Origin of the sequence: Cucumibacter marinus DSM 18995, assembly GCF_000429865.1 — a bacterium.
Classification (GTDB): Bacteria; Pseudomonadota; Alphaproteobacteria; order Rhizobiales; family Devosiaceae; genus Cucumibacter; species Cucumibacter marinus.
This window is the reverse complement of the sequence record NZ_AUCR01000001.1, coordinates 566,445-612,378: the sequence shown is the minus strand read 5'-3', so window position 1 is coordinate 612,378 and position 45,934 is coordinate 566,445. Positions and strand designations below refer to the sequence as shown.

Sequence of the window (45,934 nt, the reverse complement as noted above, 5' to 3'; positions counted from 1 at the left end):
CCATAGGAATGCAGGAGCTCAAGAAACCCACGCTTGCGCTCGTTCCAGATCGGGACGGCTGCCGGTCTGGAACCGGGGGCAAGAAGATCAAGGGCGACTTGATAGGGCGAGAACCGCCGCGGCGCAGATCGGAGCACGAGCGCCAGGCTTGTGACCGGCGCGACGGCACCCTTTTCGGAGTGAGACGGCTCTGACCGAGCCGGGCGACGAGCGGAAAGCTGAACCACGTTATCCATTTGCAGCTTCTCCAAAGTTGTCGGTTGCGTTCTGCTTTTCATGAGCATCACTGATGGATCGCCACTCCTGTCCGATCAGCCTGATATAGTCGGATCGGACGCTTTCCGGGTCGAATCTCAGGCCGCAAAGTTCGGTGACCTCTCGAATCATGCCGAGGGCAATTCTGAGATGATCGGGCCATAAATCTGGTGCGTCGTGGCCAGCCTCGTAAAGCAAAGCGGCTGCTGTGTGAGCTGCCCGGCGCGCGGCTTGCGGATCTCCGTCGTAAAAGCCGTCAAGGAGGTCGTTGTTGAACTGATCTGGATCGGCCAGGCGCTCACCGTGCAGTTCTTGCATTCTTTCGATTGAGTAGCCGACTTTAATGAACTGATCCGGGCCACTATCGGCGTTAGCTGAACGCTCCTCATGATCGAGGGATGCGAGATCCTCCAGCGTGACAGGCTGCCCGAACTCGTCGGAGCCGAGTGTGGGGTAGTCGTCGCGAGAGGGCTCGGTGTCGGGCTCGAGCGTGGCGAGAGCGCCATCAGGCGCGCTCTCGCCATCGCTCTCAGAGGTAGCAGAATAAGGCACAGAGACAGTGGTAATAGTAGGCGCGGTGCGCGCGTTCACGCGCGCGCCCGCGCCGTTTACCCTTTCTTCTACTGTGGTGGCCCCTATGGGGGCCAAATCGATGGCCCCTATGGGGGCCACAATTGCCTCATTAGTTTTGGCCCCTATGGGGGCCAAATCATTGTCGCTGTCCTCGCCGTTGAGAAGTGCGTCAATGCTGACCATGCGGAGTTGATAGGTCGTCGCGTTGCGACCGATGGACTTCTTGTTTGACACCTTCTTGGTCTCAGAGATTTCGACCAACCCGGCGCGTTTGAGTTGCTCGATGGCCTCACGCACCTTGCTGCGAGAAGCACCGAGGAGGTCCGCGGTATCCTGCGTTGATCGAAACAGCAGGCCCGTCTTGTCTGCGAAGCAGGCGAAGTCGGTGGCCACGGCGGCAGCAAGATAGGTCATGCTGTTCACATGCTTGCTTCTGCGGGTCACGCCGATGGCGCTGATCACATTCTGTTGCCAGTGGGTGGGCTTGAAAGGTGGGCTGGTCATCAGGCTCGTGCCCCCGCGTCATCAAAGAGGCCACGAACGGCCGCCTCAAGTTCATTGACAAGCTCGTCGCGCACCGCCCGCGCGGTCGCGACCGGATCGGTGCTCCCATGGACGTGAATGTCGCCGATGCTGATCCCCTGGCCGCCCAATTGGCTAACCGGCGTAATGCGACCGACGGAGCCCGGGGTGAAAACCTCGGGCTCATTCTCGCCGACGAGGAACGAGCGCCCGGGGAACACAGGGCCGCCGTGGGCGCGATGGCTCTTGCCTTGGTCGCCGCCCCCCATGAAGGAGTTCCAGGCGTCCCCGGCGGCATTCCATGCCCCGCCTACGGCGCCCGTGGTCGCGTTCCATGCGTCCCCGCCGATCTGTGCTAGCGCGTTGACGAGATCGGTTGCCCATTTCCAGGCGTTTTCAAGCCATCGCGCCATAGACTGGATAGCGTTGGTGAGGGAGATCACCTGTGCAGCGACGCCCGTACCGAGCGTGGTGCCCCATGAGCGCCAGCTTTCGCCGCTCTCGTCGACTGGCCCAAGCAAGCCGGTGATTGCGTTCCACAAGCCGTTGATGCCGTCGAGGACCGGCTGAATAATCGGCATCAGCCCCTTGAAGGTCTCCCCGAAGGCTATGCCCAATTGATCGAGGACCGGCCACACAGGCTCCATCGCGGTCGTGAAGGCCGTCGAGAACGACTGGAAAAACGTGACCAGCCCGCTCCAATTGTTGACGATCCATGTTGCCGCCATGCCGACCGCCGCGCCGATGAAGCCAAGGCGCGAGATCACCGGGAGCAAATTGCGCACAGCGGAGAGCGGCGAGCGCCCAAGGACCAACAGGGCATCGCCCAGGCGGGCGAATATCCCCGGCTGACGACCTGTGGCCTTTGTGACCATCGCCGAGCGCATGGCCAGAGTTTCGAAATAGCCGGCGACGGGCATGGCCGCTAGGCCGACACCCTTGAAGCCGACGCGGAGAAGCGAGAGAGCGCCGCCCTTGCCGATCAGGCCGGCGAAGGTCAGGGCAGCCGCGGCGACCTTAAGCGACACCATGGCCGCGGCAGTGCCGACGATTGCCCTCGTCAGCGTCGGATGCTTGCTGATGAGCTCGGTGATAGGGCCGGTCATGGACGTGATCGCCTCGGCCATGGCCGTCACCGCGGGCACCAAGGTTTCGCCAATTGCGATCTGGATACCCTCGACCGCCGATGCGAGCTTGATGAGGGAGCCGTTGAGTCCTTCCAACTGCTTGGCCGCAATCTCGGCGGCGGTGCCGCCGCTGTTCTCAAGCTCAGTGGTCAGATCGCGAAGGGCGTCCGACCCCTGGGTGACAAGCGCGGTCATGGCCGGGCCGGCGCGCTGACCGAATAGCTCCATCATCAAGCCGGCATCGTCAGAGTGGGGCTCGAGTTGCTGGATAATCTGGTCTAACGGCAGGAGGCTTCCCTCGGCGTCCGTAAAATTCAGCCCGATCTGATCCATCGCCGCCTGTACCTTGGCGGTTGGGTTCAGCATCCGCGTGATCGCGCCGCGGAGGGATGTGCCGGCCATGCTGGCTTGAATACCGGCGTTCCCCATTAGCGAGAGGGCCGCCGCAGCGGTCTCGAAATCGACGCCGGCGGCGCTGGCCATCGGGCCGGCATATTTCATCGCCTCGCCGAGCTGATTGAGATCGGTATTGGCGCTGGTGAAGGCCTTCACGAGAACATCGGTGACCCCGCCGAGCTCGGAAACGTCCTTGTTATAGCCGGTCAGAATATTCGAGACGATATCGGCGGACTGCCCGAGATCGAGCTGTGCAGCCGATGCAAGGTTGAGCGTCGCCGGGAGGGCCTCCATGATGTCATTGGCCTTGAACCCCGCCATCGAGAGGTATTCCATGGCTCCGGCGACCTGCGAAGCCCGAAAGGCGGTAGTGCGACCGAGCTCTTGCGCCTGATCCGACAGCTTGGCGAGTTCCTCGTCGCTGGCCCCCGAGACCGCGCTCACGCGGTTCAGAGCGGTCTCGAAATCAGCCGTGGTGCGGATTGTGTTGCCGATGGTGCGATCAAGAATGTAGTAGCCGCCGACAGCATCGATCAGACGCCCGCGGCTTGCATTGAGCGCGCGATTGTTCTGATCGATTGCGTTGCCAATCCGCGCCTGGCTCATCGCCATGCGCTCGGCGAAATTCGGCCCGCGCTGGCCGCCCGCCGCATTCATGCGGTTGACGGCACTGGTGACCTTCTGCGCCGGCCCCGTCACACGGTCGATAAGCTGGACAACCAGCGATGACATCAGGGTGCTGCTCATTGATTGAACCTGTCGATGTTGATTGAGAGTGCCCGGATGATCGCTGAGGCGTCGACTTGGTGAAGCATCTCAACCTCGGCCTTGGTCAGTTCAGTGAGCTCGACCAGCAGGATCCACCCGATCTCGTCATGGGAGAGGTTGCGACCGAGGCGGCGGATGGTCCAAGCCTGCCGGTTTTGGACCTTTGCCAGCTTGACGGTGGTCAGCTTTTTGAAGCCGACCCGTCGAACCATGCGGCCACGCGACTGAAATGGATGCTTGAGATCAAAGCTCATTGACCACCCCCGCAGTTTCGCCGCATTGGGAGCACCGAAGCCGCCGACCAAGTTTGGCCGGCGGCAGGGCGACCGAGGCAGAATGGCCGCAGGATTGGCATTCAATGCGCCGCGTCACTGCCGCGATGGCGGCGGAAAGGCCTGCGCGCTGGCTAGCCTTAGACGGGCGGGGCCGGGGCGTGTAAAAGCGCCCCGGGATTTCGGCCTCATTCACGTCCATTGAGCCGTGCGAAGCCATCCGCGCCCGACCCCGGGCGCGGTGATAATTCATGCGGGTACTCATCAGGACACCTCCACCTGCAAGATCGCGCAGGCAGATGCTTCCTCCCGCCGAACAACGACCCGGTCCTCCGCCTCAGCGCGGCGGATGAGCCGCTCCTCGACATATTCGAGGCGGAGGCGCTCGACGCCGATCTGCGTCAACGAGCTGAGGCGCTGCTCGTCGGTCAAAACGTCGGGACCGTCCGCCGGGACCAATTCGACAAGCCGCGCCTTGATCTCGTCTTTCATGAGCCAGGCGAAAAACGCGGTCCCGCCGTCGCCGATGAAAGAGTCGCCGTTGAGCTGCATTGAAAGCAGATTGCTCAAGTCGGTTGGATCACGATCGCGGATGCGAGGGTCAATTCCGGGTGCTCCCTGCTCCGCAATCGCATCGACAGATGCCGAGATTTCACGGATCAGGGCGGTGCGGTTCCGTGGCGCGCGGCGCACATGCTCAGCGTCCAGATCGAGCCTCTCGATTTCGGCGCGGACCGATTCAATCGTGTCGCCCTTTTTGAGCTTAGGCTCGACCACCTTGAGGTTGGACAGGTTCTGCTCACGCAGCCAACTGATCAACCTATCGGTGAGCCGCTGGGATGCGCTCCATTTGTCGTTGGCAGCGGCCTGCGACGCGCGATAGCGCTTGAGCTCCTCTTGCTTGAGTTCAAGCTTCTTGCGCTGCTCGTCGACCCGAGATTCATCAGCGCGAGGAGTTGAGCGCAGGAGGTGATTGATCTCACGCTTGATGTTCTCAATCGAACTCACGCGCTCCATAACCTGATCATGAAGCGCTCCCACCCCAGCATTCATGGCGGTGTCGGCGTCGATGCGGTCTTCAATGAATTTGCGCACCGATTTCGGCGCCTGAGCAAGCACCTGCTCGGTCGTAGAATTCAGATTGTGAAGCATTATTTGGCCTCCTCTTCGAGGGTGGCCACGACGCGGTCGATCTCAGACTCTGTGATCAGAGTACGACCCAGCAATTTGGAGAACTTGATCAGTCCCTCATTGCGCAGGCGATAAAGATGAGATCGCGAGATGCCGAGCTCGGCGGCTGCTTCAGCAGGTGAATATGCGCGCCGCTTCCGTGCGGCGCCGCGCCTCGTAACGAGGTAGTCTTCTTCGTGTTCAGAAAGCATTTCTGCCCCCCAATTGACCAATTGACCCTGCGCCCGAGGGCGCGGCGACGTCGCATGTCCATCAATCAATCAAAAATGCCACCGAGGTGGCTGGGCAGACATTTCAAGGCCACCAATGGTGGCTGGGCAGTGACGTTTCTATTTGTCTCCGCCCGAGGCAGGAGTCCAAGCTGCGACAATGCTGGACCACAATGACGTTGCCCGACGCGGGGCCGATGGTCAAGAGGTTAACCGTCGAGCCCATAATCGCCCATCTCACTGGATCAGCCGGCAAAGCTGAGAGCGCCGCCAGGATCAAGGCCCGAGGTTAAGTGGGAACCAAGTGGGGACGGGGCCAAATTCCCGGAAAATATCTATATATTTCAATGGGGAATGGCGGAGAGGAAGGGATTCGAACCCTCGAGACGGTTCCCCGCCTACGCCCTTAGCAGGGGCGCGCCTTCGACCACTCGGCCACCTCTCCGAGAGCGCGTTTAGCCCGAGCGTCCGCGCGATGCAAGGGACTTTGCCGGTTTTCTCCAATTCACCGCCTGAGGCGCCCGGATTGGCCCGCTCGTTGACCGTTTTGGCAAACTTGATCCTGGTCAAGGCATTAGCACCGCAGCTGCGCTCTGCTATGGTTCGCAAACGGGATCACTGAGATGAGCGAAGCGGCCTTTCGCACCGAAGAGCTGACCAAGACCTACGGGTCGGGGGCAACGGCCGTGCACGCCCTTCGCGGCACGACCCTGTCGCTCCCTCGTGGAGAGATGACCGTGCTGCTCGGCCATTCGGGATCCGGCAAATCCACGCTTCTCAACATTCTCGGCGGGCTCGACAAGGCGAGCTCGGGCAAGGCCTTCTTTCGCGATCTCGAACTGACTGCCATGAGCGAGACCAGGCTGACGCGCTACCGGCGTGAGCATGTCGGCTTCGTGTTTCAGTTTTACAATCTCGTGCCGAGCCTGACGGCACGGGAAAACGTGGCGCTGGTCACCGAAATCGCCGGCAACCCGATGAAAGCCGAGGAGGCGCTCGACCGGGTCGGGCTGGGGCCGCGCATGGATCACTTCCCGGCCCAGCTTTCGGGCGGTGAGCAGCAGCGCGTGGCGATTGCCCGCGCCATTGCCAAGCGGCCCAATGTGCTGTTGTGCGACGAACCGACCGGCGCGCTCGACAGCAAGACCGGGGTGACCGTGCTCGAAGCGCTGACCGACATCAACGACGAGTTTGGCACGACGACGGTGGTGATCACCCACAATGCCGAAATCCAGCGCATCGCCCATCGGGTGCTGTTCATGGCCGACGGCAAGATTGTCGACGAGAAAAGCAATGAGCAGCGACTAAAACCCTCCGAGGTGTCGTGGTGAACGAGGTGTCCTGGTGAAGATGCTCGACCGCAAATTGCTGCGCGACTATCGCCGGCTCTGGGCCCAGGCCGCCGCGATCGGGCTTGTGGCGGCGGCCGGCGTGATGACGCTGCTGCTCGGCGTCGGCACCTATCGCGCGCTTTCGGAAACCCGCGCCGCCTATTACGAGCGCTATGGCTTTGCCGACTTGTTCGCCGGGGCAACCCGCGTGCCCAATGGCGTGTTTGACCGGATCGAGGCGATCCCCGGCGTGGCGCGGGCCGATGCACGCATCCAGCAGACAGCGGTTCTCGAGATCGAAGGGATGACGGAGCCGGCAGCCGGTCAGATCCTGACCATTCCCGATGAAGGGGAGTCCGCGCTCAACCGCCTGTTCCTGCAAAAGGGCCGGCTGCCCGACCCCACCCATGCGGGCGAGGTCGTCGTCTCGGAGGCCTTTGCGCTCGCCCATGAATTCGAGCCTGGCGATACGCTGTCGACCGTCATGGGCGGGGTCAAGCGGACCCTCACCATCACCGGTCTCGTGCTCTCGCCCGAGTTCATCTATTCGGTCGGCCCCGGCGATATCCTGCCGGACGACAAGCGCTTCGGCGTCGTGTGGATGCGCTATTCCGATGCGGCAGCGGCTTTCAATCTCACCGGTGCGTTCAACGCGGTCTCGATCAAGCTCGGCAGGAACGCGAACCAGGCGGCCGTGGTCGATGCGATCGACGATATCCTCGAGCCTTATGGCGGGCAGGGGGCCTATGGGCGGGACGAGCAAATCTCCCACGCCTTCCTTGAATCCGAACTCACCGGCCTCGAGGCGATGAGCTATGTGCTGCCGCCGATCTTTCTCGGGGTGGCCGCGTTCCTCGTCAACATGACCCTTTCGCGCCTGATCGCGCTCGAACGCGAGCAGATCGGCCTGTTGAAGGCGCTTGGGTACCGCTCGGCGACCATCGCCTGGCACTATGTGAAGTTCTGCCTGCTGATCGCGGTGGGCGGCACGCTGCTGGGCTGGGCGTTCGGGGCCTGGGCCGCGCGCGGACTTGCTGTGGTCTATGCGGAGTTCTTCAAATTCCCGTTCCTGCTGTTCCAGGACCGGCCCGATGTGTTCGCCATCTCCGGCGCCGCGGCGATTGTTTCGGCGGTGGTGGGAAGCCTGCATGCCGTGCGCCAGACGGTTGCCCTGTCGCCCGCCGTTGCCATGGCCCCGCCGGCACCGGCGGTGTACAAGCGCTTTTTCCTCGACCGCCTCGGGCTCACCCGGCATGTGCCACAGGGCCTGACCATGGCACTGAGGTCGCTGTCGCGTCGGCCCGTGCGTGGCGCGCTGACGGTGTTCGGCATCGCGCTGTCGGGCGGATTGCTTGTCGGTGGTCAATTCTCCGGGGATTCCATGGAGTTCATGATCGATGCGACTTATTTCCGCGCCGATCGGCAACAGGCGAGCCTGGTCTTCGCCAAACCTGTCACCCCCACCGGCCTTGAAAGCGTTCGCCGCCTGCCCGGTGTGATGACGGTCGAACCGTACCGCACAGTGCCGGTCAAGCTCAAAAACGGGCGCAAGCAGAAGCGCGCGGCGATAACCGGCAAACTCGCCAATGCCGATCTCAGCCGGGTCATCGACCTTGATCTCGACCCGGTCGGCCTGCCGGAGAGCGGGCTGGTGCTTTCGGAATTGATGGCCAAGCTGCTCGATGTGGGCCGAGGCGACCGGGTGGAAATTGAGCTGCTCGATGGCAGCGACAAGACCATCTTCCTGCCGGTTTCCGCGATCGTGCAGCAATATATGGGGGTTGGCGCCTATATGGAGATCGGCGCTCTCAACCAGGCCCTTGGCGAGGGCCCTCTGGCGAATGGCGCCTATCTGCGTTTCGACACCCAAAAGACCGATGAGCTCTATTCCGCGGTCAAGGCGCTGCCGGTGATTGCGGGTATCACACTGCAACGGGAATCCCTGAGACTTTTCAGGGAAACCATTGGCGAAAACCTCGGCATCAGCCGCGCCGTCTATGTGCTTTTGTCGGTCGTGATCGTTTTCGGCGTCGTCTACAACTCCATGCGCATCCAGCTATCCGAGCGCGCGCGTGAGCTGGCAAGCCTCCGGGTTCTCGGTTTCACAAAGGCGGAAGTCTCGGTCATCCTGTTGAGCGAACTGATCCTTCTCACCCTGATCGCGATTCCTGTGGGGTGGTTGCTCGGCTACGGCATGGCCGCCGCGGTCTCCGAAGGGCTGACAAGCGAATTGTTCCGCATCCCGCTCTATGTCAGCCCCGCCACATATGCCGAAGCGGCGCTCGTCGTTATGGCGGCCACCGCCGTCTCCGCCTTTGTCGTTCAGCGGCGTGTGTCCGGCCTCGACATGATCGCAGTCCTCAAAACCCGGGAGTAACCCGATGAAATGGCGTCAGATCATCATCGCCGTCCTCGTTGTCGCCGCCATCGGCGCGGGACTGGTCTGGGCGTTCCGCCCACAGCCCATCGGGGTCGATCTCGGCCATGTCGAGCGCGGCACGCTGACGGTGACCGTCAACGAGGAGGGGCTGGTGCGTATCCGCGACCTCTACCAGGTCTCGACACCGGTAACGGGCGACCTGCAACGCATTCCCCTCAAGGTTGGCGATCCGGTCTATGAGAACGAGGTGATCGCCACCATCATCCCCCAGCAATCGGGATTCCTCGACGAGCGCAGCCGCGTGGAAGCGCAGGCATCCATCGGGGCCGCCGAGGCCGCTGTGGGATCCGCCCGGGCCGAACTGGCAGGCGCAAAATCCGACCTCGAATTCTGGCAGGGTGAAATGGACCGCATGAACGCGCTGCTCGAGCGCGAGCTGGTGACGGCCCGCGATGTCGCGCAGACCCGCGCCCAGCTCGAACAGCGCCGGGTGATGGTCGACAATGCCACGGCAGCGCTGTCGATGCGCGAACGCCAGCTTGAACAGGCCGAGGCGCGGCTATTGGGGCCAAACGGGGTGTCCCCGGAACTCAGCCGTTATGAGATCCGCTCGCCCGCCAATGGTGAAATCCTCGAGATTGCCAGCGACAGCTCACGGTCGATCGCCGCGGGCAGCCCTGTGATGTCCATCGGCAATCCCCGTGACCTCGAGGTCGTGGTCGATCTGCTTTCGACCGATGCGGTGCAGGTCACTCCGGGCGCGCCGGCGACCATCGATGGTTGGGGGCGCGATGCGGTGCTTGAAGGCAAGGTGACGCGGATCGAACCGATTGGCTTCACCAAGGTTTCCGCACTCGGCATCGAGGAGCAACGGGTGCGGGTGCATCTCGATATCACGACACCCAAGGAAGAATGGCAGAGCCTCGGCCACCTCTATCGGGTGTTCGTGCGGATCGAGACACAGCGGATCGAGGATGCCTATCTGGTGCCGACGGCAGCGCTGTTCCGCGACAATGACGAATGGGCGATGTTCACGGTCGAGGGCGACACGGCGCATTTGAGGCCGGTGAAACTGGGTCCGCGCAATGCAAACACCGCCGCGCTCGATGAAACCATCGAAGAGGGCACCCCGGTGATTCTGCACCCCAATGACCGCATCGGGGAAGGCAGCCTCGTCGCAGACCGCGCAGCAGCGGAATAGCGGTCAGGCGATGCCGGCGACGGCGCCTGTGCGTCGGAAATCCGCGTGAGCGGACAAGGTGCCGGTTTCGGCGTCCCGCCAACACATCTGGAACGAACCCATGTTCCAGTCCCATTCGGGGCTCGGCGTGAGGGCGATGCCCAGCGCGGTTAGCCCCGCAACGGCGTCGGGTGTCAGCCGGCTTTCAACCTCGAGCCGGTAGTCCTCGGTGAGCGGCAGGGCGCGCGGCGCATCGGAAGCTTCGGGCGGGGTCATGCCGAAATCGAGAATGTTGATCAGCATCTGGGCCACGGTTGCATAGACATTGCCCGGCGTTCCCAGCGACAGGCGGGGCGCGCCATCGCGCATGATGAAGGTATTGCCGACAATCGAGCGCATGCGCGAGCCGGGCACGCGCCAGCCGACGAAATGCGAATTCATCGCTTCGATCGAATGCGAGCCCATCATCACGACACCGCCCACGGCCATGCCGGGAATGCCGCCCGATTGCAGCGAGTTCATCAGCTGGACCCAGTTTCCCTGCCCATCGACGATCGAGATTTCGCAGCTCCCGGCAGGTTGCCGCATGCGCTTGGGAACGCCGGCGCCGGTTTGCGCGACCGGCCCCTGGGTGAGGCGCATATGCTCACTGAGATCGGATTTGGGGCGGCTCTGTTTGAGGAGCCGGGCCATCTGCCGGTGATAATCGGGATCGGTGGCCAGTGCAGCCGGGGATTCGAAGATCTCAGGATCGTGCACAAAGCCGCATAGCTGCTCGGCCATGCGCATGACATGGCCGAGATAGTAAAGATGATCGGCGCCGGAGGGCTCCATCCCGGTTACGCCCAGTTCCCGCATGACGCCAAGCGTGAAGGCGCAGAACACGCCCTGCCGCTCGGGAGGGGAAAGGGTGACGATTTCGTCCGCGCCATGGGCAAACCGCATCGGCTCGTCCCAGCGTGGCGGTACGGCACTCATGTGATCGAGGCGCACCCCCCAGCCGAGATCATTGCCCGCGGCAACGAAGTCGCGCGCCCATTGGCCGGTGGTGAACAGCGACGGCCCTTCCGCCGCCAGTGCCGACAGGGTCTCGGCGAGCGCGGGATTGGCCATGCGTTCTCCGACGGGCACCAGATGACCGTTCGGCATGATCACCGCACGGGAGGAGGGGAAATAGGTCGAGAACGGCATCTCGAAGACATTGACGCCATATTCGAAGCTCGAGACCGGATGGCCGTTTTCGGCCCAGTCGATTGCTGGCGACACGAGCTCTGCCCATTCGCGCGTGCCGAAGCGCTCATGCAGGGCCCCCATGCCCGGCATGAAACCGGGGATAGCAGCCTGCGGCCCGGGCTGGCCCGGCGGGGCGAATCCGCCAACGCCATTGAGGGGCCGGAAGGGGGGCAGATCCGGCGCCAGTGTGCCGGTGGCATTGAGGTAATGCACCTTGCCGGTCGCCGCCTCGTAATAGAGGCAGGTCATCATCCCGGCATGGCTGGTCAGATGCGGCTCGACCGTTGCCTGCGTGATCGCGGCCGCGACCGCCGCATCGGCAGCGTTCCCGCCGGCCTTGAGCACGTCATGTGCAACCCCTGTAACGATCGGATTGCCGGTCGAAACCGCGGCACGCTGGCCGGTGACCATGGGTTTGATGCCCTGATCGGCGATGAAGGAGCCGCTCATTGTCACCTCGTTTTGCCTATTCTCTGGGTTCCATGGCGTCGCGCAGACCGTCGCCGAGGAAGTTGACTGACAGCACGGTCAAAAGGATGCAAAGCCCGGGTGCGATGGCGAGCCAGGGGGCGGTCGAAAGCCATGGGCTGGCCGCGTTGAGCAGATTGCCCCAGCTCGGGGTCGGCGGAAGGATGCCGAAGCCGAGGAAGGAGAGGGCACTCTCGGTCATGATCGCGCTGCCCACGGCAAGGGTTGCGGCCACCGTGATCGGCCCAATCGCATTGGGCAGGATGTGCCGCACGATCAGCCGGGGACCGCTGGCGCCGAGCGCCCGGGCGGCTTCGACGAATTCGCGTTCGCGCAAGGCCAGAAACTGCGAGCGCACCAGACGTGCCGTGCCCATCCATATGAGGCCACCGATAATGCCGACAAGAAGCGGCGGGCTGGGGCGGAACAGGCTCGACAGAAGCAGAACCAGCGGCAAAGGCGGGATCGACAGCATGATATCGGTGAACCGCATCAGGATCGTATCGACCCAGCCGCGATAAAAGCCGGCCAGTGCCCCGATCAGGGTGCCGAGAAAGGTTGCGACCAGCGCGCCGGCCAGCCCGACCGCCAGCGAGACGCGGCCGCCATAGATCAGCCGGGTCGTAGCGTCGCGCCCGAGCTGGTCCGTGCCCAGCCAGTGTTCGGCGTTCATCGGGCCGGGTAGGCCGATGAGATCGTAATCCTGCTGGTCGAACCCGTAAGGCAGCACGAAGGGGCCGAAGACGACGACAATGGCCATGAGGACGAGGAAGCACAGGCCGAACACGGCCGGCTTATGCCGCATGAAGCGTTTGCGGACGCGGCGCCAATAGCTTTGCGGCGGGGCGGTGGTGGCAAGGGTCTCGCCCGCTTCGCGAGTCAGGTCAGCCATAACGAATCCTCGGATCGAGCGCCGCATAGGTCACATCGGCGATGACATTGGCCAGGACGATGCCGAAGGAGCCGAGCATCATCAGGCCCATGAGAATGGGGTAATCGCGCCCGTCCATCGCCTCCATGAACAGCCGGCCAATCCCGGGCCAGGCAAAGACGGTCTCGGTGATCACGGCACCGGAAATGATGGTGGCGAAATCGACCGCGATGACAGTCACGGCAGGGATCATGGCGTTGCGCAGGGCGTGCAGCACAACCACTCCGATCTCGGTGCGCCCCTTGGCATAGGCGGTGCGGATATAGTCCTGGTTGAGAACATCGACCATGCCCGAGCGGATATAGCGGCTCCAGCTCGCAATGATGGCGAAGGACAGGACAGTCGCCGGCATGACGAGATGCCTGAGACGGTCGACTAACGAGCCATCGCCGACGGATTGGTACCCGGCAGAGGGCAACCAGCCGAGCTGCACGGAAAACAGAAGCTGGAACAGCAGCGCCATCCAGAAAACCGGTGTCGAAATGCCGGCAAAGGAAAACAGGGTCAGCCCGGTATCGAGCTTGGAGCCGCGCCGCGTGGCCGAAATGACCCCGAGCGGCATGGCAACGATAAAGGCGAAACCGAGGGCCAGCCCGCTCAATTGCAGCGTCGGGCCGAGGCGGTTGAGAATTTCGCTGAGGACCGGTTTGCCGGTGCGGATGGAATAGCCCCAATCCCCGGCCAGCATGGATTTGAGCCACAGGAAATACTGGACTGGCACCGGCTGATCGAGGCCATAGGCGGTCCGCATCTGCTCGATGGCTTCAGGAGAGACCGAAGGGTTCTCGAGATACATGTCGAGGGGCCCGCCAGGCGCCAGGTGGATAATGGCAAACAGGATCACGGAGATCCCGAGCAGAAGCGGAATGGCGCCGCCGAGGCGGCGCAGGAGATAGGACAGGCTCATCGCGCTTCCTTTCCGGCAAATGGGCCGACGGTGGCTGAGAACGCCGGTGCGCGCATTTCAGAAGTGGGGGACGGACGGGGTCGCGGCATGAGGATATCAAAGACCAGAAAGGGCTGGAACCGGGGACGGGAGAGAGATCCGCCACCCGGCCCAGCCATAGTGTTCGCGCCCGCAGCCCAGCGTGAGGAGAATTGCGGGCGCGGTGGGGTTAGCTCTTGAGGTACCATTCCCCGGTGTGGACGAAATTCGTCATGTTGGTCGGGTTCGGTACGAAGTTGTTGAGCTCCGTAGTCTTGGCAATCGCCGCCGTCAGCAGGAGGAGCGGCAGGGAGGGCAAGTCGTCGACGATGATGTGCTGCATCTTCGAGAACAACTCGTAGCGCTTGGTCTTGTCGAGCGTGTTCTGGAGTTCGGTGAAGACCGCATCGAGCTCTGGGTTGGAATAACCCTGGCCGTTGATGGCGCCGTCAGTGCCCCAGAAAATCGAGTAGTCGGGGTCAGCCGAGGTGATCCAGCGACCGTAATAGAGGTCGTAATCGCCGTTGTAGCGGGCTTCGCGCAGGGCCACGCCGGTCTTGTTGTCCGGAACCGCCTCGATGCCGATCGCCTGAAGCTGGGCCATCATGACCTGCTGCAGGTTTTCATCATCCGCACGGCCGGCCTGAACCATGAAATTGTAGCTCAGCCGTTCGCCATCCTTTTCGCGGATGCCGTCGCCGCCGCGCGCATAGCCGGCATCGTCGAGCATCTTGTTGGCCGCTTCCACGTCGAACGCGTATTCGGGCACCGTGTCGTCATAGAATTCAAACACGGGCACGACCGGCGATTTGATCGGCGAGGGGAAGCCGCCAAGGGTGCGGATCAGCGGATCGCGGTTCATCGCGTGGGCGATGGCCCGGCGGACCGTGACGTCCTGCAGCGACGCCTTGGAGGCGAAGTTGAAGGTCAGGTGATGCCAGGCCAGGAGCGGTGCGTTGATCAGCTCGAGCCCGTTCATGTCGCGGACCTGTGAGGCCTGGGCCAGCGGGGTCTGGACAACGAGGTTGAGCTCGCCCGACCGCAGCTGGGTCATCAGCGTGTTCGAATCCGTGATCATCTTGAACACGATCCGCTCGATATAGGGGAGCTGGTCGCCATTCTCGGCACGACCCCAATAGAGCTCGTTGCGCTCGACCACGACATATTGTCCGGCCTGGTAATCGGTGACCTTGAACGGGCCGGTCCCAAGCGGGGTCTCGTTGAAATCCGAGGTGTTGAGGTCAACGCCTTCGAGATGATGCTTGGGCAGGATGCCGAAGGTGAACAGGGTCGAGGCGAAATCCGGGGCAAGGCCATTGTAATGGCAGATCACCGTGTAGTCGTCCGGCGTCTCGATGCTCTCGATATCCTCGGTGCCGGACTTGGACTCGGCGATGAAATCCGGGTTCTTGACCGCTTCCCAGGTGAACTTCACGTCCGCCGAGGTGAAAGGTTCGCCATCGTGCCATTTGACGTCGTCGCGAAGATGATAGGTGATCGTCATCTTCGAGCCGTCTTCGTTCAGCGTGATGCCGCCATTCTCCAGCGTCGGCACTTCCTTGGCCAGAACCGGCACATAGGATGCGTTTTCATCCGGTGCCAGAAGCCCTTCGAGCACGGTGGCCTGCGCATCACCCAGGAAACCCGTGGAATAGGGGTTCATGGTGTCGATTTCATAGGTCAGGCCGACATTGAGCGTGCCGCCCACCGACTGTGCGGAGGCCGGGAGCACCCGCATCGTCGTCAAAGCGGCGGCACTGACGGCCAGCCCCTTGAGAGCGTCGCGGCGTGTAATCTTAGTGGTCATGATGTCCTCGTCTTGGCTTGGTTATCTTGACTGGTTGGTCGTGGTTGCCGGAGGGTCAGACCCCTCCTCCTGGATTGTCCGGTTTGGCCCGGATTTCTTGGTTCAGTAGCCCGCATCCCGGTTGACGAGATGGGGCAGGGGGTCGCCGCGCTCATGGCGGCGGATCGCCTCGGTCATCTGGGTGACAGCGCTGTCCGCATGGGTCGGCGCGGCGACGTGGGGCGACACCAGAATCTTGGGGTGACGCCAAAAAGGGTGATCGGCGGGCAACGGCTCGGTGCGAAACACATCGAGCGCCGCGCCGGAGAGTTTGCCGCTGTCGAGCGCCGCGATCAGATCGTCGTCGACTATCTGGGCACCGCGGGCCGGATTGACCACGAAGGCCCCGTCGGCCAGCCGGCCCAGAAGCGCTGCGTTGATCAGGTTTTCCGTTTCGGCAGTCAGCGGCAGCAGCGTGACGAGCACATCCGCGCCTTCGACGGCGTCGGCAAGGCCGTCCTGTCCTGAAAACGCCGTGGCGCCGTCGATCTCGCGGCCGGTGCGACTCCACACCCGCGTATGGAAGCCGAAGCGCACGAGATGTTCGACCACCGGACGGCCCAGCGCACCTGCGCCCAAAACGGTGACGGTGCGGTCGCGCGCCAGCTTCTCCTTGAGGGGAGTCCATTCGGTGATCGCCTGCGCCGCTTGATAGGCGCCGAGATTGCGATGCCAGGCGAGGATCTCCGCCAACACCCATTCCGACATGCCAAGCGCAAGTTCCTGATCGACAAGCCGGACAATCGGAACATCCGCCGCGATTTCCGGATTGGCAATCAGATGCTCGACTCCGGCATTCAGGCTTAGAATGGCCTTTATCCCCGGCGTGGCGGCGAAGACGCCGCTCCCCGGTTTGCCGGCAACCACATAGGGTACCGGTTCGGCGTCCTGGCCGGGCGCCTGGGTCAGAATTTCGTAATCAGGAAGCGTGGCGCGAAACCGTTCGGCCAGGGCCTCCGGGTTCCCGCTAGACGCGATCAACAGCCTTTTCATGAAGCCAGCATGCCGCCCGCCGGGGGGCGGAGACAACGCCCGAAAAAATCCGGCTTGTACGCAATTGAACTCATGCAAAATCTTGCGGCGTCAAAACGCAGAATGCCCGGCACAAGGCCGGGCATTCCCGAAAATCAAGTCATTTCAGATTGTTGCAGTGGGTTTATCCAGTTGCTGCGGATTGTACGTTGTATTCCGCCAAGTTGAGCTCGTTGGCGCGGATACAGGCTACATGCTGGTCATCACCAAAGGCCGTCAGCGGTGGCTGGGTCTGGGCGCACGCTTCCACCGCAAACGGGCAGCGGGTCCGGAACACACAGCCCGAGGGCGGGTTGATCGGGCTCGGGGGATCACCCTTGAGCGCGACCCGTTCGCGGCGTGCGTCCGGGTGGGTGACAGGCGCCGCGTCGAGCAGCGCGCGGGTGTAGGGATGCCGGGGCGACGCGTAAAGATCAGCCGCCTTGGCGGTCTCCATGACCTTGCCGAGATAAAGCACGACCACCCGGTCACAAAGATACTCGATCACCGACAGATCGTGACCGATAAACAGGAGGGAGAGGCCCATTTCGCGCCTGAGATCCTGCAGCAGATTGATGATCTGAGCTTGGATCGAAACGTCGAGCGCCGAGACAGGCTCATCGGCGACGATGAATTTGGGATTCACCGCAAGCGCCCGTGCGATACCGATGCGCTGACGTTGCCCGCCGGAAAACTCATGCGGGAAGCGCGGCGCGGCAGTGGCCGGCAGGCCGACCCTGTCGAGCAGGGCGGTGATCCTGTCCTCGCGGTCGGCGCTTGAACCGATGCCGTGCAGGAAGAGCGCCTCTCCGATGATCTCGCGCACGCTCATGCGCGGATTGAGGCTGGCGAACGGGTCCTGAAAGATGATTTGCATGTCCGAGCGCAGCGCTTTCATGCGTTGCGCCTCGAGCCCCACCAGTTCGGTGCCGTTGAACTTGATCGAGCCCGATGTCGGTTCGATTAGCCGAAGGACGGACCGTCCGAGGGTGGTCTTGCCGGAACCGGATTCACCGACCAGCCCGACAACTTCACCCGGCGCGATGTCGAAGCTGACGCCATCGACGGCCTTCACCAGCTGCCCGGGATTGAGCAGTCCCCGGCCCACGGAAAAATGGACTTTGAGGTCGCGGACGGAGAGGAGAGGGTCAACCATTGAGGGCCTCCCAGCGAATGCAGCGCGTCAGATGCGCCTCGGTCACGGTCGCCATGTCCGGCACCGCGGCACGGCACTCATCGACTGCGAAGCCGCAGCGCGGGTTGAAATCGCATCCCCTGGGCGGGAAGCGCGGATCGACAACGCTGCCGGGAATGGCTCTGAGTGGCGTGGCCTCGCCCCGCGCGCGGGCGGCGTGATCGACCTTGGGCAAGCTGTCCATCAGTCCGCGCGTATAGGGGTGGCTCGGATGGTCGAAGAGCTCGGCCGTCGTTGCGGTCTCGACGATCCGCCCGCCATACATCACCGCCACGCGGTCGGCGACCTCGGCCACGACGCCAAGATTATGGGTAATGAACAACACGCCCATGCCGATTTCGCGCTGCAGGCGTCGCATGAGTTCCAGGATTTGCAATTGCACCGTGACGTCGAGCGCCGTCGTCGGTTCGTCGGCGATCAGCAGGGCGGGATTGCAGGCCAGCGCCATTGCGATCATGACCCGCTGGCGCATGCCACCCGACATCTGGTGTGGGTAGACATCGGCGCGCTTGGCGGGATCGGGGATTTCCACGAGATCCAACATCTCGATGGCGCGCGCCTTCGCTGCCGACGCAGACAGATGCTGGTGCAGGCGGGCTGCCTCGGCGATCTGCGCGCCGACCTTCTGGGTCGGATTGAGCGAGGTCATCGGCTCCTGAAAGATCATCGAGATCTCATTGCCCCGGATGCGGCGCATCTCGTTCTCGTTGAGCTTGGCCAGATCGCGGGTCGTTCCGTCCCGGCCCCTGAACAGGATTTCGCCTGCAGCGATCCGCCCGGCTTTCTTCGGCAAAAGCCGCATCACCGAAAGGGACGTCACCGACTTGCCCGACCCCGATTCCCCGACAAGCGCGACGGTTTCGCCGGACCTGACAGTCAGGTCGACGCCCTTGACCGCGCGCAGCGGGCCATCCTCGGTGGTGAACTCGGTGACGAGTCCCGAAACGGTGAGCAGATCGGTCATGTCGTCAGCAATCCCTCGCGCTGCATTTCTTCGGCGATGGCGGTGACGGGCACCGCGCCATAGCTCAAAAGCGTGTCGTGAAAATCAAGCGCACTGCCATCGAAGCGTTTGCGCAATCCCTTGATCGTTTCGGTGCCGAGCCAGTACATCAGCCGCGAACCTGGCAGCATGGCGTTCCGGGTGATTTCTCCGGCCACCCGCTCAGGCGCGAAACCCGCTTCTTCAACGTAGAAGCGCGCGGCGTCGGCCATGCTCCATTCCCCGAGATGCAGCTTGATATCGACCAGCACGCTGGCAGCGTTGCGGCGCTCGAACGTCTTTTGCAGCAACACTTCGCCGGAGGTGTAAAAGCCGTGAGCCTCGAGCATCAGGTCCTGCGCATAGCAGGCCCAGCCCTCGATCAGCGTGCCGGCACCGGTGAAGGCGATACCGAGCGCGCAATCGGTGCCCGCAACCTGGCCCATCAGGGAGTCGGCCTGGCGGGCCCGGGCGTTCTGCGTGTGATGGCCGATCGATCCGTGATGCACCGCATGCACCGATTTCACCATGGCCGTCGAATTGGCCTTCAGGAACGCATCGAGATTACCGCCTTCCGCCGGGGGCGTGACCCAATAGACGCTGGCATCGCCCGGATTGAGGGCAGGGGGTGAGCGGTAGAACAGGAAATAGAGGTGCTTGGAGAGTTCGCGGAAGGCCGGCGACATCCAGCGGTAGTCGAGATCGTATTCCTGGGCCGGAGTGACAAACTCTGCCCCGAGCGCCACGGCCTGCACGTCGAGCATCAAATAGCTTTCGAGCACCGCCTCCGGCGTGTCGGGATGAAGGGCGCTCAAGGCCTCAAGCTCTGCGGCAACCGAACTCTCGGAATCGATCGTTTCGGCCATGGCCTTGGCTTCGTCCCCGAGGCGCCTGAACGCATCTTCCGCCATTTCCACCGCTTCGCGCGGAGAGACTGCGAGCCCGTGTTGCTTTGCCATGATCAGCGACAGGGTCTCTTCGCCGCAAGCCGGGTCGGCATCGTCGAGTTCTTCGATTGCGTCGGCGAACTTGGCGAATGCGCCGGCCGCGGCCCGGCAATCGTCGTCCCACGCGTCGCGATGATATTCATGGCTGCGAATGTCGCCGGCGAGGAAACCCGCCATCGCGCGCGCCTCGTTCTGGGCTCGCACCGTGAGCGCGCGCGAGACTTTTGTCCCCTTGAGCGCATCGGCGGCATCATCGAGCCAGGCAGGCAGGGCGGAAAGCCGGGCGCGGAAACCATCCTCATTGAGGGGCAGGGATTGCGGCAGCAGGAGCGAAACAAGCGAAAACGCGGCTTCACCGCTCATCGACGCCGGGTTGGACGGCTGGCGCGGCTTGTCCATACGGTGCTGCCGCAAGGCGATTTCGCCCTCGACCATCTGTCGGTCAAGCCGGTCGCCGGCGGTCTTGGGCGGTGGCGCATTCTTGAGCTTCGCGGCGAGGGCGGCAAGCGCCTCGCGCTCTTCGGACCGCGCCTCGTCCCCGACGGGCGGCAGCCTACCATCATGGCCTTCTGCGCCCATGAAGGTCGCGTCCACCGGATGGAAGCGCCAGTGATGCTCAAGAAATTCGCGTGTCAGCCTTGTCTGCGGCGTGTCGGTCATAGATCCCCGGTTTCGATATTCACCCAACGGCGCTCATTATGGGCCAGGATGATCGCATCGACGATCTGCTGGCTCATGGCGCCGTCGTAGAAGGTGCACTCCTCGGGGCGGCCTTCAAGGATTTCATCGACAAAATGCCGGACAAGATTGCGGTAGTAGAGTTCCGGCCACGGCGTGTTGAGCGTGGTACCGGGGGGCAGGGCGCTCTCGGGCAGGTCGATCTTCTGGAACTCGACCGCGTCCGCACGCGCCAGCGTCAGGGTTTCGGCAACGCCGAACTCCTCGATCAGCCGCGCGACAGCCGCGCCCTTCGAGCCATAGACCCGAATCTCGACGCCCGGGTAATTGCCGACCGCGATGAAGCTGGTCTGCAAAAGACCCTGGGCACCGTTCTTGTATTCGACCAGCGCAGCGGCTCCATCCTCGACCGGGATGCGCTGCATGCCCTCCTCGCCGCGCACAATACGCTCGGGGATGAAGTTCTTCATCGTTGAGGTCACAGCGCCGAACTCACCGCCGAGCCAGCGCATCAGATCGATAAGATGCGAGCCATAGCCCACGATAGAGGCCGGGATCAGCTTGTCGCGCGGCGTGTCGGGTGCGATCTGGCGCAGCGGCTCTGCCGGATCGAGCCATTGCGAGTTCTGTTCGAACCCGTGGATGTGGAAGATCTCGCCCAGCGTCCCGTCCTCGATCCACTGTTTGATCTGCCGGATGGCCGGCGAATAGCGGAAGGTGAAACCGAGCTTGGTGCGCACGCCCCGCTGTTCGGCGCGCCGCGCCGCATCGAATGCAGGGGCGGCCTGGGTATGCAGGGGCTTTTCGCTCAAGACATGCTTGCCGGCAGCGATAGCGCCTAGAGAGAGCGGCAGATGGGTGTGCGTCGGGGTGCATACATCCACCATCTCGATGTCGGGATCGGCAAACATCTGATCGGGATCGGTATAGACCTTCTTGGCCCCGAACCGTTCGCCCAGCGCCCTGGCCCGGTCGGGCTCGATATCGCAGATTGCCGTCAGCTCCACCTGGGGATGGGCGGCATAGCCCGGCAGATGGGCGCTTTCGGCCCAGTTATGGGCGCCGATCAGCCCCACATGCAAGGTTCGACCAGTGCTCATGGCAGCGCCTTTCCGCATTCGGCCACATAGGCCTCAAGCTCATCGTAATTGTGGAAACCGAGTTCGCGGGTGCCGTCCTCGATCTCATAGATCATCGAATAGAGCTTGTTGTTGAGCCGGGCATCCGCGCCCGATTTCTGGGCATAGGCGATCAGCTTGCCGCTCGAGGAGCGAACCTCGGACTCGCGCTTGCGATAGACGATGTCCCACCAGATCCCCGAGCCCTTTTTCTTGAAATCATGGGTGCGGGTGTTCTGGTCCTTTTTCAGCAGCCAGACGGCATGGGCGATATTGTCGAGCAGCTTCTGCGTGTCGGCGGACGTCTCCGGCTTGTAGTTGGCCGGATCGAAGAAATCGAAGGCCTCGACGGTGATTCCTGACGCTTCCGCGATCTCGAGCGCCTCGCGCACCACTGCTCCGGCGATGCGGGCATAGCGCTCATTGCCGAGGCTTTCGGTGATGTGGGCATCGACAAGGGCAGTGAACACGACCTGGGCCGCATAGACTTCCTTGGCCCAGATCTGGCCCCAGATATTGCTCGATACCTGCACATTGGTCAGCGCTTCGAGCTTCTTGGCGAGCGCTTCGAGGCGAGGGGTGATCTCGCCCGACAGTTCGCCGAGCTGGATCGGCCCCTCATGCACGAACTCGATATAGCCCGGGTCGACGAGCGCGCCGCCGTAATTGGGGATCGAGCCCATGACAATCTTTTCGCCAGGCAGCCCCGCCTCGTCGAGCGCCGCCACCAGGTCCGGTTCGTTGAACCCGTTCTGGAAGGACACTACGGCGCTTTCCGGCGTCAGCAGCGGAATGATCTGCTTGAGCGCTTCGACCGCGTGCTGGGATTTTGTGGCGATCAGCACGGTATCGAGCGGGCCGGTCAATTCGCCGGGCAGGGCGGCCTTGACCGGAATTGTCATTTCACCGCGCACACCGTCGATGAACAGGCCCTTTTCGTTGAGGGCCTGAACATGTTCGGCCCAGCGGTCGACCAGCGTGACGTCGTGACCGGCGCGGCTCATATAGGCGCCTGCAAGGCCGCCAATGGCTCCCGCGCCGAGAATGGTGATGGACATGAATCCTCCGGGGAATCCTTGGGGAAAACGATGCGGCCTCAGGCCGCTTCGCGGAAACGGGCGATGCTCTGCGGGCTCTGTGCGCGTTTGTACAGGGCAGTAACGAAGGCCGGCCATTCGGCCTCGGTGACCGTCTCTCGCACTTTGCGGACAGCCTCGTTGCCACCCCAGTACGAGGCGATAAACGGTCCGCGGAAGGGATGCGAGGCCATGCGCAGCCGGCCCTGGACCCACGCTTCCTGACCCATGCCGGTTTCGCGCAGATAGTGCGCAACCTCGTCGGCGGGCAGGCCCTCGGCCATCAGCATCCAGGCGCCCGAGGTCTGCACCGCCGACTGCAGGGAACGCAATTCGAGATAGACCGCATCATCCGCGTCCTCGATCCAGTCGATCAGCTGGACGCCCTGATCGCCGATTCCTTCCTGCACGCAACCGGTGATCGCGTTTGCGGTAATCAGCAGCGCATCGAGCGGGGCTTCGCCGGCATCGACCGCCGCGCGAGTGGCCAGCAGCTGTGTCGAGTGGCCGGGAAACACCTCATGACACACAAGGTGCTTGAGCGCGGCGCGGGTAAAGGCGAGATCGACATTGAGATCCATCTGGCCTTCGTTGAAGTTGCAGCGAGCGGAAAACGGGATATCCCGCAAGGGGTTGAGCGCCATTGTATAGTCGCCCGTATCGAAGATCCGGTCGGCGGTACGTGCCTTGGCTACGGCCATCAGTTCATCGAAAACGGACTGGATGTCGTCGGTTTCGACCGCCTTGGCCGCCTGCCAGGCCTTCACCCGCTCGGTCAGCGTGCCAGTGCCGAAGCCCGAGGCCGAAAGGTTGCGGTCAAGTCGCTCGCGATGGCCGGCAATGTCTTCCTCGGCAACTCGGCCAACCGGAGCGCCAACCAGGTTGCGGACCTTCTCATCGAATGACGGGGTGCCGCCGGCGAACAGCCGGACCGCGACCTTGAGCGAAGCAACCATGCCTTCAAGGAATGATTTGCGGCCCGATTCCGGCAGCGCAGCGACAGTCGATGTCAGGGCGTCGAGGTCACGGCGCGGCGAGTCCCAATCGGCATAGTCGCGTCCGGGCTCGATATCCTTGCCCATATAGATGGGCACCAGCCCTTCATCGTCGAGCAGCCCGTCGCCCCCGGCATTGCGGCGTTCGAAGGCATCGATGCCCATTGTGATCGCGGTCAGTTCGCGGCCGATGGCGAAATCGTCCATTCCATGTCTCCCGTTTGATTGGCCCGGACCTATCGGTCGAACAGGCCAAGTCCGTTCTTGAATGATTTGAATTCGAGCGCGTTGCCGGACGGGTCCTTGATGAAGAAGGTGCCTTGCTCGCCCGGCTCATTCTCGAAACGAATGTGTGGCTCGAGCAGGAACGCCCAGTTCTCCGCCCTGAGGCGTGCAATCAGCTCGTTCCACTGGGCCCAGGGAAGCACGACACCGAAATGGTGCAGCGGTACCTGTTCACCCGCGACCTCGGTGGTGGCGGGTGAACGTGCATCGGTGTTCACATGGCCGGAAATCTGGTGCCCGAAAAAATCGAAATCGATCCAGTTCGGCGCCTCACGCCCCAATGCACAGCCGAGAACGCGATGGTAGAAATCCCGGGTCGCCTCGATCTCATCAATTGCAAAAGCAAGGTGAAAGGGAGTCATGCGGCATGGCCTCTGTCTGGTTGGGCAGGGTTGCAGGGTCGGCAAAACGCCATCTGGATTGAGGCAAATCGTACCTGCTTGGCACTGCGCGACAAGTCGCATAAAGATTGCCAATCCATGAGATGAACGAATGGACCCCCATATGCCCGGCCGCCTGTTACCCTCACTCAACGCGCTCAGAACCTTCGAAGCTGTCGCCCGCCACAACTCCTTCACCCGCGCAGCGGAGGAGTTGAACGTCACCCAAAGCGCGGCGAGCCGGCTGGTGCGCAGCCTTGAGACCTATCTGGAAATCCGCCTCTTCAACCGCCATTCGCGGCGGATCGAACTGACCGATCAGGGGCGGTTCTATTCAGACTTGGTGAAGGATGCCCTCGACCGAATCGAAGCCGGTACGGTCGAGCTCATCTCAACCCGTGATGGCCGCGGCACGCTGTCGATCGGCATGCTGCCGACCTTCGGTACGCGCTGGCTGGTGCCCCGGCTTTCCTCGTTCCAGGAAACCCATCCCGAGATCAGCCTCAACCTGATTTCGAGTGACGGCGAACTGGATTTCGCCAAAGAGCGGATCGACGTCGCAGTGCGTTTCGGACACGGCAATTGGCCCGATGCGGTGGCCGAGCCGCTGATGTCCGAAGAGATCCAGGTGGTGTGCAGTCCTTCGATCATGGAAGGCGAACATCCGCTTACCGACTATGAGGCGCTCGAGCACCATAGCCTGATCCGGCATTCGACACGGCCCCAGGCGTGGGAGCACTGGTTTCGCGCCGTCGGCATCGCGCCGCAGAACATCAAATGGGGCCCGAGCCTCGAGCACTTCTTCATGGTCGTGCAGGCCGCGATTGCGGGGCTGGGCATCGCGCTGTTGCCGAGTTTCGTTGTCGAAGATGATGTGCGGCGGGGCAATCTGGTCGCGCCGTTCTCGGTCCGCGTCGGCGGGCCTGGCGCTTATTACCTCGTCACCCCGACAGCCAAGGCCGAGCTCCCGCGCGTCCGGGTGTTCAGCCAGTGGTTGCTGTCGCAGGTGCGGTGAGGGCGCGGCTCAACGCGCGATTGCGACCCGGTTGCGGCCTTCGGACTTGGCGGCGTAGAGCGCCTTGTCGGCACGCGAGAGCAGGCCATCGAGATTGCGGTCATTGGTGCGGTATTCCGCGACCCCGGACGACACTGTGAATCCGAGCGGCGTGTCACTGCAGGGCAGGGGGATTTCGAGCCCGCCCACGCCCCGCCGGAACTGCTCTGCCACACGCTCTGCCGCCTCGATTTCGAAACCGGGCAGAAGAATCAGGAATTCCTCGCCCCCGACCCGCGCGAAGAGCGCCGAATCCGCCCCAGACAGGGTCGGCACGAAATGCTGGGCGTGCCTTGTGATTTCCCGAAGCGCGATATCGCCGACCGCATGGCCGTAATTGTCATTGATGGCCTTGAAGTGGTCGATATCGGTGAGAATGACGCTGAGGGGCACCGAATTCTTGCCGTCGTCGCCGATATAGAGTTCGGCCTCGTAAAAGACGTGGCGGCGATTGTAGGCCCCGGTCAGTTCGTCGGTGATGGTGAGCTTGCGCAGCGAGTTCTCCGCGCGCTTCTGATCGGTAATGTCCTGGAAAAGCACCTGGATGACCGGTGTGCCCTCCCAGGGCAATTTGCCCGCGATGATCTTGACGAGCCGCTCTTTGCCGTCTTGCCCGCGAATAACGCTCTCATGCTCGCAGGTTTCGCCTTCGCCCAGAAAGGCCGCCCGGAATTCGGACGAGGTCTTGTCGACTTCCCCGTCACGCACGAAATCCATCAGGTGCTGGCCGAACAACCCCGATTTGGTCACCGCCAGCAGCCGACACGCTTCGCGATTGGCGTACAAAATGCCCTGTTCGGTGTGAAACAGCAGCCCGATCGGCATCACATCGAGCATCGACCCGAGCTTGTCCTCGGTATCGACGAGCGATTTCTGCGTGAGGATCGCCGTGCTTATTCCGCTGGCGTCCTCGTCAAAAAAGTCAAAATTGTCCATCGGCATCCCTCCGATGGCGGGCAATCTATGCCTAGCTTCTTTCCAAGGCCTTAAGTCGAACAGGGACAGGAGGCGAAATATTTGACGTCAAAGTTAAATTCCAATTTCACGCGGTGGTTGACCCGGCGGCTAAGCTCTGGCCACCATGCCGTCCGATACGAATTCATGACCTCACGAACCGAGCCGAGGAGACCGCTGCCATGATGATCTCAAGGGGGATCCCGAACGGGATCTGGCCGGCCCTGACCCTTGCCGCCGCCCTCACCGCGGCATCGGGCGCGGCACCTGCTTTCGCCGATGAGATGGCCATCCGCTGTGCTGAAGAGGCGCTTTCTGCCCTCGATTTCGATCCCGGCGCCGTCGACGGTGTTTTCGATGCGGCGACCGAGAATGCCATCAAGGCCTATCTCGATGATGGACATGAGAACCTCGCCTTCCATGACGTCAACGCGGATGTCGCCGATGCCTGGTGCCTCTATTTCGTCACCGAGCACGATCTGAAGGACATCGAGCCGGCCTATGTGGCCGAACTGACGGAAAAAGCGCGTGTGCATGTGAAGATCGATATGCCGCTCGAAGCCGCCTTTACCCTGTTCTTCCGTCATGGCGAGGACGTGCCGGTGGTGCCTGACGATACCCGGGTCGAAGAGGTTGAACTCAAGGGGCTGACCGTGCGTAAGGCCTCGGTCCCCTACAAGCGGGTCAAGACGACCGACAATTTCTGCGTCTACCTGGTCGAGGGCTGGGTGGTGCGCGGACCGGACGGCAAGGGCTATTCGGCGAGTTGCCAGCCTTTCGAGCCTGAATTGTGGGCCAGCGACGCCGGCACAAATTATTATGGCCTGAATGTCGAAAAAGGCACTGCCGACCCGTAGGGTAATTGCGCTGGGCCGGGTGGTTCGGTCAAGCGATTTTAACAGCATTGTCAGTTGGTTAGACCGGCGGATTGAATCTCATCATCCGCCGGTTGTTTTGTGTGATCCGGCCTGTGGAAACATGGCCGTACCCACCGAAAAGTGGATACGACTCTCATTCAAGTAACTTGACAAGAGGATCAAGCCTGTTGAATTCTCGCTCCTGCCGGTCTTACCGCACGGGGCCGGTGCGATGGAGTCCAGATACCGGAAACAGGGTCCGGCGGACCAGGCCATCGCCCAACCAGGGGGGAGAAAGCTCCATGAAAACAAATCGTCGTAATTTCCTTGCCGGCGCGACAGCCGTCGGCGCCGGCTCGATGGTCATGCCAGGCCTCACTTTCGGGAAGGCCTTTGCTCAGGAGACCGGCACGCTGGTCTTTGCCGCAGCGGGCACCGTGACCTCGAGCTGGGACCCCACGTCCCATACCGTAGCTCCGCAGATCACCGCGGAAGGCCTGGTCTTCGGTCACCTCACCAACTGCCCGATGAAGCCGGAAAACCCGGGCGAAATCCTGCCTGACCTGGCGCTGGAATGGAGCGTGATCGACACCTACACGCTCGAATACAAGCTCCGCGAAGGCGTCACCTTCCACAATGGCGAGCCTTTCACCGCCGCCGATGTGAAGGCAACGATGGAATATGCCTGCCAGCCCGACCGCCCGGCCTCGGCCTGGTATCCGGGACAGGTGGAAGTCGAGGTAATCGACGACTACACCGTTCACCTCAAGACCGAGAAGTTCGGTTATCCGGCGCTCAACTTCTGGTACGTCGTTGCCTTCCTGCCGATCCTGTCGGCCAAGGACGTCGCCGACCCCGAAGCCCTCAAACGCCGCCCCAACGGCACTGGTCCCTTCCGCTACGAAGAGACCAATGGCGACCAGATCACCTTCAAGGCCTTTGAGGGTTATTATGGCGGCAAGCCCGAAATCGAGGCCGTGGTCTGGGCCTATGTGCCGGACGCCAACACCCGCGTCCTCGGCCTGCTCAACGGCCAGTATCACCTGACCGAGCGCCTTGAGCCCGAGCAGTATCAGTCGCTCTCCGGCGAAGCGGGCATCGTCACCGACCGGTCGCTGTCCTCGGAAAACAAATATCTGCATTTCCGCTGCAACAAGCCGCCTTTCGACGATGAACGGGTCCGCCGCGCCGTGGTTCACGCCATCGACCGCGAACAGGTTCTGGCGGTGGTCGGCGAAGCCGGTCAGGCTTCGGATTGCCACATCTCACCGGTCAAATTCGGCTATACCGATGTCGAGAATTACCCCAAATACGATCCCGCGCTGACCCAGCAATTGCTGGCCGAAGCGGGCTATCCCAACGGGCAGGGCCTGCCGGAGATCGAATACATTACCTCTGTCGGCTTCTACCCCAAGACCCGCGAATATGGCGAGCTGATCACAGCCATGCTGCAGGAGCAGGGTTTCCCGGTGACGCTCACGACCCTCGAACCCGCCGCCTGGGAAGAACGGCTTTACCGCCGCGCCGACGGGCAGGGCCCGGGCCACATCATCGATGTGGGCTGGATTACCGGCTCGCCCGAGCCCGATCTCGTCTTGCGCCCGAACTACCATTCGGATTTCGCTCTCATCAACGGGATCGCGGACGATGAAATCGACGCCGCCCTCGACAAAGAGCGCAACGCGTCTTCGACCGATGAGCGCCTAAAAGTGTTGCAGGAAGAAACCCTGCCGCTCCTGGCTGCCAAGGTGCCCTCTATCTCTCTGTTCTCCTCGGTGTTCCTGCGCGCCATGTCGAAGAATCTCGAAGGGGTCTATTTCTATCCCAACGGGCCGATCGACCTCTCCAAGGCACGCCTCACCTGATTGAACTTGCTGATGGGGGATGGCTCGCCCTGTGCCATCCCCCATTCGCTTCGCGCGCCGGACCGGCCTCGTGTCCGTTCCGGCCGCGTTTAGGGGACTAATTCTCGATGGCATTCGCGATTGAATTTTTTCTGCGGCGCATCAGCCAGGGCCTCGTCATCGTCCTGCTCGTCGCATTCGTGATTTTCACTCTCTTGCGCATCGTGCCCGGTGATCCGATGCGGATCATTCTCGGCCCGATGGCGTCCCAGACCACGCTTGAGGAAACGGCGAAGGAGTTGGGTCTTCGCGACCCGATGCTGATCCAGTTCGGCCGTTTTGTCGGCGAGGTGGCGACCGGCGACCTCGGACGCTCCTATATCCGAGGCGTGCAGGGCGGCAGCACCGGCGGCTCCCAGGACGCAGATGGTTTCGACCCCGAAAGCCGCGCTTCGGTGGCCGGGCTGATCGCCAATGCGCTCCCTTATTCGCTGATGCTCGCGGGGCTCGGCATTGCCTTCGCGCTGCTTGTCGCGGTGCCGATTGGCATCGCTGCAGGTCTCAATGCGGGCAGATGGCCGGACAAGATCGGGCTGTATACAAGCTCACTGTTCGTTTCCCTGCCCAATATCTGGGTCGGGGTGGTGCTGATATTCCTTTTGTCCGCCAAGACAGGCTGGTTACCGGCCATCGGCTATCGCGGGTTCGAATACACCATCATTCCCGCCATCGTTCTCGCCGTCGAGCTTTCACCGGTGATGATCCGGGCAATCTCGGTGTCGGTCGCCCAGAATCTTGGCGAAACCTTTTATTCCGTGGGTCTGGTGCGCGGGATCTCCCGCCGCGACATGATCGGCAAGCATGTGTTGCGCAATGCCGCCGTGCCGCTGATGAACCTGTTCGGCGCCCAGATGATCGGCATGCTCCTGGGGGGCCTGTTCGTCGTTGAATACATCTTCTCCTATCCGGGCATCGGCATGCTGACCATCAATGCGGTGTTCCAGCGCGACTTCCCGATCATCCAGGCCGTGGCGATCCTTGCGTCCGCAGCCCTGGTCATCATCAACATGCTGGTGGATTTCGCTTCGACGCTGATCGACCGCCGGCTGAAGTTTTAGGGGGCGGCCATGAGCAATCCATCCGTCGAAGTGGCAACCCAGCCCAATCTCGCTCCCGCCAAACGTGGCGCCGGCGTGACCCGCCGCATGCTCAAGCGGGCATGGGGCTTCACCGAGATGAAGGTCGCCGCGGTGGTCTTCGCCACGATGATGTTCCTGACGATCTTTGGGCCCTACATCATCGACGCCTCGGCCACCCAGATGAACGTCTCGGCGCGCTTTCTGCCGCCGATCTTCATGGAAGGCGGGCAGTACCCGCATTTCCTCGGCACCGATCAGCTCGGACGCGATCTGCTGCTGCGCTCGCTGATCGGTCTTCGCAACGCCTTCGCTATTGGTCTCGTCTCGGTCATCGGCATGTTCGTTCTCGGCTGCGCCATCGGCATTTATGCCGGCTATCGGGGCGGCTGGGTCGATGTGGTTCTGATGCGCTTGACCGATGTGCAGATGTCGATCCCGGTGATCATTCTCGCGATCACCATTCTGGGACTGTCGCGCCCGTCACCGCTCACGATCATCCTTGTCCTGATCCTTGCCAGCTGGCCAACCTATGCCCGGGTCTCGCGTTCGGTCGCCTTGGCTGAACGGGAAAAGGAATATGTCCGCGCGGCCCGCATTCTGGGGGCGAGCGATCTCAGGATCATGATCAGGCACATCGCGCCGTCCATCCTGCCGCCGATCGCCTTTGTCGCTGTGCTCGACATTGCCCGCATGATGATCTTCGAAGCGATTTTCGGCTTTATCGGCATCGGCATTCAGCCGCCGACGCCAACCTTCGGCACCATCATCTCTTCGGGCACCCAGTACCTGCTGAACGCATGGTGGATCACGGTCGCGCCCGGTGTGCTGCTGGCGCTTGCACTCGGCAGCCTCAATCTCATGGGCGGCGTACTCGAACGCGCCCGCAATCAAGTCTTGCAGGGGGGCGAATGATGGGACAGCCAGCTCTAGAAACCGCGGCTGAAACGTCGCCGGTCATGAAGGTCGAGAACCTGTCGGTCGGTGTGACCGGCAGGGCAGGGATCAAGCCGATCCTTGCGGATATCAGCTTCGAGGTCGCCCCGCAGTCCGTACTCGGGATTATCGGGGAAAGTGGCTCGGGCAAGACCGTGCTGTCACGTGCCTTGGTGAACTGGATTTCACCGCCGCTGACCATCACCGGAGGGGCGGTCCATTACGGCGGCCGTGATCTGCTCAAACTTCCCCAGCGCGAGGTGAACGCGCTGCGGGGCCGCGAACTTGCCTATATCGGGGCCAACCCAACGTCGGCGCTCGATCCGACCATTCCGGTCGGTCACCAGATCCTTGAAAAGCTCAAGGCGGTGTCGCCCGGCATGGACGAAGCGACAGCCAGGGAGCGGGTGATCGATACCCTTGATGCGGTGCGCATCCCGTCTTCCAAGCAGCGTTTCGACGAGTACCCGTTTCAGTTCTCGGGCGGCATGATGCAACGCGCGCTGATCGTGGATGCTCTGGTCTCCGACCCCAAGCTGCTGATCGCGGACAACATCACCCAGCCGCTCGATGTGACCGTGGCGGCTCAGATCCTGAGGCTTTTGCGCGACCTGCAGCAGGATTTCGATACGTCGATTGTCTTCATTTCCTCCGCGCTCGGCATTGTTGCCGATATCGCAGATGACGTGCTGGTGCTCGAGAACGGTTCGATTGTCGAGCATCAGCCCGTCAGCGCCCTTCTGAGGGCGCCGGAACACGACTATACCCGCGAGCTGATCGCCAAGGTGCCGCGGATCTGGCAGGGCGCGGAAACGCCCCCCGCGCCATCGACCGGAGATATCGTGCTGGAGGTCACCGACGTTGCCCGCACCTACAAGGTGCGGGACCGCAATCGGCTGTTCGCCCACAAGCTGGTCCGGGCGGTGCGCGGTGTCAGCTTCGAGGTCCGCAAGGGCGAGAATTTCGGCATCATCGGGGAATCCGGCTGCGGGAAATCAACGCTTTCACGCCTGTTGAGCTGCCTTGAGGCGCCTGACGCCGGTCACATTCGCTTTGAGGGCACCGATATCGCCACCCTCAAGGGTAAACCGCTTCTTGAGCTCAGGCGCAGGTTTCAGCTGCTCTTGCAGGATCCCTACAACGCTATTGCCGCCCATATGTCGATCGGGCGCACCATTGCCGAACCCTTGTTGATCCATGGATTGGCCAGCGGTAGGGCACTCCGCGAGAAGGTCGAGGCGGCCATGAGTGAAGTCGGGCTTTCGACAGAGCTCTATGACCAGCTCCCCGTGGGATTGAGTGCCGGACAACGCCAGCGGGTGAATATCGCCCGCGCCCTGGTTCTCGAACCCGAATTGCTGATCCTCGACGAGACGCTGAGTTCGCTGGACCAGGTCGAACAGGCCAAGCTCCTGGAACTGTTCGAGGCGATACAGAAACGCCGGGGGATCACCTATATCTATATCTCCCACGACCTCGCCATGGTCCGGCGCGTCTGCGCTCGAATCGCGGTGATGTATCTGGGGCGGGTCGTCGAACTTTCCGACAATGAGCCCATGTTTGCCGAGGCCGCGCACCCCTACACAAGGGCATTGCTCAGTGCGGTGCCCACCGTAGAGGACAAACCCTACGCCACCTCGGACTATCTGCTGGAGGGCGAGCCACCAGATCCCATTGATATCCCCGCGGGTTGCAGTTTCCGGACCCGTTGTCCCTTCGCCTTTGATCGTTGCAAGACCGAGGATCCACGCCTCGGCGCCGACGACGGCGCAGGTCACGCCGCAGCATGTCATCTGGCGATCGGGGAGATGCCGAAGCCACATGCCAACACCGCGGGCGGGCCTGATGAACGCTGACGCAGAAAGGCAGGGTGACGAGGCCGGGACGGTGCAGTTCTTTGCCGAACGACAGGGCAAATATGTGGACTGGCGCCATCACCTGCATCGCAACCCCGAAATCGGCTTCGAGGAACACGATACCGCGCGCTTCATAGTGGAGCGACTGACGGATATGGGCCTTGTGCCGGTTACCGGCCTCGCCGGTACCGGTGTCGTTGCCACGATCAAAGGCCAGGGCCAGGGACCTGTCATCGGCCTGCGCGCGGATATGGATGCCCTGCCGATCGTCGAGCAGGCCGATCATGACCACTTGTCCCAACGTCCCGGAGTCACCCATGCCTGCGGGCATGACGGACACATGACCATGCTTCTGGCTGCGGCCGAATATCTGTCTGAGACCAGAGACTTCCCCGGAGAAGTCCACGTAATTTTCCAGCCTGCCGAAGAGGCCAAGGGCGGCGCGAAACAAATGGTCGCAGAAGGGCTCTTCGACCGGTTTCCCTGCGAGGCGGTGTTCGGTCTGCACAACTGGCCGGGGCTTGACCTCGGCACCTTTGCAGTCAAGCCCGGCGCGGTCATGGCGGCGATGGACCTGTTTTCGATCACGATCACCGGCACTGGCGCTCACGCGGCGCTTCCCCATGAGGGGACGGACACGATTGTTGCGTCGGGAAACCTGATCGGTGCGATCCAGTCGATCGCCAGCCGCTCGGTCAATGCGCTCGATCCTGTCGTGATCTCGCTGACGCAGGTCCATGGTGGCGATGCACTCAACGCACTGCCCGGCAAGGTCACGTTGAAGGGTACAGTCCGGGCGCTGTCCGAAGGCGCGCGAGCGCTGGTCCGCAGGCGGTTGGAAGAGGTCATTTCGGGAACCGCCTCGGCCCACGAAGTAAAGGCCTCGCTCGATTTCGATCCGCTTTACCCGGTCACGATGAACGATGCCGCCGCCGCGCGGCTGTCTGCCGATGTGGCCGGTGACCTTTGGGGCAGCGGCAATGTCATCACGGACTATCAGCCTTCCATGGCATCGGAGGACTTCGCCTTCATGCTCGGGGTCAAGCAAGGCAGCTATGCGTGGATCGGCAACGGTCGCGAGACGCCGCTGCATAACCCTTCATTCGACTTCAACGACGATTTGATCCCGCTCGGCGCGCGCTACTGGGTGGCGCTGGCACAGAATTATGCCGGTCTGACCGGCAACAACCCATGACCGGGAAGCACCCAACCGCACGGAGGAACTGACATGAGACTTGAAGGCAAAAGAGCGCTACTGATCGGCGCTGCCACGGGCATAGGCCAGGCCGTGGGCGAGGATTTCGCCCGCAACGGCGCCAAGCTGGCGATTGCCGATATCAATGAGACGGGCGTCAACGAATTGGTGCGCGAACTCGATGATCGGGGTGCAACCTGTTTCGGCTATGGCTGCGACGTGCGGAATGAGAAATCCGTCGCGGATGTTGTCGCCGCGGCCGAACGCGATATGGGTGGTCTCGATACGCTCGTGTATTTTGCCGGGCTGATGCGCACCGCGCCGGTGACGGAAATCGAGGCCGATGTCTGGGACGCGATCTTCGCGGTCAATGCGCGCGGCACCATGTTTGCCGCCAAATACGGCGCTCCTGCGCTGAGGCGCGCCGGTGGCGGCAGCTTCATCACCACATCCTCCCTTGCCGGGCTGCGCGGTGCCCCGGGTATGACCGCCTACGCTTCGGCCAAAGGGGCGGTGCTTGCCTTCACCACAGCGCTGGCGCAGGAACTGGCCCCGGACAACATCCGGGTCAACTCCGTGTTGCCGGGCTGGATCGATACCCCGTTCAACACACCTGCCATCGAATTCATGGGCGGGGAGGCGACGCATGGCGAAATCGTCAAGAAGCTGGTGCCGCTTGGCCGTCAGGGCGTGCCCGAGGAAGTCGCGCCGATGTACACCTTTCTTGCATCAGAGGAATCCCGCTATATCACTGCCAAACAAATGATGGTCGATGGCGGCATGGCGCACTGAGTTGCGCTCCGCTTTGGGCGGTGAAATGATCGCGTAGCCAATAAAGGTACGGTGAGGCCGCCGGGCGCTGAGACAGCGTTCGGCAAACGGCCCCGGAAGCAGCATGGACGAGCAGGCAGTGGATTCCGTCGAGGAACTGGACAGAATAAGCGTTGAAGAGAGCGAGGATCTCGTCGAATCGCGGCGGCGCCTCGGAGTGAAGCTGCGGCTGGCCCGCCAGACCAAGGGGCTGACCCTCAAGGAGTTGGCAAAACGCAGCCAGTGTTCAGAGAGCCTGTTGTCCAAGGCCGAGAATGGCCGGGCCCTGCCGTCCCTGCCGCTGATCCATCGTCTTGTCCGCGTGCTCGAGACCAATATTTCCTGGCTTTTCGAGGAAACCGAACCCGAGGATACGCCGGTCTATCGCTCGGGCGACCGTCCCCTGATCACGCTCGACAATCACCCCGGCGATTGGGCCGGTGTGTCGGTCGAGCGCATCATACCCTATAAGGGCGGGCACCTGCTGCAATCGAGCATCCACCACATCGATGTCGGGGCACAGAGCGGGGATTCGATCACCCATGAGGGCGAGGAAACCGGCTATGTGCTACGCGGCGAGATCGAACTGATCCTCGATGGTGAAGTGCATGCTCTCAAGGCCGGCGATGCCTTTTGCTTCCGCTCGCACATCCCCCACTCCTACCGCAATATCGGCGACGAGCCGGCCAGCGTTCTGTGGACCTGCACGCCACCGACGTTCTGATTGACCGTCTTCCGGGATGATTTCCCCTGAAGTGCTCTCCGGCGCTTGCCTCTTGGCACCCGGCGACGAAGAAGGCTCCGAGACGTCCGATCGGCATGGACGAGGCGCTGATCATCGGACCCGCAACACCTGAATTGGCGGAATATAGCCGCTGAAAACGGCAGCGGCCTTGAACTGAAAGCGGGCAGGTGGCCATGATGCGGCGGGCGCGGAATCACCCGGTTCGCCCGGCATGAGGACCGTTACCGCCGCCGCCTATGCTTCTGGTCGCTTCCTATAATATCCGCAAATCCGTGGGCACGGACTGGCGCCGGCATCCGCGCCGCGTGCTCGATGTGATCGCCGAGATCGGCGCCGATGTCGTGGCGCTGCAGGAAGTCGATCGCCGTTTCGGCAGCCGCGAAAGCTCGATCCCGCCTGATGTGATTCATAATGAGACAGGCTATACGCCGATGTCCTTCGGACCGCTCGAGCGTTCGCTTGGCTGGCATGGCAACACGATTCTCGTGCGTGACGGGACCGAGATCATCGACCAGCGCGAACTCCATCTGCCGGCCTTTGAACCGCGTGGTGCCGTTTTGGCCGATATTCGCCATGGCGAGGAAAAGGTGAGGGTGATCGGCATGCATCTGGGGCTGATCGGCTTCTGGCGCAAACGCCAGTCCCAGGCATTGCTCGATCAGCTCGAGGAGCTCGAACATGCCTTGCCAACGGTGATGATGGGCGATCTCAATGAATGGAGCACGGAGAAAGGGTGCCTCGCCAACTTCTCCCGCGATCACCATGTCGCGCACCCCGGTCCCAGCTATCACTCGCACTGGCCGGTGTTGTCCTATGACCGGATCATCACGACGCCCGATATCGAGGTCGTGGAATCAGGCGTCCACCAGTCGGACAAGGCCCGCGAAGCGTCGGATCACCTGCCTGTCTGGGCAAAACTGAAGATCACACCGCCAGCCTGACCGTCCTACCCGCGCCCGATATAGGGCATCATCGAGGGGGTGAGCGTCACAAAAGGGATATTGGTGTCCAGCGGCAGCCCGGCGATATGCAGCACGGTGTTGACTGCATGCTGCATGCCGAACACCGGTTCCTGCTCGCGCGTGCCATCGGCCTGCAGGGCATTGTCGAGCCAGGCCCGACCCATATCCGTGCGCACATTGCCCATATCGATCTGGCTGCACACGATATTATAGAACCGTCCATCCATCATGATCGCCTTGGTCAGGCCGGTCATGGCGTGCTTGGAGGTGGTGAGCGGCGCCTGCAGCGGACGGGGGGAGTGGGCATCGACGGCGCCATTGTTGATGATGCGTCCGCCTTGCGGGTCCTGCTCCCGCATCGCCTTGAACACCTCCTGCGCCATATAGAAGGTGCCGTTGACATTGGTGCCGATGGTCGCACGCCATTCGAGCGGGTCGATATCGCCGAAGGTCATCTCCGGGGGGGTCCGGGCCGCATTATTGACCAGAATATCGATCCGACCGAACACTGCCTGGGTCTCGGCGACCAGCGCTTTCACCGCGCTGTGGTCCGCGATATCGCAGCGCATGGTGGTGATGTCATAGCCGCCGGTCAGTTCCACTGTTTCCGCCAGCCGCTCGCGCCGCCGCCCGCACGCCATGACCTTGTAGCCCGCCCGGGCCATGCCGATCGCGATGGCGCGGCCGATCCCGCTGGTGGCGCCGGTGACAATGGCAACCCTGCCTCTTTCCATGCCCTGGTCCTCGTCCTCTTAACCAAATGGCAGCCCGCCCCATCCCCCGATGGGCGGGCTTTCCGGTCTTAACACTGTGGTAATCCTGACCACAGCGGATTAAGCGTTTCGGGCGATTTTGGCCTGATCCTTTAACGCTTTATCAACAAATATGGCGCCGCTGGCGGCAATCCTGTGTTCATTCTGCAACAGGTAGGGTGCAACCCGTCCCGGATACCGGTTTACCCGCACATCTTAAGTTGCACCACACCCCCCGTTCGGTAAGTTTGCTCCTGCGAATCCATGCATGGAATCGTTTGTCGTTCGCAGATGCGGCGTCAAACACACACCAACAAGTGTGGTCGCATCTCGACAAACGTCGGGACAAATCTTGAAAGAGGGGCGTGCTTCCCAGTGAGGCGAGACCCTGAGGGCAAGAGGCGGAACCCGGCAAACTACGATCGACTGATTTGGAGGTCAGTAATTATGAAACTCAAGAGCCTGCTCGTAGGTTCGGTTGCCGCGGTTGGCCTTTCGGCCGGCACCGCAATGGCCGCCGATGCCAACATGAGCATCGACGACTTTTCGCTCGACTTCTGCGACTCGAAGATGATGACCGGCATCACCATCAGCAGCACTGGTTCCAACCAGAACTGCATGCTGATCTCGGGTGACGTCACCTACACCCTCGAGTGGAACCTGTCGGGCACCAGCGACGGCACCAACTCGGAACAGTACGACGACACCGATGATGACGGCCAGTTCGACGAGCTGATCAACGCTGAAGACGCTCCCTTCGTCCAGAAGAGCCTGGCCGAGTGGAACCTCGACTTCGACGTTCGCGGTGATTCCGATTTCGGTACCACCCGCGCATTCATCTCGCTGACCGGTTCGCATGGCGGTGAAGCCGTTTACGGCACCGACGCTGACTTCCCGGGTCTGCCTGCTGACATGTACTACTGGGACGAGTCGGACGACACCGTCACTTTCGACGAAGCCTGGGTTTCGTTCGGTGACACCACTGTTGTTGCTGCCGGCCTCAAGGGCTCGGTTGCCAAGTTCAGCGATCTTGGTGGCATCGACAACGAAGACATCAATGGCACCGACCTGACCATGTACACTGGCGGTCACGTCATTCAGCTGACCCACGACTTCGGCAACGGCCTGTCGGTCTCCAAGGGCCTCGAAAACATCGACGGCGCTGGCGCGACCCCCGGCACTGCTGGTGGCGTTGGCGTCATTGCTTATGACAATGGCGACGGCTTCTCCGGTCACCTGACCGTTCTGTACCACGGCTGGGACACCTTCAACTTCGTTTGGGACGGCTTCAACGCAGCCGTTGCATTCTCGGTTGACCAGTTCGCCTTCGACATGGCTGTGGCTGGCGACGGCTCCGACTACATCTGGGCCGGCCAGGTTGCCGCAACCTTTGACGCCTTCGACCTGACCTTCGGTGGCATCACCAGCACCTGGGACGACACCGAAGTGTTCTTCGAACTCGGCTTCCAGGCCACTGACACCGTCAAGGTTACCGCTCGTGCCGATTACAACATCGACACCTCGGACGCTGGCTTCTCCGGTACCGTCGAAGCGATGCTCTCGGACTACTTCACTCTGAACCTGTCCGCTGGCACCGAGTACAACGGCGACCCGGCTTACGCCGAAGCTGGTCTGACCTTCGACGTGTCTGACGACACCTCGGTTTCGAAGACCATCCGCTACGAAAGCGACGGCGACATCGTCGGCACCTTCTCCATGTCCAAGTCCTTCTAATCGGACTGACAATGGTTCTGGAAAGGCCCCGCTTCGGCGGGGCCTTTTCTTTTGTGCGGTCGCGTGATGAGAGTGCCGGGGGATCCTGTTAAGAGGGAACTCTCAAGACGCCTCACGGCTTTTCATTTCCTTGAGAACCGCCAAAAAGCTCTGGAAATCAATATTCAACCCACTAAGGTGTGGTGAACCGGCCGGGCGGTGAGATCGCCGGGCCGTTGGTTGCGTTTCCGGCTGCCAGCCTGGGAATGCGACATAGAGGCATGGGGCAGTCGGCGGCTGCCCGTCCAGAACGAAATTCAGATTCGCGAGGGAGCGGCGCGACATGGGCTTTTTCTCCACGGCTAGACCGGCACGCTGGATCATTCCGGGGGTTCTTACCGTTGCAGCGGTGACGCTCGGCTCGGTCTATCTGACCGAAGGACGTATGGAAGCCGACATCGATCTGCGCGGCGATTATGCTCTTGCAGATGCCGGGCTCGATTGGGCGAAACTGGCGATCGATGGCCGCGACGGCACGCTTTCGGGCCTGTCGACCAGCGCCGAACAGATTGGTCGTGCCGAATCCATCGTTTCCGGTCTCTATGGCCTGCGTTCTCTGGACAATCAGGCTACCCTGGCTCCCACGGTCACGCCCTATCCCTTCATGGCCCGCAAGGCCGAAGGCGCGATTACCTTGACCGGCGGGATTCCCGATGAACGCGCCCGTGACGAGCTTCTCGGCATTGCACCAACCGCAGACGATCAGCTCGAATTGCTTTCGGGGTATCCCGACCGCGACAGCTGGGTTGAAGCGGCGAGCTTCGCTTTGTCTCAGCTCGGTTCCCTTGAAGAGGGGGAGGTCGCGCTGGATGGTCTCGACTTTTCACTTGCCGGCCGCGCCGCCGATCGCATGGCGTTCAACGGTCTCAATGACACGCTGGCGGGCCAACTGCCGGGCGATCTGACCCGCGGCACGGTTGCGCTCGAGCCGCCATTGGTATCGCCCTATGTCTTCAACGCTGCATTCAATGACAGCGCAGTATCGCTGGATGGCAATGTGCCCAGCGCCGATGCCGAGGACCGCATCACCGGTGCGATCCCCGACAGTTTTGAAGTCAATTCGACCTTGGTGCTGAGTTCCGGCGCACCTGAGGGCTTTGTCGAGTCAGCCGTAGCGCTGATCGGTCAGCTGATTCATCTTGAGAATGGTGCTGTCGAAATCATTGATAACAATGCAAAAATCACCGGACAGCCAGCGGATGAAGACGTTGCACAATCCGTGACTGCCGCCGTGACGGCGCTCGAAAGCTCGATCGTGGATATCGCGCTTGATCCGGTCGAGCCGGTGGAAACGCCATCTATCGTTGATCTCGAGGACACGCAATCAGGTTCGGCTGACGATGTGGCCGAAACCATACCGGCCGAAGAACAGCCGGTCGTTGAAGAGTCCGCTGAAGAATCTGCGGTTGAAGACGAGGCCGCCACCGAGGAACAGGCCGTTGAAGCGACCATGGAGGCGGAAGCCGAGCCCATGGTCGAGGCCGCTCCTGAACCCTTCACATGGTCGGCCCAGGGCGGTGGGCTTGACGCCACACTGTCCGAGGAAATTGCGGTCGCCGCAGAGGCTGATAATGCACCGGCCGATTTCGCCATCATCGCCGGGCACGGCCTTGCGGCCCTCACCAATGTCGAAACCGGATCAGTCCGGTTCGACGGTACGGTCTGGTCGTTTGCCGGTCGCGCTGCCGATGACGCAGGCCGCGAAGCCGCGCTGGCGGCATTGGCCGCCGACCCGCAGCCCGAATATGGCTGGGTGGCGCAGGTCACGGCCCCGGCGCCTGAGCCCGAGCCGGTGGTGGAAGAACCCGCCGAAGAACCTGTCGTCGAGGAAGAACCTGTCGTCGAGGAGGAACCCGCGGTTGAAGCGCCCATCGAGGCGGAAGCCGAGCCCATGGTCGAGGCCGCGCCGGAACCCTTTACATGGTCGGCCCAGGGCGGCGGGCTTGATGCCACGCTGTCCGAGGAGATTGCGGTCGCTGCTGAAGCGGATAATGCACCAGCGGACTTCGCCATCATTGCCGGGCACGGTCTTGCAGCTCTAGCAAATGTGGAAACCGGTACGATCCGATTTGATGGGACGGTCTGGTCGTTTGCCGGCCGCGCTGCCGATGACGCAGGCCGCGAGGCCGCGCTGGCGGCGCTCGCCGCAGATCCGCAGCCCGAATATGGCTGGGTGGCGCAGGTGACGGCCCCGGCGCCTGACCCCGAGCCGGTGGTGGAAGAACCCGCCGAAGAACCTGTCGTCGAGGAAGAACCTGTCGTCGAGGAAGAGCCGGCGGAAGCCGAGCCCATGGTCGAGGCTGCGCCCGAACCCTTTACATGGTCGGCCCAGGGTGGCGGGCTGGACGCCACGCTATCCGAGGAGATTGCGGTCGCTGCTGAAGCGGATAATGCACCAGTGGACTTCGCCATCATCGCCGGGCACGGCCTTGCGGCCCTCACCAATGTCGAAACCGGCTCAGTCCGGTTCGACGGTACGGTCTGGTCTTTTGCCGGCCGCGCTGCCGATGACGCAGGCCGCGAAGCCGCGCTGGCGGCGCTCGCCGCAGATCCGCAGCCCGAATATGGCTGGGTGGTGCAGGTGACGGCCCCGGCGCCTGAACCGGAGCCGGTGGTTGAAAAACCTGCACAAGAACCTGTTGTCGAGGAAGAGCCTGCCGAGGAACCCGTCGCTGAGGAAGAACCGGTCGTGGACGAACTGGTTGAAGAGCCGGAAGTCTCCAAAGCGGAACCCGTGGTCGTTCCCTATCGCTGGCGGGCGGAGCGCGGTGAGGGCGGTTCCATTCGCCTGTCGGGTAATGTGCCCAACGGCGCTATCCGCGATATCCTGCGTGCCACTGCGGGCGCCGGTGTCGTCGATCTGACCACGGTGCGTGGCGGTGAGCCGGAGAACTTCCTCAATATGGCCGGCATCGGCCTTGGGGTCCTGGCTGACCTGGATGGGGGACGCCTGAGCTATGCCGATGGCGGATGGTCGCTCGAAGGCGAGGCGCCCTCAATGAGCGCCAAGGCCGATATCGAGGCGCGGCTGGCCAGCGCCCCGCAGCCGCTCGATCTCAATCTGACTACGCCCCCGCCGATTGATGTGTGCCGGGCCCAGGTTGCGGATTTCTCGGCCATCAACACCATCCTGTTCCCTTCGGGCAGTATTGAAGTCGACGAGGATTCCTTGCCGGCGCTCGAAAAGCTGGCGGGTTATCTCGATGAATGCCCTGAAGCAGAAGTGCATGTGGAAGGGCACACAGACTCGGTGGGCGATGCCGAATTCAACCTGACACTGTCGCTTTCGAGGGCCGAAAATGTCGTCGATCATCTGATCGAACTTGGTGTCGACCGCAGCCGGCTCTATGCCATCGGCTATGGCGAAACCCTGCCCATCGCCTCCAACGACACCAATGACGGCCGTAGCCGCAACCGGCGCATCGTCTTCACGGTGAAACCGGCTGGGGGTGAGTGATGCGGTCCGTCAGAAGGGAGACCCGCTAATGGATGCCATCGGTTTTCTGATTTCGCATTACGCGATCTATTTGCTGATCGCACTCGCCATCGGCATCGTCACCGGCTGGCTGAGCTATCAGCCGCCCGCAGCGGACAAGAAGTGAGACGGAGCGCAACGCGATGAATACCGCCCATGTGATCGAGATCGCGCTGCTGGTTCTCGCCGCCTTTCTGCTGGGCTGCATAATCGGCTATCTGCTGCGCCGCATCTTCGCGCCCGGCAGACCCGCCACTCAAGCCGATGAGCAGAGCGCGACCACCCGGCGCTCGGAGGTGATCACCAGCGCGGCCACTGGCGCCGCGAGTGCCGCCGGGCTCTCCGGCATCACGGAAACGCCGCGCGATCCGGGCAATGACGAAGACGATGCGGAGACCGATTCCCCCGCTGTCGAGGACAAGGCCGCGGCCACCGGCGATACCCAGGATCCGTCTGCGGTTGCGGACGGAGGCGACGCGAAAAAGGACGCCAAAGCGGAAGCTGAGGGCGGTGAGGCACCCAAACCCGCCGATCTCGATGCTGCAGCCGAGGCTGACGCCCGTGCCGGCGCCGGGGCCCGCCCCAAGGGGCTGTCCGAACCGCGTGGCGGCAACAAGGATGACCTCAAGCAGATCAAGGGCATCGGTCCCAAGATCGAGGATACGCTCAACGGGCTTGGTATCTTCCATTTCGATCAGGTCGCGGTCTGGGACCGCAAGACGATCGATTGGGTCGACAGCTATCTGTCCTTCAAGGGCCGCATCGACCGCGAGGAGTGGGTGAGCCAGGCAAAAGAACTGTCCGACAGCTGACCGGTTCTCCGCCGGCTCACAGCGCGTCGCGCATGGTCTTGCTGACCGTGCTGACAAACCCCGCCACGGCACCCGAATGTTCGGGCTTGTTGAAAAGGGCAGGAGTGCCCTGGTTCTCGATTTCGATGACCACCGCGTCGGGCCGTGCTTCGGCCATTTCGGCGAAGGTTTCGGCGCTCAACAGGTCGGTGAGACCGCTGCGCATCAGCATTAGCGGGGCATGGCCCAGGGCCTGGAACATCTCCCATCGGGCATCGAGCCGGTCGTCGAATGCCAGCTCATCCAGAGGCGCCAGCAGTCGCTCGTCATAGCGCGGGCGCACGCGTCCACGCCGGTCGGTCTCGTGGGTGCGCCAGACCATGAGGTTGACCGCAGTTTCCTCAAGACCCGGATACCGGCCGGCAAGCAGCCTGGAATAGGCGTGTTCGAAACTGTCGGCACGTTTGAGCCCATTGAGATGCTTCTGATTATCCCTGAGGCGCACCAGGCCGCCGGCGGCCAATACCGGACCGCTGTCGTTGAGGATGGCGCCGGCAATCATGCCGGGCTGGGCCACTGCGGCGGCCATGATTACCTGCCCGCCATGTCCCTGGCCGAGCCAGACAGCCTTGTGCACGCCGAATGAGCGCAACACAGCCATTACATCGCGGGCGTCGCGCAGCGTCGAGTATTCGGTGCCGCGCAGTTCCCGTGACGAGGAGCCACGCCCGATCAGATCAAGGGTGATCACCGGCCAGTCCGGCCCCAATTGCTGGCCGAGCCCGCTGACCAGATCGGTGAAGTCCCGTTGATTGCGGTGAAGACCGGCCAGGCAGACAAGCGGCAGACGGTCCGGGTCCGAAAAATTGCCGGTCAACCGACCTGCAATCACCCGTCGCGCATCGCCTACGGTGATGCGAAATGCGCCCGGGTCATCGGCAGTGTCGGAGGTCATTGGCGGCTTTCCCATCGCCGCGTCATACAGCAAAGCCGCATCGGCTCAAATCGCTCGCTGCCGTAGCCTAGTTCGGGATGCGGTGCAGATAGGAACTGATGCGCAGCTTCTCGTCACCCATACGGGCACGATAAACCTGATAGTTGCCCAGAACCTTCTGAACATAGTGGCGCGTCTCGGTGAACGGGATCTGTTCGATCCAGTCGACCACATCAACGCTCGAGGAGCGCGGGTCGCCATTGGCGCGAAGCCATTTGTTCACATTGCCAGCACCGGCATTATAGGCCGCCGCCGCTAGTACCAGTGAACCATCATAGCGGTCCAACTGTTGGGCGAGATAGGTCGACCCAAGCAACGCATTGTAGGCGGGGTCGCTGGTGAGCCGGGAAGCTGAATAGCCAAGCCCCAGCTTGCCCGCGGTTTCCCGTGCCGTGGCCGGCATCAGCTGCATCAGCCCGCGCGCACCGGCATGGCTGATGGCATCGCGGTCGAAGTGACTTTCCTGCCGCGCGACTGCATAGACCGCAGCACGGTCGATGTCGGCGATCTTGTAATGGGTCGGCAGGCCATCCTTGGGGAAGGCGAAAAGGTCAAGCGCAGAGCCCCGCCCGTCCGCGATGTCTGCAATCAGGATGGCGAGGTTATGCGCCTCGAAATCCTGTGCCAGGCGGGCCGCCAGCAGCAATTCGCCGCCATCGGTGAGTTGATAGGCGGTGTGACGCAGCAGCGGCTCAGCGAACGCGCCATGCTTGTTGGCGATGAACAGCCTTACGGCCTGAACGGTCTCGCGCGCCTCGAAGGCGACCTCGCGGTGCTGCCAATCGGGCAGGGGGCGCAGGCCCACTTCGCCCATGCCGAGCTTTTCGCGCGCCAGCTGGCCGTAATAGACCTGCCCGAACTGCGCCGCTTTCGAATAGGCCTCGCGCGCCGCGCTCGAATTCCCCGCCGCCTCGTAGGCGCGGCCGAGCCAGTAGTTCGACTGGGTGATCGAGGTCGGCAGGGTGGAAAGGCTCGCCTGCTTGCGGAAATGGGTGACCGCGGTGTTCGGGTCCTTGAGGAATTGCAATGCAATCCAGCCGGCATGGAAGTTCGCGTCGACCACGCGGCCCTCGGGCCCATCCGTGTAACCCGCAGCCGCCTTGTAGGCCGTACGCGCGTCGCCGGCAGCAAGCAGTTTGCGGGCAATGTCCCGGCGCTCATACCACCACAATTCGGATTCGGGCAGGGCGCCAGATGCGCTGTTGAGCCGGTCGACGGCCTGGGTCAGAAGGCCGTTGTCCCGAGCCCATTGCGCGCGCGCAAACCAAAGCAGAGGATGATCGCGATAGGCGGGATCGACGCGGTCGATCAACGCCGCTGCATTGCTCGCCTTGCGTGAAACGGCAATGCGCGCCACCGCCAGGCTCTGCTGAGCGGGGCTGAGATACTGCATGATCCGCTCGGTGCCTGTGGCACGGTCGTGCATCAACAACATGACCGCACGCTGCCAGTGGTCCTCGCGGGTCAGGCGGCCACCAAACATGCCGAGAATCACATTCTCAAGTTCGGGATCCAACTTGTTGTTC

General features: G+C 62.4%; 38 protein-coding genes and 1 tRNA gene (1 of these 39 running past the window's edge). 16 read left to right on the top strand and 23 right to left on the bottom strand.

Going from position 1 to position 45,934, the window contains the following annotated elements:
- From G489_RS22665 to G489_RS0103080, 7 genes are all read right to left on the bottom strand, one after another.
- The coding region (locus G489_RS22665) for a hypothetical protein (RefSeq protein ID WP_210162561.1) at positions 1–236 on the bottom strand (236 nt) is incomplete at its 3' end.
- The gene (locus G489_RS0103110) at positions 229–1,332 is read right to left on the bottom strand and encodes a helix-turn-helix domain-containing protein (RefSeq protein WP_029040282.1); all 1,104 of its coding nucleotides are present in this window, start codon (positions 1,330–1,332) and stop codon (positions 229–231) included. The genes G489_RS0103110 and G489_RS22665, both read right to left, overlap by 8 nt.
- Positions 1,332–3,620: a phage tail tape measure protein gene (locus G489_RS21565; protein WP_051332249.1), complete on the bottom strand. Its 2,289-nt coding sequence runs from the start codon at positions 3,618–3,620 to the stop codon at positions 1,332–1,334. Before G489_RS21565 ends, G489_RS0103110 begins: the two co-directional genes overlap by 1 nt.
- Positions 3,617–3,895 (bottom strand): hypothetical protein, encoded by a 279-nt coding sequence (locus tag G489_RS0103100; protein WP_029040281.1) that lies wholly within the window; start codon positions 3,893–3,895, stop codon positions 3,617–3,619. The genes G489_RS21565 and G489_RS0103100 overlap by 4 nt, the downstream gene beginning before the upstream one ends.
- A 282-nt stretch (positions 3,896–4,177) precedes the next feature.
- Positions 4,178–5,065 (bottom strand): hypothetical protein, encoded by an 888-nt coding sequence (locus G489_RS0103095; RefSeq protein WP_029040280.1) that lies wholly within the window; start codon positions 5,063–5,065, stop codon positions 4,178–4,180.
- Positions 5,065–5,295: a helix-turn-helix domain-containing protein gene (locus G489_RS18875; RefSeq protein ID WP_035871218.1), complete on the bottom strand. Its 231-nt coding sequence runs from the start codon at positions 5,293–5,295 to the stop codon at positions 5,065–5,067. The genes G489_RS0103095 and G489_RS18875 overlap by 1 nt, the downstream gene beginning before the upstream one ends.
- A gap of 373 nt (positions 5,296–5,668) precedes the next feature.
- Positions 5,669–5,758, bottom strand: a tRNA-Ser gene (locus G489_RS0103080).
- 178 nt (positions 5,759–5,936) lie between these two features.
- Here G489_RS0103080 and G489_RS0103075 point away from each other — a divergent pair.
- Genes G489_RS0103075 through G489_RS0103065 form a run of 3 tightly spaced genes read left to right on the top strand, consistent with a single transcriptional unit; the run spans position 5,937 to position 10,225 of the window.
- Positions 5,937–6,644: an ABC transporter ATP-binding protein gene (locus G489_RS0103075; RefSeq protein WP_029040279.1), complete on the top strand. Its 708-nt coding sequence runs from the start codon at positions 5,937–5,939 to the stop codon at positions 6,642–6,644.
- A gap of 19 nt (positions 6,645–6,663) precedes the next feature.
- On the top strand, positions 6,664–9,021 hold the full coding sequence (locus G489_RS0103070) for an ABC transporter permease (RefSeq protein WP_035871384.1): 2,358 nt from the start codon (positions 6,664–6,666) through the stop codon (positions 9,019–9,021).
- Between the two features lie 4 nt (positions 9,022–9,025).
- Positions 9,026–10,225, top strand: coding sequence for an efflux RND transporter periplasmic adaptor subunit (locus G489_RS0103065; RefSeq protein WP_029040277.1), 1,200 nt, complete (start codon positions 9,026–9,028; stop codon positions 10,223–10,225).
- A 3-nt stretch (positions 10,226–10,228) separates the two neighbouring features.
- Here the strand turns inward: G489_RS0103065 and G489_RS0103060 are convergent, their stop codons facing one another.
- The 12 genes from G489_RS0103060 to G489_RS0103005 all read right to left on the bottom strand — a co-directional run bounded on the left by G489_RS0103060 (position 10,229) and on the right by G489_RS0103005 (position 24,256).
- Positions 10,229–11,887, bottom strand: coding sequence for a gamma-glutamyltransferase (locus G489_RS0103060; protein ID WP_210162560.1), 1,659 nt, complete (start codon positions 11,885–11,887; stop codon positions 10,229–10,231).
- A gap of 16 nt (positions 11,888–11,903) precedes the next feature.
- On the bottom strand, positions 11,904–12,797 hold the full coding sequence (locus tag G489_RS0103055) for an ABC transporter permease (protein ID WP_029040275.1): 894 nt from the start codon (positions 12,795–12,797) through the stop codon (positions 11,904–11,906).
- On the bottom strand, positions 12,790–13,743 hold the full coding sequence (locus tag G489_RS0103050; RefSeq protein ID WP_029040274.1) for an ABC transporter permease: 954 nt from the start codon (positions 13,741–13,743) through the stop codon (positions 12,790–12,792). Before G489_RS0103050 ends, G489_RS0103055 begins: the two co-directional genes overlap by 8 nt.
- A 208-nt stretch (positions 13,744–13,951) precedes the next feature.
- Positions 13,952–15,568, bottom strand: a complete 1,617-nt coding sequence (locus G489_RS0103045) for a peptide ABC transporter substrate-binding protein (RefSeq protein WP_155889294.1) — start codon at positions 15,566–15,568, stop codon at positions 13,952–13,954.
- Positions 15,569–15,670: 102 nt separating this feature from the next.
- Entirely contained in the window at positions 15,671–16,588 is a 918-nt protein-coding gene (locus G489_RS18870) for a 2-hydroxyacid dehydrogenase (RefSeq protein ID WP_162142398.1), read from the bottom strand.
- 175 nt (positions 16,589–16,763) lie between these two features.
- Positions 16,764–17,774 carry an ABC transporter ATP-binding protein gene (locus G489_RS18865; protein ID WP_051332247.1) on the bottom strand — a complete coding sequence of 337 codons (1,011 nt, stop codon included), beginning with the start codon at positions 17,772–17,774 and terminating at the stop codon, positions 16,764–16,766.
- Entirely contained in the window at positions 17,767–18,777 is a 1,011-nt protein-coding gene (locus G489_RS0103030; protein WP_029040272.1) for an ABC transporter ATP-binding protein, read from the bottom strand. The genes G489_RS18865 and G489_RS0103030 overlap by 8 nt, the downstream gene beginning before the upstream one ends.
- Positions 18,774–20,402 carry a DUF885 family protein gene (locus G489_RS0103025; RefSeq protein WP_029040271.1) on the bottom strand — a complete coding sequence of 543 codons (1,629 nt, stop codon included), beginning with the start codon at positions 20,400–20,402 and terminating at the stop codon, positions 18,774–18,776. The genes G489_RS0103030 and G489_RS0103025 overlap by 4 nt, the downstream gene beginning before the upstream one ends.
- Positions 20,399–21,520, bottom strand: coding sequence for a Gfo/Idh/MocA family protein (locus G489_RS0103020; RefSeq protein WP_029040270.1), 1,122 nt, complete (start codon positions 21,518–21,520; stop codon positions 20,399–20,401). Before G489_RS0103020 ends, G489_RS0103025 begins: the two co-directional genes overlap by 4 nt.
- Positions 21,517–22,596: a ketopantoate reductase family protein gene (locus tag G489_RS0103015; protein WP_029040269.1), complete on the bottom strand. Its 1,080-nt coding sequence runs from the start codon at positions 22,594–22,596 to the stop codon at positions 21,517–21,519. Before G489_RS0103015 ends, G489_RS0103020 begins: the two co-directional genes overlap by 4 nt.
- A 38-nt stretch (positions 22,597–22,634) precedes the next feature.
- Positions 22,635–23,816 (bottom strand): hypothetical protein, encoded by a 1,182-nt coding sequence (locus G489_RS0103010; RefSeq protein WP_029040268.1) that lies wholly within the window; start codon positions 23,814–23,816, stop codon positions 22,635–22,637.
- A 29-nt stretch (positions 23,817–23,845) separates the two neighbouring features.
- Positions 23,846–24,256 (bottom strand): VOC family protein, encoded by a 411-nt coding sequence (locus tag G489_RS0103005; protein ID WP_029040267.1) that lies wholly within the window; start codon positions 24,254–24,256, stop codon positions 23,846–23,848.
- Between the two features lie 142 nt (positions 24,257–24,398).
- Here G489_RS0103005 and gcvA point away from each other — a divergent pair, with 142 nt between their 5' ends.
- Positions 24,399–25,289, top strand: coding sequence for a transcriptional regulator GcvA (gene gcvA / locus G489_RS0103000; RefSeq protein ID WP_051332265.1), 891 nt, complete (start codon positions 24,399–24,401; stop codon positions 25,287–25,289).
- Between the two features lie 9 nt (positions 25,290–25,298).
- On the opposite strand, the gene G489_RS21560 is transcribed toward gcvA, so the two are convergent.
- Complete coding sequence (locus G489_RS21560; protein ID WP_051332246.1) at positions 25,299–26,264, bottom strand: sensor domain-containing diguanylate cyclase; 966 nt, start codon at positions 26,262–26,264, stop codon at positions 25,299–25,301.
- Between the two features lie 200 nt (positions 26,265–26,464).
- Here G489_RS21560 and G489_RS0102990 point away from each other — a divergent pair, with 200 nt between their 5' ends.
- The 9 genes from G489_RS0102990 (at position 26,465) to G489_RS0102950 (ending at position 36,602) form a co-directional block, all read left to right on the top strand.
- On the top strand, positions 26,465–27,139 hold the full coding sequence (locus G489_RS0102990; RefSeq protein WP_029040264.1) for a peptidoglycan-binding domain-containing protein: 675 nt from the start codon (positions 26,465–26,467) through the stop codon (positions 27,137–27,139).
- A 302-nt stretch (positions 27,140–27,441) separates the two neighbouring features.
- A complete protein-coding gene (locus tag G489_RS0102985; RefSeq protein ID WP_029040263.1) occupies positions 27,442–29,004 on the top strand; it encodes an ABC transporter substrate-binding protein in 1,563 nt (520 codons plus the stop codon).
- Positions 29,005–29,111: 107 nt separating this feature from the next.
- On the top strand, positions 29,112–30,101 hold the full coding sequence (locus G489_RS0102980; RefSeq protein ID WP_029040262.1) for an ABC transporter permease: 990 nt from the start codon (positions 29,112–29,114) through the stop codon (positions 30,099–30,101).
- Between the two features lie 9 nt (positions 30,102–30,110).
- Positions 30,111–31,034: an ABC transporter permease gene (locus tag G489_RS0102975; protein WP_029040261.1), complete on the top strand. Its 924-nt coding sequence runs from the start codon at positions 30,111–30,113 to the stop codon at positions 31,032–31,034.
- Positions 31,031–32,911, top strand: coding sequence for a dipeptide ABC transporter ATP-binding protein (locus G489_RS18855; protein WP_245578797.1), 1,881 nt, complete (start codon positions 31,031–31,033; stop codon positions 32,909–32,911). Before G489_RS0102975 ends, G489_RS18855 begins: the two co-directional genes overlap by 4 nt.
- On the top strand, positions 32,901–34,106 hold the full coding sequence (locus G489_RS0102965) for a M20 aminoacylase family protein (RefSeq protein WP_051332244.1): 1,206 nt from the start codon (positions 32,901–32,903) through the stop codon (positions 34,104–34,106). Before G489_RS18855 ends, G489_RS0102965 begins: the two co-directional genes overlap by 11 nt.
- Positions 34,107–34,139: 33 nt before the next feature.
- Positions 34,140–34,898 carry an SDR family NAD(P)-dependent oxidoreductase gene (locus tag G489_RS0102960; RefSeq protein ID WP_035871215.1) on the top strand — a complete coding sequence of 253 codons (759 nt, stop codon included), beginning with the start codon at positions 34,140–34,142 and terminating at the stop codon, positions 34,896–34,898.
- Between the two features lie 103 nt (positions 34,899–35,001).
- The gene (locus tag G489_RS0102955) at positions 35,002–35,640 is read left to right on the top strand and encodes a cupin domain-containing protein (RefSeq protein ID WP_155889293.1); all 639 of its coding nucleotides are present in this window, start codon (positions 35,002–35,004) and stop codon (positions 35,638–35,640) included.
- 257 nt (positions 35,641–35,897) lie between these two features.
- Complete coding sequence (locus G489_RS0102950; RefSeq protein ID WP_029040257.1) at positions 35,898–36,602, top strand: endonuclease/exonuclease/phosphatase family protein; 705 nt, start codon at positions 35,898–35,900, stop codon at positions 36,600–36,602.
- Between the two features lie 5 nt (positions 36,603–36,607).
- Here G489_RS0102950 and G489_RS0102945 read toward each other — a convergent pair whose 3' ends face one another.
- The gene (locus G489_RS0102945) at positions 36,608–37,357 is read right to left on the bottom strand and encodes an SDR family oxidoreductase (protein WP_029040256.1); all 750 of its coding nucleotides are present in this window, start codon (positions 37,355–37,357) and stop codon (positions 36,608–36,610) included.
- 465 nt (positions 37,358–37,822) lie between these two features.
- On the opposite strand from G489_RS0102945, the gene G489_RS0102940 reads away from it, so the two are divergent.
- The 3 genes from G489_RS0102940 (at position 37,823) to G489_RS18850 (ending at position 43,435) form a co-directional block, all read left to right on the top strand.
- Positions 37,823–39,109, top strand: coding sequence for a hypothetical protein (locus G489_RS0102940; protein WP_029040255.1), 1,287 nt, complete (start codon positions 37,823–37,825; stop codon positions 39,107–39,109).
- A gap of 322 nt (positions 39,110–39,431) precedes the next feature.
- Positions 39,432–42,605, top strand: a complete 3,174-nt coding sequence (locus tag G489_RS0102935; RefSeq protein WP_029040254.1) for an OmpA family protein — start codon at positions 39,432–39,434, stop codon at positions 42,603–42,605.
- A gap of 161 nt (positions 42,606–42,766) precedes the next feature.
- The gene (locus G489_RS18850; protein ID WP_029040253.1) at positions 42,767–43,435 is read left to right on the top strand and encodes a hypothetical protein; all 669 of its coding nucleotides are present in this window, start codon (positions 42,767–42,769) and stop codon (positions 43,433–43,435) included.
- Between the two features lie 16 nt (positions 43,436–43,451).
- Here G489_RS18850 and G489_RS0102920 read toward each other — a convergent pair whose 3' ends face one another.
- Together G489_RS0102920 and G489_RS18845 are read right to left on the bottom strand one after the other, a co-directional pair.
- Complete coding sequence (locus tag G489_RS0102920) at positions 43,452–44,369, bottom strand: alpha/beta hydrolase (RefSeq protein WP_029040252.1); 918 nt, start codon at positions 44,367–44,369, stop codon at positions 43,452–43,454.
- A gap of 67 nt (positions 44,370–44,436) precedes the next feature.
- Positions 44,437–45,934 carry the 3' portion of a lytic transglycosylase domain-containing protein gene (locus G489_RS18845; RefSeq protein WP_051332243.1) on the bottom strand. 548 nt of this gene lie beyond the right edge of the window, so the window shows 1,498 of its 2,046 coding nt (coding positions 549–2,046); its start codon lies beyond the right edge, outside the window — the gene reads right to left on this strand; it ends in the stop codon at positions 44,437–44,439.

Coding starts and splice junctions, on each gene's coding strand:
- G489_RS0102980 (WP_029040262.1), top strand. CDS start 29,112: ATGGCATTCGCGATTGAATTTTTTCTGCGGCGCATCAGCCAGGGCCTC.
- G489_RS0103110 (WP_029040282.1), bottom strand. CDS start 1,332: ATGACCAGCCCACCTTTCAAGCCCACCCACTGGCAACAGAATGTGATC.
- G489_RS21565 (WP_051332249.1), bottom strand. CDS start 3,620: ATGAGCAGCACCCTGATGTCATCGCTGGTTGTCCAGCTTATCGACCGT.
- G489_RS0103025 (WP_029040271.1), bottom strand. CDS start 20,402: ATGACCGACACGCCGCAGACAAGGCTGACACGCGAATTTCTTGAGCAT.
- G489_RS0102975 (WP_029040261.1), top strand. CDS start 30,111: ATGAGCAATCCATCCGTCGAAGTGGCAACCCAGCCCAATCTCGCTCCC.
- G489_RS0103020 (WP_029040270.1), bottom strand. CDS start 21,520: ATGAGCACTGGTCGAACCTTGCATGTGGGGCTGATCGGCGCCCATAAC.
- G489_RS0103055 (WP_029040275.1), bottom strand. CDS start 12,797: ATGGCTGACCTGACTCGCGAAGCGGGCGAGACCCTTGCCACCACCGCC.
- G489_RS18875 (WP_035871218.1), bottom strand. CDS start 5,295: ATGCTTTCTGAACACGAAGAAGACTACCTCGTTACGAGGCGCGGCGCC.
- G489_RS0103030 (WP_029040272.1), bottom strand. CDS start 18,777: ATGACCGATCTGCTCACCGTTTCGGGACTCGTCACCGAGTTCACCACC.
- G489_RS0102935 (WP_029040254.1), top strand. CDS start 39,432: ATGGGCTTTTTCTCCACGGCTAGACCGGCACGCTGGATCATTCCGGGG.
- G489_RS0103010 (WP_029040268.1), bottom strand. CDS start 23,816: ATGGACGATTTCGCCATCGGCCGCGAACTGACCGCGATCACAATGGGC.
- G489_RS0102960 (WP_035871215.1), top strand. CDS start 34,140: ATGAGACTTGAAGGCAAAAGAGCGCTACTGATCGGCGCTGCCACGGGC.
- G489_RS0103050 (WP_029040274.1), bottom strand. CDS start 13,743: ATGAGCCTGTCCTATCTCCTGCGCCGCCTCGGCGGCGCCATTCCGCTT.
- G489_RS0103060 (WP_210162560.1), bottom strand. CDS start 11,887: ATGAGCGGCTCCTTCATCGCCGATCAGGGCATCAAACCCATGGTCACC.
- G489_RS18855 (WP_245578797.1), top strand. CDS start 31,031: ATGATGGGACAGCCAGCTCTAGAAACCGCGGCTGAAACGTCGCCGGTC.
- G489_RS0102950 (WP_029040257.1), top strand. CDS start 35,898: ATGCTTCTGGTCGCTTCCTATAATATCCGCAAATCCGTGGGCACGGAC.
- G489_RS0103070 (WP_035871384.1), top strand. CDS start 6,664: ATGCTCGACCGCAAATTGCTGCGCGACTATCGCCGGCTCTGGGCCCAG.
- G489_RS0102945 (WP_029040256.1), bottom strand. CDS start 37,357: ATGGAAAGAGGCAGGGTTGCCATTGTCACCGGCGCCACCAGCGGGATC.
- G489_RS0103015 (WP_029040269.1), bottom strand. CDS start 22,596: ATGTCCATCACCATTCTCGGCGCGGGAGCCATTGGCGGCCTTGCAGGC.
- G489_RS18850 (WP_029040253.1), top strand. CDS start 42,767: ATGAATACCGCCCATGTGATCGAGATCGCGCTGCTGGTTCTCGCCGCC.
- G489_RS0102920 (WP_029040252.1), bottom strand. CDS start 44,369: ATGACCTCCGACACTGCCGATGACCCGGGCGCATTTCGCATCACCGTA.
- G489_RS0102990 (WP_029040264.1), top strand. CDS start 26,465: ATGATGATCTCAAGGGGGATCCCGAACGGGATCTGGCCGGCCCTGACC.
- G489_RS0102955 (WP_155889293.1), top strand. CDS start 35,002: ATGGACGAGCAGGCAGTGGATTCCGTCGAGGAACTGGACAGAATAAGC.
- G489_RS0103095 (WP_029040280.1), bottom strand. CDS start 5,065: ATGCTTCACAATCTGAATTCTACGACCGAGCAGGTGCTTGCTCAGGCG.
- G489_RS18865 (WP_051332247.1), bottom strand. CDS start 17,774: ATGGTTGACCCTCTCCTCTCCGTCCGCGACCTCAAAGTCCATTTTTCC.
- G489_RS0102965 (WP_051332244.1), top strand. CDS start 32,901: ATGAACGCTGACGCAGAAAGGCAGGGTGACGAGGCCGGGACGGTGCAG.
- G489_RS21560 (WP_051332246.1), bottom strand. CDS start 26,264: ATGGACAATTTTGACTTTTTTGACGAGGACGCCAGCGGAATAAGCACG.
- G489_RS0103075 (WP_029040279.1), top strand. CDS start 5,937: ATGAGCGAAGCGGCCTTTCGCACCGAAGAGCTGACCAAGACCTACGGG.
- gcvA (WP_051332265.1), top strand. CDS start 24,399: ATGCCCGGCCGCCTGTTACCCTCACTCAACGCGCTCAGAACCTTCGAA.
- G489_RS0102985 (WP_029040263.1), top strand. CDS start 27,442: ATGAAAACAAATCGTCGTAATTTCCTTGCCGGCGCGACAGCCGTCGGC.
- G489_RS0103005 (WP_029040267.1), bottom strand. CDS start 24,256: ATGACTCCCTTTCACCTTGCTTTTGCAATTGATGAGATCGAGGCGACC.
- G489_RS0103100 (WP_029040281.1), bottom strand. CDS start 3,895: ATGAGCTTTGATCTCAAGCATCCATTTCAGTCGCGTGGCCGCATGGTT.
- G489_RS0103045 (WP_155889294.1), bottom strand. CDS start 15,568: ATGACCACTAAGATTACACGCCGCGACGCTCTCAAGGGGCTGGCCGTC.
- G489_RS0103065 (WP_029040277.1), top strand. CDS start 9,026: ATGAAATGGCGTCAGATCATCATCGCCGTCCTCGTTGTCGCCGCCATC.
- G489_RS0102940 (WP_029040255.1), top strand. CDS start 37,823: ATGAAACTCAAGAGCCTGCTCGTAGGTTCGGTTGCCGCGGTTGGCCTT.